40 protein-coding genes are annotated in these 53071 nt (G+C 55.1%); 20 read left to right on the top strand and 20 right to left on the bottom strand.

Annotated elements, in window-relative coordinates:
- On the bottom strand, positions 1-194 hold a 194-nt coding region (locus tag C0623_14605), incomplete at its 3' end, for a hypothetical protein (protein ID PLX97819.1).
- An 18-nt stretch (positions 195-212) separates the two neighbouring features.
- Between C0623_14605 and C0623_14600 the strand changes: the two genes are divergently transcribed.
- Positions 213-407 carry a DUF4177 domain-containing protein gene (locus tag C0623_14600; GenBank protein PLX97822.1) on the top strand — a complete coding sequence of 65 codons (195 nt, stop codon included), beginning with the start codon at positions 213-215 and terminating at the stop codon, positions 405-407.
- Here C0623_14600 and C0623_14595 read toward each other — a convergent pair.
- Positions 404-586, bottom strand: coding sequence for a hypothetical protein (locus tag C0623_14595; GenBank protein PLX97818.1), 183 nt, complete (start codon positions 584-586; stop codon positions 404-406). The genes C0623_14600 and C0623_14595 overlap by 4 nt on opposite strands.
- Before the next feature lie 293 nt (positions 587-879).
- Between C0623_14595 and trpS the strand changes: the two genes are divergently transcribed.
- Positions 880-1836, top strand: coding sequence for a tryptophan--tRNA ligase (gene trpS / locus C0623_14590; protein ID PLX97817.1), 957 nt, complete (start codon positions 880-882; stop codon positions 1834-1836).
- A 182-nt stretch (positions 1837-2018) separates the two neighbouring features.
- Here trpS and lon read toward each other — a convergent pair whose 3' ends face one another.
- The 13 genes from lon to C0623_14525 form a co-directional block, all read right to left on the bottom strand.
- Positions 2019-4457: an endopeptidase La gene (gene lon / locus C0623_14585; protein PLX97816.1), complete on the bottom strand. Its 2439-nt coding sequence runs from the start codon at positions 4455-4457 to the stop codon at positions 2019-2021.
- Positions 4458-4550: 93 nt separating this feature from the next.
- On the bottom strand, positions 4551-5429 hold the full coding sequence (gene gspN / locus C0623_14580) for a type II secretion system protein GspN (protein PLX97815.1): 879 nt from the start codon (positions 5427-5429) through the stop codon (positions 4551-4553).
- Entirely contained in the window at positions 5429-5956 is a 528-nt protein-coding gene (locus C0623_14575; protein ID PLX97814.1) for a hypothetical protein, read from the bottom strand. Before C0623_14575 ends, gspN begins: the two co-directional genes overlap by 1 nt.
- Positions 5953-7350 (bottom strand): hypothetical protein, encoded by a 1398-nt coding sequence (locus tag C0623_14570; protein PLX97813.1) that lies wholly within the window; start codon positions 7348-7350, stop codon positions 5953-5955. The genes C0623_14575 and C0623_14570 overlap by 4 nt, the downstream gene beginning before the upstream one ends.
- Positions 7350-8270 (bottom strand): hypothetical protein, encoded by a 921-nt coding sequence (locus C0623_14565; GenBank protein PLX97812.1) that lies wholly within the window; start codon positions 8268-8270, stop codon positions 7350-7352. The genes C0623_14570 and C0623_14565 overlap by 1 nt, the downstream gene beginning before the upstream one ends.
- Positions 8271-8876: a hypothetical protein gene (locus C0623_14560; GenBank protein ID PLX97821.1), complete on the bottom strand. Its 606-nt coding sequence runs from the start codon at positions 8874-8876 to the stop codon at positions 8271-8273.
- Complete coding sequence (gene gspI, locus C0623_14555; protein PLX97811.1) at positions 8876-9304, bottom strand: type II secretion system protein GspI; 429 nt, start codon at positions 9302-9304, stop codon at positions 8876-8878. The genes C0623_14560 and gspI overlap by 1 nt, the downstream gene beginning before the upstream one ends.
- Before the next feature lie 15 nt (positions 9305-9319).
- Entirely contained in the window at positions 9320-9895 is a 576-nt protein-coding gene (locus C0623_14550) for a hypothetical protein (protein PLX97810.1), read from the bottom strand.
- Complete coding sequence (gene gspG / locus C0623_14545; protein ID PLX97809.1) at positions 9804-10235, bottom strand: type II secretion system protein GspG; 432 nt, start codon at positions 10233-10235, stop codon at positions 9804-9806. The genes C0623_14550 and gspG overlap by 92 nt, the downstream gene beginning before the upstream one ends.
- A 186-nt stretch (positions 10236-10421) precedes the next feature.
- The gene (gene gspF, locus C0623_14540) at positions 10422-11633 is read right to left on the bottom strand and encodes a type II secretion system protein GspF (GenBank protein ID PLX97808.1); all 1212 of its coding nucleotides are present in this window, start codon (positions 11631-11633) and stop codon (positions 10422-10424) included.
- Position 11634: 1 nt separating this feature from the next.
- On the bottom strand, positions 11635-13326 hold the full coding sequence (gene gspE / locus C0623_14535; protein ID PLX97807.1) for a type II secretion system protein GspE: 1692 nt from the start codon (positions 13324-13326) through the stop codon (positions 11635-11637).
- A 151-nt stretch (positions 13327-13477) separates the two neighbouring features.
- Positions 13478-15433 (bottom strand): type II secretion system protein GspD, encoded by a 1956-nt coding sequence (gene gspD / locus C0623_14530; protein ID PLX97806.1) that lies wholly within the window; start codon positions 15431-15433, stop codon positions 13478-13480.
- Positions 15420-16289: a hypothetical protein gene (locus tag C0623_14525; GenBank protein ID PLX97805.1), complete on the bottom strand. Its 870-nt coding sequence runs from the start codon at positions 16287-16289 to the stop codon at positions 15420-15422. Before C0623_14525 ends, gspD begins: the two co-directional genes overlap by 14 nt.
- 205 nt (positions 16290-16494) lie before the next feature.
- Here C0623_14525 and C0623_14520 point away from each other — a divergent pair, with 205 nt between their 5' ends.
- Entirely contained in the window at positions 16495-19164 is a 2670-nt protein-coding gene (locus tag C0623_14520; protein ID PLX97804.1) for a DNA polymerase I, read from the top strand.
- An 87-nt stretch (positions 19165-19251) separates the two neighbouring features.
- Entirely contained in the window at positions 19252-20145 is an 894-nt protein-coding gene (locus tag C0623_14515; GenBank protein PLX97803.1) for a phenol degradation protein meta, read from the top strand.
- 1056 nt (positions 20146-21201) lie between these two features.
- Here the strand turns inward: C0623_14515 and C0623_14510 are convergent.
- Positions 21202-21879: a hemolysin III gene (locus C0623_14510; GenBank protein PLX97802.1), complete on the bottom strand. Its 678-nt coding sequence runs from the start codon at positions 21877-21879 to the stop codon at positions 21202-21204.
- 188 nt (positions 21880-22067) lie between these two features.
- Between C0623_14510 and mgtE the strand changes: the two genes are divergently transcribed.
- The 14 genes from mgtE (at position 22068) to C0623_14440 (ending at position 46509) form a co-directional block, all read left to right on the top strand.
- On the top strand, positions 22068-23423 hold the full coding sequence (gene mgtE, locus C0623_14505) for a magnesium transporter (protein PLX97801.1): 1356 nt from the start codon (positions 22068-22070) through the stop codon (positions 23421-23423).
- Positions 23424-23801: 378 nt separating this feature from the next.
- Complete coding sequence (locus tag C0623_14500; protein ID PLX97800.1) at positions 23802-24986, top strand: Fic family protein; 1185 nt, start codon at positions 23802-23804, stop codon at positions 24984-24986.
- Between the two features lie 633 nt (positions 24987-25619).
- Positions 25620-28970 (top strand): IMP dehydrogenase, encoded by a 3351-nt coding sequence (locus tag C0623_14495; protein ID PLX97799.1) that lies wholly within the window; start codon positions 25620-25622, stop codon positions 28968-28970.
- 45 nt (positions 28971-29015) lie between these two features.
- Positions 29016-31583 (top strand): hypothetical protein, encoded by a 2568-nt coding sequence (locus C0623_14490; GenBank protein ID PLX97798.1) that lies wholly within the window; start codon positions 29016-29018, stop codon positions 31581-31583.
- On the top strand, positions 31580-32461 hold the full coding sequence (locus tag C0623_14485) for a transglutaminase (protein ID PLX97797.1): 882 nt from the start codon (positions 31580-31582) through the stop codon (positions 32459-32461). Before C0623_14490 ends, C0623_14485 begins: the two co-directional genes overlap by 4 nt.
- Before the next feature lie 87 nt (positions 32462-32548).
- Positions 32549-34030: a hypothetical protein gene (locus C0623_14480; GenBank protein ID PLX97796.1), complete on the top strand. Its 1482-nt coding sequence runs from the start codon at positions 32549-32551 to the stop codon at positions 34028-34030.
- 3 nt (positions 34031-34033) lie between these two features.
- Entirely contained in the window at positions 34034-35011 is a 978-nt protein-coding gene (locus C0623_14475; protein PLX97795.1) for a hypothetical protein, read from the top strand.
- Positions 35012-35016: 5 nt separating this feature from the next.
- Complete coding sequence (locus tag C0623_14470; protein ID PLX97794.1) at positions 35017-35820, top strand: cysteine protease; 804 nt, start codon at positions 35017-35019, stop codon at positions 35818-35820.
- Between the two features lie 1164 nt (positions 35821-36984).
- Positions 36985-37767 (top strand): DNA repair protein RecO, encoded by a 783-nt coding sequence (gene recO / locus C0623_14465; protein PLX97793.1) that lies wholly within the window; start codon positions 36985-36987, stop codon positions 37765-37767.
- 136 nt (positions 37768-37903) lie between these two features.
- The gene (gene glyQ / locus C0623_14460) at positions 37904-38773 is read left to right on the top strand and encodes a glycine--tRNA ligase subunit alpha (protein ID PLX97792.1); all 870 of its coding nucleotides are present in this window, start codon (positions 37904-37906) and stop codon (positions 38771-38773) included.
- A gap of 187 nt (positions 38774-38960) precedes the next feature.
- Positions 38961-41027 carry a glycine--tRNA ligase subunit beta gene (locus tag C0623_14455; protein ID PLX97791.1) on the top strand — a complete coding sequence of 689 codons (2067 nt, stop codon included), beginning with the start codon at positions 38961-38963 and terminating at the stop codon, positions 41025-41027.
- A gap of 219 nt (positions 41028-41246) precedes the next feature.
- Positions 41247-43898 carry a pyruvate, phosphate dikinase gene (locus C0623_14450; GenBank protein ID PLX97790.1) on the top strand — a complete coding sequence of 884 codons (2652 nt, stop codon included), beginning with the start codon at positions 41247-41249 and terminating at the stop codon, positions 43896-43898.
- Positions 43899-44051: 153 nt separating this feature from the next.
- Complete coding sequence (locus C0623_14445; protein PLX97789.1) at positions 44052-45011, top strand: glycerate dehydrogenase; 960 nt, start codon at positions 44052-44054, stop codon at positions 45009-45011.
- 583 nt (positions 45012-45594) lie between these two features.
- The gene (locus C0623_14440; protein PLX97788.1) at positions 45595-46509 is read left to right on the top strand and encodes a hypothetical protein; all 915 of its coding nucleotides are present in this window, start codon (positions 45595-45597) and stop codon (positions 46507-46509) included.
- Between the two features lie 59 nt (positions 46510-46568).
- Here C0623_14440 and C0623_14435 read toward each other — a convergent pair whose 3' ends face one another.
- A complete protein-coding gene (locus C0623_14435; protein PLX97787.1) occupies positions 46569-48473 on the bottom strand; it encodes a hypothetical protein in 1905 nt (634 codons plus the stop codon).
- Between the two features lie 391 nt (positions 48474-48864).
- Between C0623_14435 and C0623_14430 the strand changes: the two genes are divergently transcribed.
- Positions 48865-49215: a hypothetical protein gene (locus tag C0623_14430; GenBank protein PLX97820.1), complete on the top strand. Its 351-nt coding sequence runs from the start codon at positions 48865-48867 to the stop codon at positions 49213-49215.
- 331 nt (positions 49216-49546) lie between these two features.
- Entirely contained in the window at positions 49547-50869 is a 1323-nt protein-coding gene (locus C0623_14425) for a class I SAM-dependent methyltransferase (GenBank protein PLX97786.1), read from the top strand.
- A gap of 86 nt (positions 50870-50955) precedes the next feature.
- Here the strand turns inward: C0623_14425 and C0623_14420 are convergent, their stop codons facing one another.
- From C0623_14420 to C0623_14410, 3 genes are all read right to left on the bottom strand, one after another.
- On the bottom strand, positions 50956-51399 hold the full coding sequence (locus tag C0623_14420) for a hypothetical protein (protein ID PLX97785.1): 444 nt from the start codon (positions 51397-51399) through the stop codon (positions 50956-50958).
- A 175-nt stretch (positions 51400-51574) separates the two neighbouring features.
- Positions 51575-52021 carry a hypothetical protein gene (locus C0623_14415; GenBank protein ID PLX97784.1) on the bottom strand — a complete coding sequence of 149 codons (447 nt, stop codon included), beginning with the start codon at positions 52019-52021 and terminating at the stop codon, positions 51575-51577.
- A gap of 866 nt (positions 52022-52887) precedes the next feature.
- Positions 52888-53071 (bottom strand): hypothetical protein (locus C0623_14410; GenBank protein ID PLX97783.1); only part of this gene is annotated, 184 nt, incomplete at its 5' end.

Genomic DNA, 53071 nt, shown 5'->3' with positions numbered 1-53071 from the left:
TTTTTCTTTTTCAGTTCAACGATATCTTCAAGCGGGATCTGTTCGGCCCGTAATTCGCGTGAGACAATTGCCATGTTGCTGAGGATAATTTTTATGTCGGCTGCGTTGTAGCGTTTCAGCATCGGTGGTGAGATCGAAACAATGCCGTTGCTGATGTCCTGGGCTATTTTTTTTGGATTGCCACTGATTGCCATTCTGGTATTCTCCTGATGATGAATGTTGAAGCTAAAACTGAATACAAGGTGATCGAAACCAGTACCGTCTCCGACGACACCCTGGAGCGCATTATCAATGAATGGGTTGCGCAGGGCTGGAACTATGACGGCATGCAGTTTGCGATGAGCGAGAGCAGCAAGCGCCCGGCGATGGCTTTTGTCCTCTTTACCAGGGAAACGTCGGCGAATTAAACGCGATCTTTTCCTCCTCGGAAATCCTTGAAGCTGACAGTCTTCTTCGGGTCGGATGAAGGGGATGCCCCGCAACGGCTGCAGATCGGCTCACCCTGTTCTTCTTCGAGCGGATCAGCATGACTTAACTCGACCGGCTTCCCCCGGCAGCTGCAATACCATTTCCTGGTCGTTTCCATTCTCTGCTCCCCAGTCAAGAAATTGATTATTTCTTTCATTATGACACCGGTCATCCGGTAAGCAAGCTGTTTCGTGACTATTGACGAAGCATACTCATCCTGCTAATTTACAGCACCATGAAACTGTCCGGTTAATGCAATGATAATTTTGCGCCGTCTTTTGAATCAATACAATCGGGCGTTGTTTCTCGCGGGTCAGTAACTGATCTGGATTCAGGATCAAGATTCAAATACCGCCGATCACTAATCGATCGCGGTTTTTCATTTGTTCCAACTTGAAGGAGACTCCTCACATGCGCGTCCTATCCGGTATCCAGCCTTCCGGCGCTCTGCATCTCGGAAATTTTTTCGGGATGATGGACAAGATGATCAAATACCAGGAGCAGGAAGAACTTTTCTGCTTTATCGCCAACTATCATGCCATGACATCGCTGAGTGATGGCAAGGCGCTGGCCCGTGGCACCCTGGAAGCGGCCGCCAGCTTTATTGCCCTCGGCCTTGACCCTGAGAAAAGCACTTTCTGGGTGCAGTCGGACCTGCCCGAGGTCCAGGAGCTGACCTGGTATCTTTCTAACTTCACGCCGATGGGTCTGCTTGAACGCTGCCACAGCTACAAGGACAAAGTGACCAAGGGGATAGCCGCCAATCACGGCCTGTTCGCCTATCCGGTCCTGATGGCCGCCGACATCCTGCTCTTCCAGAGCAACAAGGTGCCGGTCGGCAAGGATCAGAAACAGCACGTCGAGGTGACGCGCGACATCGCGATCAAGTTCAATAACGAATACGGTGAAATCTTTACCCTCCCCGAACCGGAGATTGATGACGAGGTGGCGACCGTCCCCGGACTCGACGGTCAGAAGATGAGCAAGAGCTACGGCAATACGATTGATCTCTTCCTCGAGGAAAAGGCGTTACGTAAACAGGTCATGCGGATTGTCACCGATCCGACGCCGGTCGAGGAACCGAAAGATCCCGACACCTGCAATGTCTACCAGATCTATTCGTTGTTTCTGGACAAGACCGGCCAGGCTGATTTGCGCAAACGGTACGAAGCGGGCGGGCTCGGATATGGCGAGGTTAAACAGGAGCTGTTTGAAACCATCCGCGATACCTTCGAGCCCTATCGGCAGAAAAGGGAAGACCTGCTGGCTGATCCTGCCGGGTTGCGCGACACCCTGGCAAAAGGCGCCGATAAGGCGCGCTACGCGGCCTTGAAGACGCTGCGCAAGGTCCGCAAGAAGGTCGGGTAGGCTTACTGATTTTTATTCTGTAAAAAAGGGCCGCACGACCGGTCTTTTTTACAGGTTGACATATATGGAAATATGAATTAACTTATATTTATCTTCTTTTCTTTCCGTTTAACGAAACCCGCAGCGAGATGACTTGCTGCGGGTTTCTATTTGCTTGAATCTGTCCTGGTCTGATTATTGAGTTATCCTGTTTTTTTCGGTTTTTTGCCGAAAGCAACCTGGTAAACATCGTCGTAGGTTTTGGCGAAATGGACTTCGAGCCCTTCCTTGAGGTAATCAGGTAGCTCGTCGAAATCGGCCCGGTTGCCGTTCGGGAAGATCACCGTGTTCAGGCCGGCACGCCGGGCCGCGATGGTCTTCTCCTTGACTCCGCCGATCGGCAGGACCTGCCCGGTCAGGGTCAACTCGCCGGTCATGCCGAGTTTATCGAGAACCGGCTGACCGCTAATCATCGAGATCAGGGCCGTCGTCATGGTGATACCGGCTGACGGGCCGTCTTTCGGGGTCGCTCCGGCCGGTACATGCAGGTGGACATAGTGGTTGTCAAAGAAACCGTTCGGCACCCGGTAACGCTCACCTTTAGCCATAACGAACGAGTAGGCAATCTGGGCGCTTTCGATCATAACGTTGCCGAGCTGACCGGTCTGGCGGAATCCTTTCGCCTTGGCCTCGACAGCTGTCGCTTCAATCTGTAAAGTGGCACCACCGAGGCTGGTCCAGGCGAGGCCGGTCGAGACTCCAGGGGTATTGGCAAAGACCTCTTCGGAAGTAAAAATCGGCTTGCCGAGACATTCTTCAACATCCTTTTTGTTTATCGTTATTTTGTCAAGCTGCTCTTCGGCGAAACGCATGGCGGCCTTGCGCATCACTTTTTTGATTACATTCTCGAGACCACGAACCCCGGCTTCACGGGCATAGCCGTCAATCATCTCAGTTAATGCCGCCTTGTTAATGGTCACCTGAGTTTTTTTCAGACCATGTTTCTTCATCACCTTCGGCACCAGGTAGCGTTTGGCAATTTCCAGCTTTTCGCGCAGGATGTAGCCGGAGAGCCGGATCACTTCCATCCGGTCAAGCAGGGGGCGCGGAATCGTGTCGAGCTGGTTGGCGGTGGCGATAAACAGGACATTAGACAAGTCGAACGGAACATCCAGGTAGTGGTCTCGGAAGGATGAATTCTGTTCCGGATCGAGAACTTCGAGCAAAGCCGAAGCCGGATCACCCTGGAACGAAGCGCCGACCTTGTCGATTTCGTCGAGCATGAGTACCGGATTGGCGGTACCGGCGCTTTTGATCGCCTGGATAAACTTGCCCGGCATCGCCCCGATGTAAGTTCGGCGATGCCCCTTGATCTCGGCTTCATCGCGCATGCCGCCGAGGGAAAAGCGGTAAAAGGAACGGCCGAGTGCTTCGGCGATGCTGTGGCCGATCGAGGTTTTACCAACCCCGGGAGGACCGACCAGGCAGATAATCGATCCGGAAATTTCGCCTTTCATTTTGCCGACGGCGATAAATTCGAGAATCCGCTCCTTAACGTCTTCGAGACCATAGTGGTCGCGATCGAGGAGCTTGCGGGCGCGATCGATGGCAAAAGAATCCTTGCTGAAGCGGCCCCAGGGGAGGATGGTCAGCCAGTCGAGATAATTGCGGGAGACATTATATTCCGGTGACGACGGCTCGATCAGGCGGAACTTCTCGATCTCTTCGTCGATGGCCCGTTGCGCTTCTTCGTTGAGGGTCAGGTTTTTGATCCGTTCCTCAAATTTTTCGATCTCGGTCGTTTTACCTTCTTTCTCAAGGCCAAGTTCCTGTTTGATCGCCTTGAGTTGCTCACGCAGGAAAAATTCGCGTTGCTGGCCGGTAATCTTCTCCTCGATCTGCTGGGAAATACGACTCTGCAGCCGTGATACTTCCAGCTCTTTCTTGAGCAGAACCAGGACCTGATCGATGCGGTGCCGCACGTCAAAAGCTTCGAGAATCTTTTGCAGCTCCTGACCATCGGCGCTGGTCAGGTTGGCGGTAAAATCGGCGAGACGCCCGGGATCTTCCATGCTCGAGCGGTTCAGGAATAGCTTGATCTCTTCACTGTACAGCGGATTGATTTGAACCAGTTCTTTCAGGGTCGATATGATCGCCATTGAGTAGGCCTTGAGTTCCGGATTGGAACTGTACTCGGCCTCAAAGTTATAATTGACTCGGGCGTACATCCCATGCTGGTTTTGCAAGGCGTCCTTGATGGTAAAGCGCTCGAGGCAGTTGATCAGAAAGTGTGCCGAATCGTCATCAGAATGAATGACCTTGACAATTTTACCGGCAACACCGACCTGATGCAGATTGTCCGGCGAGTCTTCCTGGTCGAGATGCCTGGCCAGGACCAGCCCGAGGGCCTTACTGCTGCTTTCGGCCGCTTGTTGAAAGGACAAGACTTGATCCGGATCATTCAGGACGATCGGAACCAGAATCCCCGGGAAAGCCGGTCGGGGGCGAACCGGAACGATCGGCAGGGATTCCGGCAGGATGTCCCGGGCCAGAACCAGACTGTCGCCGGACGGGACTTCGCCGTTGGCGGTTATGTTGTCGGAATTGTAATTGTTGAAATAATCCTTTTCGTTATCTGACATTGACGCCTCATGCAATCCTGAAGGGTTTCAGGCAGTTAATTCTCCTGTCTATTAATTTACGAGCTACAGCCGATTTGGCAAGTCTGAAATAGACTATCTGATATTCGGTCTGGCCAGGGAGCCACTTATCGTCAATTTGCGGGAGGCATCCGGACCGGCGGAACCGAGCAGGTCAAACAGCGAACGGAGCGACTGGTCGAGCCCGGTTGTGGGCTGAACCTGGAGCGTCAGGTTTAACCGGGTCGCCGGCAATGACCGGCCGAATGAGAGGTTGCCGCTCAGTGAGGCCCGAATGTCGCCGCCGCTCAGTGAGGCTCTCTCCAGGTCAAGCTTGCGCCCTTGTCCATTCAGGGTCAGTTCGAGGTTGCCGAGGGCGACCTCTGCAGCTGAAAAGCCGACCTTTTCGAGCCCTGTCAGATTCAGGTTCTCGGCCACGACCTCGATTCTGGTTCGGCTGTCAGGCTGGGTCGGAACTTCGGTTTCAAGGCGGGCCGAGCGGATGACGCCTTTGATCTTTAATCCGGAAAATTGCTGAATCGGCTCATCGAACAGATAATTATCAATGTCGATCTCGGCTGGCCCGCGCTGTTTTACCGAGCCGCTGATTTTTCCGTCGCCGGTCCGGGCGTTAAAACTGATTCCCGGATTGCCGAAGAGGGCCGAAATATGGGGCGACATTTCAACCGAATCAAAAAAGATTTGCGGAATCGACCGGTCGTTCATCCTGATCCGGATATCCCTGGCGGTCAAGCCGAATGGCAATGAAAGCGCCGCCGATTTAACCGAGACGGCGCCGGAGATATTCCTGTTCAGTTCAAATTCGAGTCGGCGCTGAAGTGCTTTTTCCGGAAAGGCAAGGTACAGCCCGAGCAGGACCATGGTCAGTCCGAGAAAAACATATCCAAGGATGGCCGCAACTCCACTCAGATTTAACGGCAGATATTGACTCAGGTTTTTAAGTCTGTTTCTCATCAGGAACCTGGCTTTGGTGTTTCAATTCGGAGTTCGGCATCAATCTGGCTTGAATCATCGAAACGCTTTCTGATTTTCATACTGGTGACATTTAGCAGTGTCGGGGAAGATTCAAATGCCCGCAACAGGTTGATCAACTGACCGAGATCAACGCGTTCAATCCGCGTTGCGACAATTTCAACCGACATTTCGCCGCGTACGCTGGCCGGTTGCGGTTGCATCGAAGCCAGCTTGTCTCGCATCCCGAGTCGGGTGACAATCGCCTCGATAGACGAGAAGGATGAAGCATTGTCGCCCCGGGCCAGCTTCTGTTCACGCCGGGACAGGTCTCTTTGCAGAACCCTGTAGTCCTGTTGCAGCTGCCTGAGTTCGGCCAGCTGTTTTTCTCCGGATGAAATTTCCAGCTCAAGATTCTCGATGGCTGAGCGATAGGGCAAAACAATTCCGAAGACGCAAAACAGAACGAAAAGAATAATCGCACCACCGATCAGGGCCGCCTTGTCCCGTTGGCTCAGGTCCTTTATCATTGCGCACCTTCCTTGCCGGCGAACCCGAGGTCAATCCGGAATTCGATCTGCTTGCCGTCGATACTGGTTTTGGCCTGACCGATCCGGGGCGAACTGAAAAGAGTGCTTTTGCCGAGCCCCGCAGCAAGCTGGTCAACCGTATCGAACGACGGTGCCTTGCCGGTCAGACGGATTCCGGTTTCATCATAATTGAGCTCCTCGATAACAGTCGAACTGTTTTCCGGCAGAGCTTTTGAAATAGCGGCCAGCGTCGGTAATGGCCCGGCCCCGGGGGCTCCGAACTGATTGCTCCTGTTGCGAGCTGCATTGAGGCGGCTGGTCATGTGCAGCAGAACATCTTTCGGGGTTTCATTTGCCCGGGGAAAGGTCTGCCGATAAATCTCCTGCATCTGCTTTTGCATTTGATCAGCAATCGCCGCCTTGCCGGTATAGGCAAGCCAGGCGCCACCGATCAGCGTCGTCAACGCTATCGACAGCAGCGCCGTAATGGCGATCAGCTGTTTTTTATAGGGTGCGAGGCTGCCCCTATAAGCGTATTCTCCCTGTCGCAAATTGTAGCTTCTGCGCGGTTTAGCGGCAAGTCGAGCCAGGGCCAGGGCCGGGATGTATTCAGGTGCCAGGCGTTCTCCTTCAAAATACTCTTCCGGAATTTCTGCCTCCGGGAATTCGGCACGGATCGCTTCCTCAAGTTCTTTATCAAGCCCGGGGCCGAACATCCGGATCGGCAGATTGTCGCGGCCGACCCGTTTCTGCAGGGTGTGGATATCGCGACCGATCTGGGCGATCGTTTCAGACGCTGATCGGATATCGCTGCGGATCAGAATCCGATGGCCCCGGGGCTGACCATGGTGCAAAAGCAGTGAAGAAATTTCATGTGAACGGATATCGAGCAGAATCGCTTCGTCCGGCAGCCCGACGAATCCATCGGCATAGGCAAACGGCAAGATTCCGAGATGACGTAACGGCAGTTGCTCATTGTTAAATGGGTCGAGAAAATCGGTGATGGTTTCTTTCGGAACCGCCAGGCCGGTGGTTTGGTAACCCTGATTTTCCGACGCCACCGGATCAAGTGAGGTGACAAAATAATCGTCAAGGCTGATCGGTAGCCGGGCACCGAGCTCCAGGGGAACGGCCGACGCGATTTTTCTACGGTCGCCGAAAGGGAATTCAAGGTTGCGAGTCAGGCCGACCGATGCCGGCAGGGCTGCGGCCAGTCGGGAGTTGGTCGAATCCCACTCTGCCAGAATTGCGGCAATCATGGCGGCGCATGCCTCGGTTGATGCAGCCTCTCTCTGGATAAGGGCAACCGGCTTGAGGACGCCACTCTCTTCTTCAAGAGCGACCATCCGCAAAAGACCGTTGTCGATATCAGCACCTATAAACGTTCTGGCCATTAAAGAACTCTCTTGTAAAGAATACGGTTTCCATCCTTGGCGATGTTGGCGTGGATGGTTCTGCGTCCGTCATTGACAAAAGCGGTCGCCTCGACCATGTAGCGTGAACTTTTGACATCAAGATAAAGATATACGAAACCGTACATTGTTTCCATCCCCGGCAGCTCTTTCAGCTCATTCAGCGACATGAAGGGTTTCGCCCTCCGCGCTTCAACAATCAGCTCGGCCGTAATCTGGTCCATTTCGGCGACCAGAGTCTGCAGCACTTCCGTGGTTGCAGTGTTGACGTTGACCTTGGCCGAACCGTAGGTTGTGACGTGCGGTTTCAGTTGTGCAATGAAAGAACGCTCAAAGCCCGTGATCAGATGCAGTTCTTCAATACTATCGAGTGGGCCGTTCTTGCAGTTGTAGGGCTGCGCCAGCGAACGATAATAATTGCTTTCGGCGCCGCCCGGCTCAATCTGATCATCGGGATCAATCCAGTCGATCAGGGCATCGGTCATCTGCTCCGGAGCGGGTGCACCGAGCAGTCCGAAAAGCCGGATTGCCCGGTCCTTGAACAGCGGATCAATATTGCCGGCTGCCGTGACCAGACGGTTCAGATCAAGGCGTCCGCCGTGGTCTTCCACCATGATGCTGATGTTGCCGCTGCCGACCGGGTAGCCCTCGATCCCCTGGGCCCAGAGTTCGTCCGCGGCATCATAGCCGTTTGTATCATCCTGCAGAATAATCTGGCCGGCCCGGATTCCTCCTTTTGCCAGGTAGGTCGCCCGGGTCGTGTCGCGAAAGGTTTCTGCGAGGCGCAGATCGACCAGCGTTGAAAAAGAAAACTCTACCAGGATTGTCACCAGCAGGGTGACAACCAGAAGTACGACCAGCAGGACCATGCCCCGTTCATTTTTTCGGATCTGAAGATTCATTTACTCATCACCGATTGTCCAGACCGTTCGGAAATCATTGCCGGTTTCGATATCGCCAAACCGCAGTGATAGTGCGACTGCTTCGGGTAAACCTTGCGTCGACAGCGAGTCCCATCGGTTTAACCAGTCACCGTTGTTCAAAAAAGAGATCTCGATTTCGGACAAACCGTCGGCCAGTCGATAGGCTCGACCGGTGTCAAAATCAAGAGCGCTTGTTTCGGTCCGGGTCAGCCGATAGGCGTTATCGTCGGCATCCCGGTCAACCTCGAGTCGATAAACAACCCGTGCCGGAAGACCTGGCTCACGGGCCAGCGGTGTGCTCGCCGTCGTCGTAAAAACAAGAAGCTCCATATCACCGCCGCCGAGACCGCCACTGAACCGGGTCCGTTCGTCGGAAGCGACATAATGCAGGCTGAGCAGCTCGCGCCCGATCCGTTCAGTCACGATCCGGGCAATGTGGTGCCGGGCATTGCTGACAGCCAGCTTTTCCCGGGCGATCGAAGCCGAACTGACCGTTTGGTAGACGGCGGTCAGCATCAGGGCGGTCACGGTCAGTGCCACCAGGAGCTCAACCAGGGTCAAACCGCTGTCGCTTCGCATCTGCATCAATTGAAAAGGAAGGATGTCAACGTGACATCCTCGTTGCTCCCTGCTTCGCCCCAGGCGACGGTTACGGTCACTTCGCGAACCGCAGCCAGCGGCGTCGTGTTGAATTCGACCTGCCAGCGGTAATTATCATAGGGCGGCTCAAATGTCCCTTCATCTCCACTCTGGTTGGCGGCGTAGTTCAATTCTGTCTCGCTCATCTGCTGCTGTGCCAGCATTGTCGCCATGGTGAGCTTCTGTTGCCGATCGGCCGCATTGATCGTTCGCGCCTGCAGACCGAGAAGCGAGACGAGCACGGTGGCGACAATCAACAGCGCGATGACAACTTCAAGCAAGGTGAAACCAGGCTGCCCCGAAGGCTGCCCGCTCTGTCCCCGCTCCCTGCTGTTTTCCGTATCGAACCTGGTCAAAATCACTTGCTCCTTCAGCTGATGCCAGTCGGCTCAGTCGAACTCCTTGTATCCTTCGTGTACGTCGGTCACGCCGGTCAGTGGCTGCAGGTGCAGGGTCAAGGTCCGGTTGCTGTTTTTGAGATGGATAACCGTTTCCTCCATCCAGCCGACCGGAAAGATCCTGCTGAACAGCTGGCCGCTGGTGACCTTGTTCTTTCCCGGAACCGAGACATCGACAATCGTAACCGAGCCGCCGAGTTCGTGGTCACGACCGCTGTCGGTCACCACCGTCAGTTCGCCGTCGGGGTCGAGTTTGCGTCCGCCGAGGCTGTTGTTGTCAAGGTCGAAGGCGAGCCGGTGTTCGAGACCGCTCAGCGCCGCCTCGTTGTAAAGATATCGGACCATTCCGGCGATTCGCCGCGCCGTTGCCTCGAGCCGGTTCTCGCCGATCGCCGGCAGCTTCGGAATAACCAGTCCGAGCAGCAGCCCGAGCAGGGCGATCACCAGGGTCAGCTCGATCAGGGTGAAGCCCGATTCAGTTGAGGTTCCAGCTCTCGATGTCAGCATCGTTCCCTTCACCTCCCGGTTCGCCGTCGGCACCGTACGAGATGATGTCGTAGGTGTCATGAGCACCGGGTGACAAGTAGACGTAGTTTGCTCCCCATGGATCGACCGGTACCTTTTTCAGATAACCATTTGCGGCGAATTTTGCCGGGATCCGTCCGGTTTCCGGCTTCTCGACCAGGGCTTTCAATCCCTGATCGGTCGACGGGAAGAAGCCATTGTCGAGTTTGAACAGGGCCAGGGCCTCCTCGATCGACTTGATGTCGACCGTCGCCTTGGTCCGGCGTGCCTCTTCCGGTCGATCAAGGAAACGGGGGACAACGAGTGCCGCGAGGACACCGAGGATAACGACCACGACCATGATCTCGATCAGGGTGAATCCGCGTTGATCTTTAATATTCATATTTCAGCTCCTGTTAAATTCTTTATTAACGCAAAGACGCAAAGTCGCTAAGAAAAGAAAAAATAATAATAAACTCATATAATAGATAACTACTCTTACATTACTCTTCCTCTTGTAAGCATTCAGGTATATTAGGTTTTTCTTTGCGTCCTTGCGCCATTGCGTTAAGAGTTATTGCAGTTGTTTTTATCCGAATCCCGAGCTCGCCTCAAATATCGGCAACAGGATGGCGATGACGATATAGCCGACACTGCAGCCCATGAAAAGAATCATCAGCGGTTCGAGCAGGGCGAGCAGGCTGCCGATGGTCAGCTCCGACTGCTGTTCATAGGTGGTGGCGGCGCGCAGCAGCATCACATCGAGCTTGCCGCTTTTTTCACCGACGGCGATTAGCCGGGTCAGCATCGCTGGAAAATGGCCGCTGCGCTGAATTGAACCGGCCAGGCTCTCTCCTTCGCGGACGGCGACCACCGTCTCTTCTATGGTCCCCTGCAACAGTCGATTATCGAGCAGCCCGGATGAAATTTCGAGGGCCTTTGGCAAAGCGACGCCGGCCCGGGTCAGGGCGCCCAAGGTGCGGGCGAAGCGAGCGGTTGCCAGTTGCAGGGAGAGCTTGCCGAAAAGCGGCAACTGCAGACGTCGGCGGTCGAACCAGAGCCGGCCGGCCGGGCTGTTGAGATAACGCTGCAAGGCAAACAGGCCGCCGCCCAACACAATCAACAGCAACCACCACCACTCGGCGAGCAGATTGCTGCCGCCGATCAGCACGGCGGTCGGCCAGGGCAGGGCGCGGTCCATCTCCTCGAGCATCCGGGTCACTTTCGGCAGGACGAAGGTGATCAGGAAAAAAAGGACGGCGCTGCCGATCAGCGCCATCAGCAGGGGATAGGTCAGGGCGGCCTGGATTTTTGCCTGGATGCGGGCCGCCTCTTCGTAGTAGTCGGCCAGTTGTTCCAGGACCTTGTCGAGATCGCCGCCGCTTTCACCAACGGCGACCATGTTGATGTAGAGTTCGGGGAAGATCCTCTCTTCGGTCGCCAGCGCCGCGTGTAGCTCCTCGCCCTGAACGACCAGGTCACGCACCCGTTCGATCGCCCGTTGCATCTGCTGGCTTTCCAGCTGCTCGCCGACGGTGGCCAGGGTTTCGTTCAACGGGACGCCGGCGCCGAGCAGGGTCGCCAGCTGCCGGGTGGTTGTCGCCAGGTCGAGTGGACTGACCCGGCGGGTGAAGAGTCGCCGTCGGGATCTGCTGGTGGCATTGTTCTCTTCGGCGACGTCGGTCGGGTAGATGCCGCGGTCACGCAAGAGACCGAGAGCGCCATTACGCCCGGCCGCCTCAATGGTACCGGAGACCCGCGAGCCGGCCGAGTCGAAACCGACGTAGGAGAAGAGCGGCATCTCAGGTCTCCTCCTGGGTGACGCGCAGAACTTCTTCGAGCGTTGTTTCTCCGGCGAGGATGCGCTTGATTCCCGATTCCCGGAGCGGCGTCATCCCTTCTTCTATCGCTTTTTTACGGATCGCGGCGGCATCATTCTTGGCCTGCAGCATTTCCCGGATCGAATCAGTCATGGTCAGCAGTTCAAAGATGCCGACCCGGCCGCGGTAGCCGCTGCCATGACACTTTTCGCAACCGATGCCACGCTTCAGGGTAGCGGTTGCCGGGATCAGGTCAGCCAGTCCGGCCTCTCTGATCAGTTGGCGATCCGGTTTGTAGTCTTCGGCGCAATCGGCACAGACCTTACGTACCAGGCGTTGCGCCAGAATGCCGACAATCGAGGAGGCGGCAAGAAATGGTTCAACGCCCATTTCCACCAGTCGGGTCAGGGCCGAAGCGGCATCGTTGGTATGCAGGGTTGAAAAGACCATATGGCCGGTCAGGGCCGACTGTACCGCTATTGTAGCGGTTTCGGCGTCGCGGATTTCACCGACCATGATGATGTCGGGGTCCTGGCGCAGGGTCGAGCGCAGGCCGGCGGCAAAGGTCAGGTCGATCCGGGGATTGACCTGGATCTGGCCAACTCCGGCCAATCGGTATTCGACCGGATCCTCGACCGTGATGATATTCTTCTCGCGATCGTTGAGGCGGATCAGTCCGGCATACAGGGTTGTCGTTTTGCCCGAACCGGTCGGGCCGGTGACCAGGAAGATTCCGTGGCTTTTGCTGATCATCGATTCGACCGATTTCAGGCTTTTATCAGCCAGGCCGAGTTCCTCGAGCGACAGTAGATCATCAGAACGATCGAGCAGCCTCAGCACGACCCGTTCACCAAGATCGGTCGGCAACACCGAAACGCGGATATCGATTTTCTTGCCGGCGATCTGGACATCGAAGCGGCCATCCTGGGGCAGGCGCTTTTCCGCAATATCGAGATGCGACAGGATCTTGATCCGGGAGACGATCGCCGAGTGCGCCTTTATCGGAGGTTGCAAAACCTCGTGCAGGATGCCGTCGATCCGGTAGCGGACAAAGAGTGATCCTTCCGCCGGTTCGATATGGATGTCGCTTGCCTTCTGCTTGTAAGCCTGGGTCAGAAGGCTGTTGACGAAACGGATGATCGGAGCTTCATCCGAGGAGTCAATCAGGTCGCTCGCCTCAAGCGATGTGTCCTGCTCATTGGTTGCGCCGATATCGACCATGACCTTGTCGGCCTGCTCGGAATGTTTTTCGAAGTGCCGGTTGATCGCCTGCCGGATTTCACCCTCGGTGGCGACATACAGCTGCAGGGGGCGCTGGTAAAGGGCGGCGAGGTCATTGATTACTTCATCCCGTCCCGGATCAGCGAGCGCCAGTTCGAGATTGTCTTCGGATATCGCCAGCGGATAGATGAGATGTTCCCGAACATAAGAGATCGGCATCTTTTGCAGCAATTCCTCGTTGTCGCTGTCAGCCGGAATGCTTTCGAGAAAGGTCAACCCCTGCTGAATGGCCAGGGCCTGTGCCAGGGTTGTTTCCGGCAGGGCGATCTCACGCCGGAGGATTTTGCCGAGCGGCTCGGGATTCGCCTGCTGCGACACCAGGGCATTATCGATCGCTGCTGCCGCAACGTCAAAATCATCCTGCAGTATTTCGCCAAGAAGTTTCCAGCTCATCGGATCTTCAGTTCCTCTGGATGTCTTCGTCGATCGTCTGTTCGACCGGGTCGCCGTTCAGATCATTTTCGATCTGCTGAACCGGTTGGTCGAAATTAACCTTCTCATTCCGGTAGCGCTCCATCGCTGCCCGCGACTTGTTGGTGATCATTTAAAGGTCATCGGCGGTGCGGATGATGTGCGGTGTAATGAAAATCAGAAGATTGGTTTTCTTCTCAATCACATCCTTACGCTTGAAGAGCCAGCCGAGAATCGGGATGTCGCCGAGTAACGGAACCTTGGTGATCGTGTCCTGAATATTGGTGCTGATCAGGCCGCCGAGCGCTATGGTTCGACCGTTTTCGGCGATCACCGTGTTGCGCAGCAGCCGCTTGGTCAGGGTCGGTCCGATCTGGTCATTGGTCGAGGCAACGTCGGTGATCTCCTGATGGATGTTGAGCCGGACTTCATCTCCCTCGGTGACCTGCGGCGTGAAGCGGAGGGTCAGGGCGGCATCCTGCCTCTCGATCGAAACCGACTGGGCGAGACCGCCGGAACCGCCGGTGTCGGTCAATCGTTCAGTGATGACCGGGATGTTCGACCCGATAATGATTTCGGCCTCCTCGTTATCGGAGGTCAGAAGCCGCGGTGCCGCCAGGATGTTGACGTCGCCGTCCGACTGCGAGAGGTCGATCAGCACCGAAAGAGCCGGAACAGTGATATCGATCCCATCGGGCCCGGTAATCGTCGTCGGGTTAAGGAAACCGCCGGCCATCAGGCCGTTGACCGCCTTGCCGAGAACCGACGGGATGCCAGATCCGTCATCTTGGAAATCGGTCAGGTTGACGGCGTTGGTCGTCGGGTTCGAATTCAGGTTACTGCCGCCGATAATACCGCCGTCACCATCCCGGTTGGCACCGGCACCGACGATCGAGATACCGAGATTCTTGGTCGCATCAAGCGACAGCTCCATGATCAGCGCCTCGACGAAGACCTGTTTGCGCTTGATGTCGAGCTTGGAAACGATCGACTTGATGATCTCGAACTCTTCCGGCCGGGCGTTGATGACCAGGGAATTGGTCGGCTTGTCGGCGGTAATGGTCACCTGCTTCAGGTTGACCGGTTGCTGTGTATTCTGGGCGGTGCGTTCCTGGCGCGCCTTCTGGCTGATTCCGGTAAGGATTTCGTTGAGGGTGCCGGCCAGGCTGGTCGCATCGGCATTCTCAAGGTAATAGACATTTATGTAGGAACGGTCGTCCGGCGGCGACTGGTCAAGCTGCTCAACCAGGCTGCGAATCGTCTGCAGTTCGCCCTTGGCGGCAATGACGATCAGGGCATTGGTCCGGGGATACGGGATGACCCGGGTCGTCTCGCTGTCACCCGCCTGGGCTGCCTGGGCTGCTCTCCGGCCGCGTGCGGCCGGGGTGACAGCGCCGCGACTCAGCAATTGCGTGATGATATCGGTCAGCTCTTCGGCGCCGGCATACTGCAACGGAATAATCTCAATCTGTTCGAGGGTGGTCGGCACATCGAGCTGGCGAATGATCTGGACCAGCCGCTCGATGTTCGCCGCATTGTCGGTAATAATCAGGGTGTTCGACGGACCGTAAGCAGCGACATGGCTGGTTTTCGGTACCAGATCCTTGAGCACCGCGGTCGCCAGGTCGCCGGCATCGACATATTTCATCCGGATCAACTGGGTGACGTACTGTTCGCCGGAAGGGACCGTGGTTCCGGTCGGCAGGTTACTCTCCTTGGCAATGCGGATCGGAACGATCTTGTTGGTCCGGCCGGTCGGCACCAGGGTGAACCCCTTGACGCTGAGAACCGAAAGGAAGGCCTCGTATGCTTCATCCGGCGACATCCTTTCCGGGGAGATGATGCTGACCTTTCCCTTCAGGGTGTCATCGTAAATAAAGTTTTTGCCGGTCATCTCGCTGATCGTCTGGATCAGATCGGTGAGCTCGACATCCCGGAAGTCGATGGCGATCCCTTCGGCCTGCGGTTCGGCGGCGAGAGCGCTTGAAGCGATCCCCCATACAAGGCATGCCAGAACAAATATCCGGAGAACACGATACGTCATGTTCAATCTCCTTTGTGCTTCCATGTGGAAACTAGTTGACTTCATAATCAAAGGTCAGGTTTTCGTTTCCTCTCTCGAGGTCGACTGTTAAACGTTTGGCCTCACGCAGCTGCTGAAAAATCTGCAGAGCCTTCTCCTGCGAGTTGAGTTCGACGCCGTTGACCCGCCTGACCTTGTCGCCGCGGCGGATGCCGAGCTGGGCCAGCAGCGACTTCGGCCGGACCATCTTGACGATAAACCCTTCGGTCTGTCCATTGACGATATTCGGTTCCATGCGGGCAGACTTGAGGAGCTGGTTGAGGTTGCTTCGGGCTTTTTCGACTTCATCGCGTGCCACCGTCCAGCGGTTGTCGCCGAGACTGCGAATACCGCCGCCGGTCGGTGTCGAGGTTCTTGCGGTGCTTGCCAGCTCCGGCTTGACGATAACCAGTTTCGCCCGGCTGCCGTCGGCACGGGTGATAATCGCCTCGTTGCGCGAAACCTCCAAAAGTTGCCCGCCGCCCGGGATTTCGTCGCCGATGCGGTAGACCTTGACCTTGCCGCCAGACTCGATCAGCGCCAGCGGATCATTACCGCCGTCGACCGTACCGAACAGTTTCAGGTCGCTGGCGGTCACGACGTTCACCGGAGCGCTGGTTTCGCGAGCCGGTTGCTCCGGTTCCTGTTCCTGGCCGCGCATCGCCGGGTCGAATATGTTTCTGTCGAGGATCAGGCCGGTGTCAACGGCGACAGTTCGGGGCGTACCGGCGCGGTCGGTATTGCCGGCTGCCGGACCAGAGGCTTCCTCCGGTTGCAACAGGACCCCGGCCAATTGTGCGCAAAAATACCCGATTGACAGTCCGCAGATGCAGATTGAAGCGAGTACGAAAATTTTGACCTGTTTTGGCTGCAGTGCAAGCATAAAAAAATCCACAATTGATTAGCTACCAATAATATTCACATTATAGCGAAAAAGCAAGGAAATCAAATAAGTTACAAGCGTAAACTGAGATATTGGAAGAGCCATGGTCGGTGGATTCAGGCTGATCCAAGTTTGATCCTGTATTCGTTTACCTTTAATCGTAATTATGAAATAATCCGACCAACCACTTCCTGGAGTCAATTGCATGTCAGAATCAACTGGAAAACTCTATCTCATCGACGGTTCTTCCTATATTTACCGGGCCTATTATGCGGTGCGCCATCTCAGCAACAGCAAAGGTGAGCCGACCAATGCCGTATTCGGCTTCGCCAACATGCTGCTGAAGATTCTCCGGGATGAAAAACCTGAGCATATCGCGGTGGTTTTCGACAGCAAAGCACCGACTTTTCGCAAAGAGATGTATCCCGAATACAAGGCGAATCGGGCGGCGATGCCGGACGACCTGGTGCCGCAGATTCCGCTGATTAAAGAGCTGGTTGCCGGTTTCAATATCCCGTGTATCGAAAAGCCGGGGTATGAGGCCGATGATATCATGGCGACCCTGGCCAAACAGTTTTCCGCCGACAACTATGATGTCGTTGTCGTTACCGGCGACAAAGACATGATGCAGATTGTCTCCGACAAGGTGAGCCTGCTTGACACGATGAAAGATAAGCGCTCGGGGCCTGAAGAGGTCGCCGAACGGTTTGGCGGAACGCCCGACAAGGTGATCGAGGTTCAGGCCCTGGCCGGTGACAGCTCCGATAATGTCCCCGGTATTCCGGGGATCGGCGAAAAGACGGCAGTCGCTCTGATCAAGGAGTTCGGTACAGTCGAGAACCTGCTGGCCAACCTTGACCAGCTGAAAGGCAAGCGTCGCGAAAACCTTGAAAACTTTGGTGACCTGGCACTGATTTCGAAAAAACTGGTCACCCTGATTGATGATGTGCCACTTGACGGGGATGAAGATTATCCCCTGGGTGAACCGGACAATGACGCATTGACCGATCTGTTCAAGCGGCTCGAATTCTACAAACTTCTGCAGGAGTTTTCGGTAATCGACCAGGCTTCCGGCGAGAATTACCACTGCGTGCTCAACCAGGAGCAGTTCGATGCGCTGCTCGGCAAGCTCGAATCGGCCGACCGCTTCGCCTTCGATACCGAAACCACCAGCCTGATCGCGACCCGGGCCGACCTGGTCGGCTTCTCGTTTGCCGTTGAACCGGGGGAGGCGTGGTACCTGCCGGTCGGGCACAGCTATCTCGGGGCCCCGGATCAGCTCGATCGTCAGCAGGTAGTTGATACCCTGAAGCCGCTACTCGAAAATCCGGACAAGGCGAAGATCGGTCAGAATGTCAAGTATGACGCCCTGGTCCTGCGCCGTGGCGGAATCAATATCAAGGGGGTGACCTGCGACACCATGCTCGCCTCCTACCTGGCTAACCCGGCATCCAAGTCACACGGCATGGATGCCCTGGCCGCCGACCTGCTTGACTATCGGACGATTCCCTACAGCGAGGTTGCCGGCAGCGGCAAAAAACAGATCTGTTTCTCGGAAGTCGAGATTGAAAAGGCGACGGTTTATGCTGCCGAGGATGCCGATATCACCCTGCGCCTCGCCGAGAAGCTGGAGCCGATGGTCAAGTCCGAGGAGCAGGAGCGGCTGTTTCACGATGTCGAGATGCCGCTGATGGAGATCCTCACCGACATGGAGTGGACCGGCGTCCGCATCGATGCCGAATTCCTCGGCGGATTGTCGGTTGAGATGAAGGGGAAACTGGCCGAGCTCGAAGAAGAGATCCATGCGCTGGCCGGCGTCAACTTCAATATCGGTTCCCCCAAGCAGCTCGGCGACGTGCTGTTCGAGCATCTGCAGCTGCCGCGCGGCAAGAAAACCAAGACCGGCTGGTCGACCAATGTCGAGGTCCTGACCAACCTGGCCCAGGAACACGAGATCGCCGCCCGGATCCTCGATTATCGTTCGGTTTCGAAACTCAAGAGCACCTACAGCGATGCCCTGCCGAAGATTGTAAATCCGGAAACCGGACGCATTCACACATCTTTTAACCAGGCGATTACGGCGACCGGACGGCTTTCATCGAGTGAGCCGAATCTGCAGAATATCCCGATCCGGACCGAGGAGGGGCGGCGCATCCGCGAGGCCTTCATTGCGTCGGACGGCAATATCATCATATCGGCCGATTACTCGCAGGTCGAGCTCCGGGTGCTGGCCCACATGGCCGACGAACCGACCCTGAAGGAGAGCTTCGCCGCCAACGAGGATATTCACGTCCGCACCGCCAGCGAGGTCTTCAACGTGTTTCCGGAGATGGTCACCCCGGAGCAGCGGCGCCAGGCCAAGACCATCAACTTCGGCGTGATTTACGGCATGGGTGCCTTCAGTCTCGGCAAGGATCTCGGCATCAAGCCGAAGGAGGCACAGGTTTTTATTGATAACTACTTTGCCCGTTATTCTCACATCAAAAGTTTCATGGAGAGTTGCCGCGAGGAAGCACGGGCCAGAAAGTATGTGACGACCCTGCTCGGCCGGCGCTGCGCGATCCCGGAGATCGACAGCAGCAACGGGGCGGTGCGCAGCTATGCCGAGCGCAACGCTATCAACTACCCGATCCAGGGCTCGGCCGCCGATATCATCAAGGTCGCGATGATCAATATCGCGCGCCGCCTCGAAGAAGAAGGGCTCAACGCAAAGATGGTGATCCAGGTCCATGACGAACTGGTCTTTGATGTGCCCGCGAGCGAGGCTGATACAGTCAAGTCGCTGATCAAGGAAGAGATGGAAAATGCCGTGCCGATCTCGGTGCCGCTGCTGGTTGAAGTCGGGGCCGGCAAGAACTGGCACGAGGCGCATTAGCTTGACTTATATGCGAAAATCTCCGATTCTGTAGTGAATAATAAAAAACCGGTCATTCTTTTTTCGTTTTAGATATGGGAGGCAAATATGAAGATCTTGCGTAACCTGATTGTTGCCGCGGCGCTGTTGGTGATCGCTGCTCCGGCATTCGCTTATTTCCAACCGAATGTCAATCTCGGCTTCACCAGCTTTCTCGACGGCGCGCCGCCGGCCGGCCCCGGCCACTACGTGCAGGAGTACCTGCAGTACTATACCAGTGACGATCTCGATGGTATCCCCGGCGGTGATGTCGACGTCTTCGTGCTGATGAACCAGTACACCTACCAGTCGAACCAGGAGCTGCTGTTTCCCGACGCCAGATGGGGTATCAACGTGATGGTGCCGTTTGTCGATATCGATTCGAATCTACCGAATAACGGCAGCGGTATCGGCGACCTGCTGATCGGCCCCTATCTGCAGTGGGATCCGATCATGGGCAAAAACGGCCCGTTCATGCTCAACCGGGTCGAGCTGCAGCTGATCCTGCCGACCGGGGACTATGATAATAATAAATTGCTGAATCAGTCGAGTAACCACTTCTCGTTCAACCCCTACTGGGCGGCGACGATTTTCCCCGCTCCGAAGGTGACCGCATCGTGGCGCCTGCACTTCCTCTGGAATGGCGAGAATGGCGATTTTGGTCCCGGAAAAGCCGATCTTGAGCCGGGGATGGCGCTGCACGGCAACTGGGCCGTTGCCTACGAACTGATGCCGAAAGAGCTGCGGGTTGGCGTCAACGGCTACTTCTTCGAGCAGCTCACCGATACGAAAATTAACGGAAACGACTCCGGCGATGATGAAAGTGTCGTCGCCATCGGCCCGGGTGCGGTCTATCATTTTTCAAAGGATATGCACCTGTTTGCCAATATCTACAAGGAATTCAGGGCGAATGACCGGCCGGAAGGGGATCGGATCAACTTCCGCTTCGTTTATCATTTCTAGGTTTATATGCTGATGCAAAAAACCAAGGGCCGCCCGTTCGGGCGGCCCTTGGTTGTGGTTCATCGCGTTTTATCGGGAATAAATGGTGCGCACCCAAATACCGCCATACTTTTTCAATCGCACCATGAAAGCATAATTCCAGTTAGCCGGCATCGCCCGGCGTGCTCCTTACTTTTCTTGCCTGTCCTGAGCCAGCCGAAGGGCTTGTCCAAGAAAAGTAAGCAAAAGAATGACACCCCAGCAAGTCCGCCCTAATGATGCGGGTTCCCTCACTTCGCGGATTTTAATCCGTCAGTCACTGGCGTTACCTGAACGTCGGATGAAAATCCACTTGCTTGGCGGTTTTACATATAAGACAGCTGTAAGTTTTAAGCTGTCAGCTGTCAGAGAAAACCAGGAAAAGTCTCAAAACTTTAAAAGCAAAGCCTTTGACTTGCCCCCATTGCTCTTGAGGTCGCTTCCGCCAGCGCGATCACTGAACCGCAGCCCGACCGCAACCGCCACAGCGACGTAACGCGTTTGCCTCAAGGCAAACTCCTGAGCAGCAAAGTTGAACAAAAGTAACCCAGACCGGACAAAAAAGCCCCTGCAAGGGAGCCGTTTTCTGCATACTCTTTTATGGCTCAATAAAAGAGTATGGCGGAGTGCGCGGCCGCGACCGCGCGGTTCTCCCAACGTAAATATTTCTCCGGGGACACTTCCCAGAACTTCGGGAAGTGTCCCCATCTAACAGGTGCCGCCATAAACAAAACCAATCAAGACCGCCGGTATCGAACGACCGGATCCTGACTTTTCTTGACTGTCCTGAGCCAGCTGAAGGAGGAGTCTAACGTTGTATTCACTCTAATCTGCGAAGAACCTTTTTTGTTTCGGCTGTCATTCCCGGCTTGACCGGGAATCCATGTGTACTTTTTAAAATGAGTTAAAATGGGTCCCCGTTTTCACGGGGATGACATGAGTTTGATTCAGCTGTGGAGGCTTGCCGAAGGGAAGTTGTTGATTTTGGTATTTTTTGATTTACGCTAAGTACCAGCCTCCAGCCTCCAGCCTCCAGCCTTACGCCGGGATCACGTAATAGAACACCGCAAAGAAATGCAGGGCACTGCCGGCGAGTACGAACAGGTGCCAGATCGCGTGATGAAACTTCAGCTGCTTCCAGATGAAGAAGAGGGTGCCGAGGGTATAGGCGAGTCCGCCGGCGAGGAGCAGCACGAAGGCCTCGGCGGGTACCGCTGAAAGCAGCGGCTGGATGGCGACAATGACCGCCCAGCCCATCAGGATATAGAGTCCGACCGTCAGGGCGACCCAGCTTTTCTGCAGCGCAGTCTGAAACAGGATGCCGAGGAGTGCCGCTCCCCAGATCACCCCGAGCAGACTCCAACCCCAGGGGCCGCGCAGGCTGACCAGGGTGAAGGGGGTGTAGGTGCCGGCGATCAGCAGGAAGATGGCCGAATGATCGAGAATCTGCATCACCGATTTCACTCTGGGCGACGGAATGCTGTGGTAGAGGGTCGAGACCGTATAAAGCAGCACCAGGGTGGTGCCGTAGATCGCACAGCTGACGATGTGCCAGGCGTTGCCATAAACGGCGGCGTAGTATACGAGGAGCACGAGGCCGGCGATAGATAACCCGGCGCCGATGCCGTGCGTGATGCCGTTAGCGATTTCCTCGCCGGTTGTGTAGTTCGATTCGGATGTTCGGCTGGTCAGGTTCTCGCTTGAAAGCAATCCCATATCGATCTCCTCTAATTGGCGGAGGCCAACTTTAATATCTGAGATTATCCCTCTTTTACCACGCCGGCGGGGTAAAACTTTTGTAAATATTTCAATCCTTTATTTATTTCGAAGCGTTGACATTCCGCGTTGTCGGGTGTTAGGTTGGGACGTTTCCTTCCTGTTTTCAGTCTCTTGGAGAATCACTAATGGAACACCGCCATCAAATACTCATTGAAACTGTCAAGCGGCTGATCCGAAGAGACGCACACCACAATATCGCCAAGGTGCTTGCCAAGAGCCATCCGGCCGATGTCGCCTACCTGTTTCGCGAACTTGAGCTTCCCGACCAGCATATTCTGTTCAACCTGATCAAGGACACCGAAACGTCGGCAACCGTTGTCTCCGAGCTTGATCCCGAGGTCGGAGCCGAACTGCTGTCCGAACTGAAAAAGGAAGAGATTACCGAAGTCCTTGAAGAGATGGCCTACGACGATGCGGCCGACGTCATTCAGAACCTTCCGGACGAGCTGGCGAGTGAAATCCTCAAGCACATGGAAGACGAGGACTCGCATGAAATCGAGCAACTGCTGCAGTACGACGAAGAGACCGCCGGCGGCATCATGGCGACCGAGTTCTTTTCGCTGCAGGAGGAGCTGACGGTCAAGGAAGCGATCGCCGCCCTGCAGGAGCAGGAAGACGCCGAGATGGTCTTCTATCTCTACGTGACCAACGCGCACGATCAGCTGGTCGGCATCCTCTCCCTGCGCAAGCTGCTCACGGTTTCACCGGCGCGCAAGCTCAAGGATATCATGGCCGGCGATGTGATCAGCGTCCGCATCGATATGGACCAGGAAGAGGTGGCCAAGGTTGTCGAAAAGTACAACATCCTGGCCGTACCGGTTGTCGATGATGCCAACAAGCTCAAGGGTATTATCACGGTCGACGACATCATCGATGTTATCCGTGCCGAGGCGACCGAGGATATCTACAAGATGGCCGGCGCCAGCGACGAAGAGCTGATTCTCGGCTACAAGTCGTTCCGGATTGCCCGGCTCCGTCTGCCCTGGCTGTTGACCAACCTGCTCGGCGGGGTGGTCACCGGCTACCTGATGTGGAAGTTCCGGATAACCCTGGAGTCGGTTATTGCCCTGATCACGTTTATCCCGGTTATCACCGGCATGGGCGGCAACGTCGGCGGCCAGTCGGCAACCATTGTCGTCCGTGGCTTTGCTACCGGCCGGATCGAAATGTCGGCGATCAGGCGAGTCATGTTCAAGGAGATCCGGGTCGGCCTGATCATGGGCGGGGTCTGCGGGATGACCGTCGGCGCGATCGCCTGGTTCTGGCACGGCAATCCCTATCTCGGAATCGTCGTTGGCCTGGCGATGGTCATCGCCATGACCGTCGCGGCAACCATGGGCGTCATGGCACCCGCCTTTTTCAAGAAAATCGGCGTCGATCCGGCGATTGCCGCCGCGCCATTTGTGCAGACCGCCAACGATATCACCGGTATAATGATCTACTTCGGTATGGCGACCTTTTTCCTGCAGATGCTCAATTAAATCCTTGTGGGTTTTGGCGATACCGTAGATTTTTAGGGATATCGTAGACTGAATAAATCAAGCTCAAGAAATTCTGCATGATGTATCAAAGGCCCGAGTCGTTAGACTCGGGCCTTTGTGTTTTGGCCAGTAAATGTTCATTTAGAGATTTTGCATGACTTAGCGTCTGCCTATAAACGTGACTATCATCTTCTAATCTGTTTCCTAGTCTTAAATATACCACTACTCTATTTAAGAATGTAGCCTTATCCTTAAATAAGGCCTGTATTCATTTAAGGATAAGGCATTTAGTCTTTAATAAATGGCTTGATTATTTAAGGCTTTTGCTCTAAGTTTAAGTTAGGATTCTAACTATTAAAGGTTAAAAGGGGGGTCTACATGCAAGCGAAAGACCTTTCACAGGAACGACAGAAACTCCTTGTTCCATTAAATATATACTCTGGAGCATATGCACTTATCCCGCCCCCAGTGCCGAGACGACTTGATCTTGGGAAGGAGGGATGGAACGAAATAGCTCGTGCTCATAAAGCTTTAAATTTGCTAGAGGAGGTCTCAGGGCGACTGCCTAACCCGGATTTCATTACTAGAACGTGGGATCGCCGAGAAGCAGTACGAAGCAGCCAAATAGAGGGAACTCAATCAGAGGTTGACGATTTGTTAGCTTATGAGGCAACAGGGAGTGATGAAGGTATGCCTCAGGATGTACGTGTAACAAAAAACTACGTAGTAGCTCTTGAAAAAGGTCTTGGAAAGGTTCGAGAGTTAGGAGTCGTGGCGATAGATTGTGGTCTAATAAAAGAAATACATGCGACTCTAATGGAGAACGTTGAATACAATGGAACGCCAGGAGAATTCAGGGAATCACAAAATTGGATCGGTGGAGGCGGAAATATATATAACGCTCGCTTTGTTCCTCCCCCTCCTGCGCGTTTACAGGAGTGTATGGATGATCTTGAAAACATTCTCCAGTATCGTGCGCCTGAAGATGAGCAGCTTGTGCCATCAATCCTCACTCGAATGGCGATTGCGCACGTTCAATTCGAGAGTATTCACCCCTTCCTGGACGGTAACGGTAGAGTGGGTAGGATCTTACTGCCTCTGATGTTGGTGGCTGAAGGCTACCCTCCAGTTTATTTAGCAGGATATCTAAAAAGTAACCAACAAGAATATTACGATACATTGCTTGGTGTTCAGCTCAGAGATAGGTGGGCTGATTGGGTACGTTTCTTTGCTTTGGGGGTAGAGTCTGCTGTACAAGAGTCTATAAAAACAGGGTTAGCTTTAGAGCGAGTATTAGGGAAATGGCAGACGACAATAGGTGGGCTTGGTTTAAGGTCCGATTCGATATTGCATAAATTTCCTGAACTCCTAATTAGCTCTCCAGTTTTGACAGCAAAACGAGCGATGAATGATTTGAATACTTCATTCCCCTCAGTAAGTGCAGCCTTGAGTAAATTAGTGAATATAGGCATGCTTTCAATGAAAGAAGAAGGCTCTAAGCGTAACAGAGTTTTTATTGCGCACGAGGTTATTGATATCCTCAACATGCCAGTAGATGCCTGAAGTGTAGCTTGGATTTGTATTTGAAAGGCAGGATGGTAAAAATGGCCACTGGTTGATTCTGAGAGTTAAATCATAAGATTCTCCTGCCAGTGGCCACTACCGTCCGGCTCGGGGAGCCAAACCCACCTCTATTTGGGGTGGGTTTTTTTTGATTAAATTGCAGATTGTTGGCCTTGTTGCAGTGTTGAAATTGTAAGGTCGGAGGGCAATCTATGATATGCCCTGAATATTAGAGGCGAGTCTATGATGCAGGCTTGACGCAGAACAAATTTAGAATTAAAAAAGATTCGCAAGTATTTGAATTTCAATAATGGTCAGTTTGCATTATGGCCTAAACCCACATATTGATTACCTCAGCTCTTTTTTGGCGGGTCAATATTTTCCGTTTCGGCATGAAGCGTCCATAGGAACATCTACCCACTGCACTCTATCCTTGCGAGGGCGTCCGACCAGAACAGATCGTTGCCTTGCGGCTCTGTTTGTGCCGGTTCGGCAGCTTGAATCAGTGAAACCTGGAATCGGCAGTTAATTTTATAATTAACATTTAGTGTGTTATATTAATAAATCGTATAAATCTTTAGAAATACATGATTTTTGTGTCAGCCATTTAAAAGTCTTGATGAGGATAATTTTATGCCGATTCGCGTTGCCTGTAATCACAACACCCGCTACAAGTTTGATCGACCGATCACTGTTCATCCGCATGTTGTTCGATTGCGTCCGGCTCCTCACAGCCGGACGCCGATTCATGCTTATTCTCTCAAGGTTTTTCCTGAAGATCACTTTATCAACTGGCAGCAGGATGCCTTCGGCAACTACCTGGCCCGGCTTGTATTTCCGGAAAAGACAAAAGAATTACGGATCGAGGTTGAAGTCATTGCCGACATGACCAGCTACAACCCGTTCGATTTTTTCATCGAGGAGTATGCCGAGAACGTGCCGTTTACCTATGCCAAGCTTGAACGGTCCGAACTCGCCCCTTATTTTGAAAAGATCGAGGCGGGGCCGCTATTGAAGGCCTGGCTCGAGAAACTGGATCGAACTGAACGGAGCACGATCGACTTTCTGGTCGAAGTCAACCGTCTGCTTCAGCAGACGGTCAACTACTCGGTGCGCATGGAGCCGGGAGTCCAGAGTTGTGAAACCACGCTGAAAAGGGAGATCGGTTCCTGTCGCGACTCGGCCTGGCTGCTGGTGCAGATTTTCCGGCACCTCGGTCTCGCTTCCCGCTTCGTCAGCGGCTACCTGATTCAGCTCGCCGCCGATGAAAAATCGCTGGATGGCCCGTCCGGGCCGGAAGAGGACTTTACCGACCTGCACGCCTGGACCGAAGTTTACATCCCCGGGGCCGGCTGGGTCGGGCTCGATCCGACTTCCGGGTTATTAGCCGGCGAAGGGCATATTCCGCTGGCCTGTACGCCGCATCCGATGAGCGCCGCCCCGGTCACCGGCTCGACCGAGCCGTGCGAGGTTGAATTTGAACACAGTAATCTGGTTCGGCGGATTCACGAAGATCCACGGGTGACGAAGCCGTACAGCGACGAGCAGTGGCTGTTGATCGACGCGCTCGGCCAGAAGGTCGACGAGGAGATTGTCGCCGAAGATATGCGCCTGACCATGGGCGGCGAACCGACCTTCGTTTCGATAGACGACATGGAGGGTGACGAGTGGAATACGGCCGCTGACGGACCGCATAAACGGGAGCTCGCTTATCAACTGCTGCAACGCTTGCGCGAAGGTTTCGGCTCCGGCGGCATGCTGCACTTCGGCCAGGGGAAATGGTACCCGGGCGAGCCGCTGCCGCGCTGGGCTTACGGCTGTTTCTGGCGCAAGGACGACGTTGCGGTCTGGCACGACACCGCTCTTCTCGCCGACATCAACAAGGACTACAAGCTCGGTCCGGCCGAAGCACAAAAATTTGCCGGAAAGCTGGCGCAAGAGATCGGGATCAAAAAGAGTTACCTGGTTCCGGGATACGAGGATGTTCTCTACTGGCTCTGGAAGGAAGGAACCCTGCCGGAAAACCTCGATCCGCTGAAAGCCGACCTGAAGGATCCGGCCGAACGCCGTGCCCTGGCCAAGGCGCTGGAGAATGACCTCGGCCAGCCGGTCGGTTATGCCCTGCCGGTGAAATGGATCGATGAAAAAAATGCCTGGGACAGCAGCCCCTGGGAGTTTCGCCGCGGCCAGATGTTCCTGATCCCCGGCGACTCGGCCATGGGAATGCGCCTGCCGCTCGATTCGCTCCCCTGGGTGGCGCCGGAGAAGCGTGAGCCGTTTTACGAGCGCGACCCGTTTGAAGAGAAGCCGGAACTTGACGACTACCATGATCGGTCGGCCGGGAACGCTGCTGATGAAAAGTCGGCGGATGCACCGGCAGAAGATGGCCCGGTCGGCGAAATCGAAATCTACCATACCGCGCTCTGCGTTGAAGCACGCGACGGCCGGCTCCATGTTTTCATGCCGCCACTCAGCTTTCTCGAGCATTACCTCGACCTCATCGCCGCCGTCGAAAGAACGGCGAAAAAGCTGAAGATGCCGGTGGTGATCGAGGGCTATGAACCGCCGCGCGACAACCGCCTGGAGCGGCTGCTGGTCACTCCGGATCCCGGCGTCATCGAAGTCAACATCCATCCTGCCGGCAGCTGGACGGAGCTGGTCGACAACACGACCCTGCTCTACCGGGAAGCGCGCGAATGCCGACTCGGTACGGAAAAGTTCATGCTCGACGGACGCCATACCGGCACCGGCGGCGGCAATCATATTACCCTGGGTGGTCCGTCGCCGGCCGACAGCCCGATGCTGCGACGGCCTGATCTGCTGCGCAGCCTGGTCACCTACTGGCAGCATCACCCGGGGCTCTCCTATCTCTTCTCCGGAATGTTCCTCGGCCCGACCAGCCAGGCACCGCGCATCGACGAGGCCCGGGATGATTCTCTCTACGAGCTGGAAATCGCCTTTCAACAACTGCCGGAGAACGAGGTGCCGCCGCCGTGGCTGGTCGATCGCCTGTTCCGCAACCTGCTGATCGATGTCACTGGCAATACGCACCGGGCCGAATTCTGTATCGACAAGCTCTATTCGCCTGACAGCGCCAGCGGCCGACTCGGTATCGTTGAATTACGGGCCTTCGAGATGCCGCCGCACGCGCGGATGAGCCTGGTCCAGAACCTGTTGCTGCGGACCCTGCTCGCCTGGTTCTGGAAAGAGCCGTACAAGCATGACCTGGTCCGCTGGGGGACCGAACTGCATGATCGGTTCCTGCTGCCATATTTCGTCCGGCAGGATATGAAGGACGTGATTGCCGATCTGCAGCGGGCGGAGTACCCGTTTCAACTCGAATGGTTCGACCCGTTTTTCGAATTCCGTTTCCCCCGGTACGGGACGGTCAAGATTGATGAGATCGAGCTCGAACTCCGGTTTGCCATCGAACCCTGGCACGTGCTCGGCGAAGAAGTGACCAGCCAGGGCACGGCGCGCTTTGTCGACTCGTCGGTCGAAAGACTGCAGTTGCACGTCACCGGTCTCACCGAAGGGCGGCATGTCATCTCCTGCAACGGCCGGCGTCTGCCGCTGCGCAACACCGGACGCAGTGACGAGTTCGTGGTTGGCGTGCGCTATCGAGCCTGGCAGCCGCCATCGGCATTGCATCCGACGATCAAGCCGCACACCCCCCTGACTTTCGATGTCATTGACACCTGGAGCGGTCGTTCGATCGGCGGCTGTACATACCATGTGTCGCACCCGGGCGGACGCAACTATGATGATTTCCCGGTCAACGCCGTCACCGCTGAATCGCGGCGCGGGTCGTTGTTTACCGTGACCGAACATTCACAGGGACCGATTCAGATGCCGCCGGAATTCTCCGGCCTTGGCGAGTTTCTGCCGCGCGAAGCTTCATTGGAACAGATGGCACCGCCGCTTGAAGAGCCGAACGCTGAATTCCCGTACACATTCGATTTGCGGCATGGCCGGGTCGACTGATTTATACACTGGATTTCCAGAATAAAACTTGTTGAGAAGTGCAATATGAACAGTAGTGATGAATTTTCTAAAAACAGTGGTTCACAGGCTTTTGCTACCGAGCTCGACCAGTTCAAAATCAGGGAACTGATCAGCGATCTTTCGCCGCACGAACAGAAATTGATGGATGTTTTGGAACATCTTGGTCCGAAACGTTTAAAGGGGTGGCGCAAAGGAGCCCAGCGACTGCTTCAGGAAAACATTGCAACCCACAATGTTTTTGACCTGTTCGAGCCGTCCAGGGATTGGCATTTCGATCCCATTCCACTGGTTATCGGTAGCGAAGAGTGGTCACTGATCGAGCAGGGTCTGATTCAGCGGGCCGAATTGCTGAACCGCATTCTCGCCGATATCTACGGACCGCGAACAGTTATTGAAAAGGGGCTGCTGCCACCGGAACTGATTTATTGCCACAATGGGTTTCTGCTGCCGTGCGCCGGAGTTATTCCGCCCGGTCAGAGGCATTTGAATGCCTATTCGGCGAATCTGGCCCGGGGCAAGGATGGCCGTTTCTGGGTTCTCGAGGATCGCTCGCAACCTGCTCTCGGTTCCGGATACGCCCTGGAAAACCGGATCGTCATGGCCCGGAGCTTCCCGCGCTTGTTCAAGGATTTCCAGGTGCACCGGCTGGCGATGTATTACCGGGCCTTGCGCCAGAACCTGGTGCAGATGGCACCACAGAACAAGGCCGAACCGTTTATTGTTATTCTGACGCCGGGACCGGAAGATGCGGCCTACTTTGAGCATGGCTATCTCGCAACCTACCTCGGGTACCCGCTGGTTCAGGGGGGTGATCTTGTGGTTCGTGACGGCTGCCTCTGGTTAAAATCTCTCGGCGGCTTGCGCCAGGTCGATGTCGTCCTGCGGCGCCTCGCCGATGATCTTTGTGACCCGCTTGAGTTGCGCGGCAACTCCCTCTTCGGTGTTCCCGGTCTGCTTGATGTCGTTCGTCAGGGCAACGTCTCTACGGCTAATGCCATCGGTACTGACATCATTGAAAATCCGGCCCTGCTCGCATTTTTGCCGGGGCTCTGCCGGCATTTTCTCGGTGAAGAGCTGCGGCTGCCATCGGTTGCAACCTGGTGGTGCGGTCAACCCCGTGAGCGTGAGTTTGTCCTGAATAATCTCGACAAATTGATGGTTAAACCGATTCATCCGATTTCCGGGTGTCCCCGGATGATACCGGGGGAGTCGTCGCGCGAGGAGCTTGAAGCCTGGCGCAATCGGATCGAGGAGAACCCGCACCTGTTTGTTGGTCAGGAGCTGGCGACTATTTCGACGGTCCCGGCGTATGTCTCCGACAAGATTGAGTCGAAATCATGCATGATCAATACTTTTCTGACTGCACATGAAGATTCGTATGTGGCCATGCCCGGCGGCATAAGCCGGGTCGAGACCGATGAAAGCAGTCTGCTGAACCCGAGGATGGGTGGCTGTGTCAAAGATACCTGGGTTCTGACTCCGGAGCCGGAAAAACAGGTCAACCTCTGGCGCAACCCGCTGCCGGACCAGACGATTGAGCCGCTTTTGGCAGCTCTTCCGAGCCGCGCCGCCGAAAACCTTTTCTGGGCCGGACGTTATGCCGAACGGACCGAGGCGACGTCGAGGCTGATGCGCTCGATTCTCAATAAGCTGCGAGAGTATAATGAATTTCGTGACCCCGATGACCGCAGAAACCTCGATCATCTGTTACGGGCCCTGACCGAGGTGACGTCGACCTTTCCCGGATTTGCCGGCGAAGGTGCTGAAAAGAAGTTGGCCGATCCGCGGGCCGAACTGCTCTCCCTGGCACGTGATGTCAAACGGCCCGGAACCCTGCGTGCCTCGTTGCAGGGATTGGGGCGATCAACTTATGCTGTCCGGGACTACTTGCCGGCTGATGCCTGGCGGGTTGTCGACAACATGCAGCAGAACTGGCATCCAAAACTATCATTGCAGCAGATTGGCGGCGGTCGGCTCAATCAAAGCATCAACCAGTTAATCACGCAGTTGGCTGCATTCAGCGGACTGGCCCATGAGAACATGTCGCGCGAGGGTGCCTGGCTCCTTTTGAATATCGGTCGGAGACTGGAGCGGGCCCAGAACCTGATCGCCCTGCTCCGGGCGACTCTGGTTCCATGCTATGATCCGACGGTGGAATCACAGATGATGGAGGCGGTGCTGGCGACCAGCAACAGCCTGATCGTTTTCCGGCGGCGGTATCGTTCTTTCATGCAGTTATCAACGGTACTCGAGCTCTTGTTAATGGATGAAAATTATCCGCGGGCGCTTGCCTTCCAGCTGAAGCAACTGCAAATGCACATAGACCACCTGCCGCGTGATCAGGCGGCGCTCCGGCCGCAAAAAGATGAGCAGTTGATTAGCGAAGCGATCAGCGAGCTTGAGGGCACTGACCATCGCCAGCTGACCCAGTTATCGAGCTCGGAGAGTATTTATCCGCTGCTTGAGAGGTTCCTGTCGGGGCAAAAAGAACGGCTGGTCAACCTTTCGGAGAACCTGGTCCAGCTCTATTTCAGTCCGGTTGTGCCGCCACAGCAGATGGGTGCCATCTCCCAGAAGCGCGAGGCCTCATGAAATTCCGGGTCACCCATACCACCGAATACGATTACACCGGGCAGGTGAGCCTGTGCTGGAACCGGGCGGTTTTGCTGCCGCGCGATACGGCGACACAGAAATGTCTGACTTCCGGATTGCAGATCGACCCGATGCCGACGGACCTGCATGAACGGACTGACTTTTTCGGCAACCGGATCAGCCACTTTGCCATTCAGGAGCCGCATGGCAAACTGAAGGTGACCGCTGTCAGTGATCTTGCGATCTCTTCGGAGACCGGTTATTCCGCTGCCGACAACGGTTCTTCCTGGGAGAGTGTCCGCGATCAATTGTCGTCCGAAAAGAAACAGGACGTTCTGGCGGCGCTACCCTGCCGATTCAGGTCCAAACTGGTGCACGGGTCGCAACAATTGACCGAATATGCCCGGCCTTCTTTTACCCCGGAGCGACCTTTGCTTGAGGCCGTCACCGACCTGATGCGGCGCATCTATGAGGATTTTAAATACGATCCCGGCGTCACTACGATTTCGACACCCCTGATAGATGTTCTCAAGAACCGGCACGGCGTCTGTCAGGACTTTGCTCATCTCGGGATCGGCTGCCTGCGGGCCATGGGTTTGGCCGCCCGTTATGTCAGTGGCTATATTGAAACCGTGCCGCCGCCGGGCAAGGAAAAAATGGTCGGAGCCGACGCCTCGCATGCCTGGTTTTCGGTTTTTGCCGGCACCGCCGGCTGGATCGATTTCGATCCGACCAATAACCAGATTCCGTCCGGGCAGCATGTAACAGTCGCCTGGGGTCGAGACTTTTCAGATGTCTCGCCACTCCGGGGCGTTGCCCTCGGTGGCGGTAAGCACAAGGTGGCGGTTTCGGTCGATGTCGCCAGACTTTCGACTTGAACCGACCGGAGACGTGTTGTCAATTATTGCAGATGAGCCTGTTTCAGCAGGTTGAGGAAATGGAATGTTTTCAGAAAGGAGTTTCCGATGAGGTTTGACGGTTATGAACTGGAAGGTTTTTATGATGAGGTTTTTGATGAAAAAGGGCAGCCGCGACCCGGCGCCGACGTACTCATCGATCGCATCAATGCTTTGCCTGAAAAGGAGTTGCAGCGACGGCAGGCGGCGGCCGAGAGGGCTCTTCTGAACCTCGGCATCACCTTCAATGTCTACAGTGATGAAGCGCAGACCGAAAAAATTTTCCCCTTCGATATCGTGCCGCGGATCGTACAGGCCAACGAATGGGAAAAACTCGAGAAGGGTCTGACTCAGCGGATCCGAGCCCTCAATCTTTTTATCGATGACATCTATAACGAACAGCGGATTATGAAGGACGGCATTATTCCGGCCGACCTGGTGCTGTCGGCCGATGGCTACCGCAAGCCGTGTATCGGTCTCAAACCGCCGGCCGGGATCTGGTGTCACATCACCGGTACCGATCTGGTTCGTGACGGATCCGGCGAGTATTTCGTGCTCGAGGATAACCTGCGCTGTCCGTCGGGGGTTTCCTATGTCCTTGAGAACCGGGCGCTGATGAAGCGGACCTTTCCCATGGTGTTCGATGCCTGCCGGGTGCAGCCGGTTTCCGAATACCCGAGCCGTCTGCTCGAGATGCTGCAGGAGGTTGCGCCGGCTGCGGTGCGGGCGCCGACGGTGGTTGTCTGGACACCGGGCACTTTCAACTCGGCCTATTTCGAGCACAGTTTCCTGGCTCAGCAGATGGGGGTCCCGCTGGTCGAAGGACGTGACCTCGTGGTGCACGGCGGTGAAGTGATGATGCGGACGACCAAGGGGCTGGAGCGGGTCGACGTTATTTACCGGCGCGTCGACGATGACTTCATGGACCCGAAGGCTTTCCGCGAGGATTCCATGCTCGGAGTTCCGGGGTTGATGGAGGTTTACCGCAACGGCGGGGTCTCCCTGGCCAACGCGCCCGGCACCGGGGTCGCCGACGATAAGGCGGTCTACGCCTACGTCCCGGAAATTATCCGTTATTATCTTGACGAAGATCCGATCGTTAATAATGTTCCGACTTATGCCTGCTGGCGCGATGATGATCGCAAGTATGTCCTCGAAAATCTCGACAAGCTGGTAGTCAAGGCGGTTAATGAATCGGGCGGCTACGGGATGTTGATCGGGCCGCATTCGACCAAAGCCGAGCAGGAAGATTTTGCCGAACGGATCAAGGCCAAGCCGCGGACTTATATTGCCCAGCCGACCCTGGCCCTGTCCCGGGTCCCGGTCCTGGTTGATGATCATTTTGAAGGACGTCATGTCGACCTTCGTCCCTACATTCTCTTCGGCAAGGAGAGTAATTATGTTCTGCCCGGCGGGCTGACCCGGGTTGCCTTGAAAAAAGGTTCCCTGGTTGTCAACTCCTCGCAGGGCGGAGGGAGTAAGGATACCTGGGTGCTCGAGGCGCCAGGGCAGCCTGACACGAAAACAAGCAGTCAAATTCAGGAGGGATAATTCATGCTCAGTCGTGTTGCGAATTCAATATACTGGTTAAACCGTTACGTCGAACGGGCTGAAAATGTTGCACGTTTTATCGATGCAAACTTTCACATGGCCCTCGATATCCCCGAAACCGTCGTTGATCAATGGCAGCCGCTGATCAATACGACCGGCGACCATGAACTCTTCAAGGAGCTTTATGGCGTTGCCAACCGGGAAAATTCAATCGAGTTTTTGGTTTTTGACCGGAAAAACCCGAACTCGATCTATTCCTGCGTCCGCGCCGCCCGGGAAAACGCCCGCTCGGTGCGGGAGTATATCAGCTCGGAGATGTGGGAACAGATCAATACGTTCTACCTGATGATCAATAATGCGGCCGGTGACGTATCGATGGATCTGCCGCATCAGTTTTTTAACGACATCATGAACGCCAGCCACGCCTTTATCGGGATTACCGATTCGACCATGAATCATGGAGAAGGCTGGCATTTCGGCAGGATGGGCCGGATGCTCGAGCGCGCCGACAAAACCTCGCGACTGCTCGATGTCAAATACTTCATTCTGCTCCCCTCCGTTGATTACGTTGGAAGTTCCTACGACAATATTCTCTGGGGGGCGCTGTTGCGCTCGGCCAGCGCTTTCGAAATGTATCGCAAGAAGTACGGTCGCATCGATCCGAAAAAAATTGTCGAATTTCTTGTTCTCGATCCCAAGTTTCCACGGGCGGCTCATTACTGCATTATCACGGCGATGATCTCGATGAATAATATCACCGGCAGCGCCCGCGGAACCTTTTCTAACAAGGCCGAGCAGACCCTGGGACGATTGCTCTCGGAGTTTAACTTCGCCTCACTTGACGACATTTTCGAGTTCGGCCTGCATGAATACCTCGACGCGACCCAGACCCGGATCAATGAGGTCGGTGCAGCCATTCAGGGTGTTTTCTTCAGCCCGCAGCTTGAAGAGGACGCCAACGCAAGCAGGACAATGGAGTAAATCAAATGTCCTGGATCAAAGCGAGCTGTACCCTCAACTTCGAGATTCAACCTTCGACGCCGCTCATTCTGATGCTGCGTCCGCGCAGCAGCGAACGGCAGTGGATCGGTCGCGAGTCATACATCATGAACCCGTCGGTGCCGGTACTCGAATATACCGATCTGTTCGGCAACCTTTGTCAGCGGCTGATGACCCCGTCCGGCGATTTTTCGATCAACACCACGGTCGAGGTGCTGGTCAATGACTACCTGGACACATCGACCGGCGCTGATTTCGTCGAGATTCAGCACCTGCCCGAATCGGTTCTTCCCTACCTGCTGCCAAGCCGCTACTGTGAATCGGACCGCATGGCCAACCAGGCGTTGGAGATTGTCGGCGGGGCCCGTCCCGGCTATGACCAGGTCGCCCGCATCGAAGAATGGATCATGAACCAGGTCCGTTACGTTCCGGGTTCGAGCAATGTTCCGATTTCGGCAACGGAAGTCTCGGCCAGAGGTGAAGGCGTCTGTCGCGACCTGGCTCACCTTGGCATCGCATTGTGCCGTAGTATCAGTATGCCGGCGCGGTTGGTGGTCGGCTACCTGTACGGGCTTGAGCCGATGGATATGCATGCCTGGTACGAGGTCTTTGTCGGCGGCCAGTGGTACACCTTCGACCCGACCCAGAGGCAGGCGGTCGGGCGCCGGATCACTATTGCTTTTGGCCGCGATGCGGCCGATGTCTCGGTCTTCCACCAGTTCGGGACCGGTATCCTGTCAAGCATGGATGTTCAGGTCGAGCTGATGTCGGGGCCACCGGAAGCGGTTTAGAGATTGACTTTCGGCGGTATCGCCCGGCGGGCTTACATATAAGGCAGCTGTAAGTTTTAAGCTGTCAGCTGTCAGAGAAAAACAGGAAAAGTCTCAATACTTTAAAAACAAAGCTCTTGACTCACCCGTGGAGCTCTTGAGGCCGCCCTTTGGCACCGCGTTCACTAAACCGCAGCCCAACAGCAACCGCCACAACGAGAACTGCGTTTGCCTCAAGGCAAACTCCCTGGCAGCAAAGTTGAACAGAAACAAACCCAGTTGCATAGAAAGCCCCCGGCAAGGGAGCCGTTTTCTGCGTACTCTTTTATGGCTCAATAAAAGAGTATGGCGGAGTGCGCGGCCGCGACCGCGCGGTTCTCCTGCCTTAAGTATTCTGTTTTCTGCCTTCAGGGGGGACACTTCCCTGGACTTCGGGTAGTATCCCCGTCCAACCCAAAGGTCGCCGGTATCGCCCGGCGTGCTCCTTACTTTTCTTGCCTGTCCTGAGCCAGCCGAAGGGCTTGTCCAAGAAAAGTAAGCAAAAGAATGACACGCCAGCAAGTCCGCCCTAATGATGCGGGTTCCCTCACTGCGCAGATTTCAATCCGTCAGTCACTGGCGTTACCTGAACGCCGGATTNGTAAGTTTTAAGCTGTCAGCTGTCAGAGAAAAACAGGAAAAGTCTCAATACTTTAAAAACAAAGCTCTTGACTCACCCGTGGAGCTCTTGAGGTCGCACCTGTCAGCACGATCACTGAACCGCAGCCCGACCGCAACCGCCACAGCGACGAGCTGTGTTTGCCTCAAGGCAAACTCCCTGGCAGTAAAGTTGAACAGAAACAAACCCAGTTGCACAGAAAGCCCCCGGCAAGGGAGCCGTTTTCTGCATACTCTTTTATGGCTCAATAAAAGAGTATGGCGGAGTGGCGGCCGCGACCGCGCGGTTCTTCCTGTCTTCAGGGGACTCTTTGCTGTCCCCCCGGTAATTCGGGGGACACTTTGTACTCCGGGACACTTCCCTGTAATTCGGGAAGTGTCCCCATCCATCTTGCGTGTCCTGAGCCAGCTGAAGGGGGAGTCTGGTGTTGTATTCACTCCTGTCTGCGAAGAACCTTTAATAAGCCCCTGCAACAAACATAATCATTTTCCTGTTTTCAGGAGACCGACTGCTGTATCCTTTTCCCTATGCAGCAACACCTCTCAGACGCGATCATCCTGCGCCATCTCGATTATGGCGAATCGGACCGGATCGTTACCTTTTTTACGCCCGATCTCGGGCTGCGCAAAGGCTTTGCCCGTGGTGCGAAAAAAAGCCGGAAACGGTTCGGGCCGGGGCTGGAGCTGTTCGCCCAGGTGCGGATTCACTGGACTCAACCGAAATCGGGCGAGCTGCTCTCTTTGCGCGAGGTTGAACTGGTCGATCTCCGCACCGGCCTGCGTAACGATCTTGAAGCGGTGGCGCTGGCCGGTTACGGCTGCGAGCTGGTCGAAGAGCTGATCGGCGATGACCCCGGCCATCCGGAAACGTTCGCGCTGCTGAAATCGTTCCTCGACCATCTCGCCGCTAACGGCACCACGCCGGAAGCGCGGCTGCTCTTCGAATTGCGACTGCTGAACCAGGTCGGCTACGTTCCCCACCTGCTGCACTGCTCGGAATGCGACAATGACCTGCCAGCGGAAAAAGTGGCATTCAATGCCGGTCGTGGCGGTTCGCTCTGCGCCGGCTGTGCTACTTCGTATGACCGGATCCGACTGGCCCGGATGACCCTCGGGTCGCTGGCGAAAATCCTGCACAGTCCGGAAGATAATTTTGCCGATATCCATCTCAGCCCCCTGACTCTGCGCGAGGGCGGCGCGGCGATTTCGAGCGCCATAAAAGTCCATTTGAACAGGCCGTTGCGATCACTTCCTTTTCTTGATCAACTGCTGGCCGAGTCTGATCGCCAGAAACCGGCTGAGACGCCCTGAGATCCCGAGAATCTGCCTTGACAGTTTGCGCGTGAAGGCGCTAGAATTCACTCTTTAAAAACAGACCGATGATTGTATACAGTATACATTTGTAAATAGGGGCCGGCGCACCTGCCGGGTCCCATCCGGAGGCACCGTGACATTTCAGGATTTAATTCTCGCACTACAGAACTACTGGGCGAAAAAAGGATGCGTTATCCAGCAGCCTTACGATATGGAAAAAGGGGCCGGGACTTTCCATCCGGCGACGTTTTTGCGTTCACTCGGCCCGGAGCCGTGGAAAGTCGCTTACGTTGAACCGTCGCGCCGGCCGACCGATGGTCGCTATGGCGAGAACCCGAATCGCCTGCAGCACTACTATCAGTTCCAGGTTATTCTCAAGCCGTCGCCGCTCGATATCCAGGAGCTCTATCTCGACTCGCTGAAGAGCTTCGGTATCGATTCGAGCAAGCACGACATCCGTTTCGTCGAAGACGACTGGGAATCGCCGACTCTCGGCGCCTGGGGTCTCGGCTGGGAGGTCTGGCTCGACGGTATGGAGATCACCCAGTTTACCTATTTCCAGCAGTGCGGCGGCATCGATCTCAAGCCGGTCTCCGGCGAGCTGACCTATGGCATTGAGCGGATCGCCATGTACATCCAGGGGGTCGATAATGTCTACGATCTGGAGTGGGTCGACGGGATCAAGTACGGCGACATCCATCACCAGACCGAAGTTGAATTCTCGCACTACAACTTCGAGGAAGCCGACACCGACATGCTGACCAACCTCTTCGACATGTACGAAGAGGAGTGCAAGCGGCTGGCCGAAAAGGAGCTGGTCTTTCCGGCCTACGACTTTGTTCTGAAATGCTCGCATTCGTTCAACCTGCTGGATGCCCGCGGCGCCATTTCGGTGACCGAGCGGGCCAACTATATCGGGCGTGTGCGCAATCTCGCCCGCCTCTGCGCCGAGGGGTATGTCGCCCAACGGGAGAAGATGGGTTTTCCGTTGTTGAAGAAGTAATCTGAGACAAGGCTGCATTGAACGCAAAGACGCAAGGGCGCAGAGAAGAGAATTAATTTATTATTTAACAAACCCGGACGAGAAAAAGTGGTTAAAACTGCCTCGGCAGTTTCCTGACTCTACTTTGCCGACTTTGCGTCTTGAGTGAGCAGTGCGAACGGGCGTTAACGTAATTGGAGTAACTGAAATGACAAAGGAATTATTCCTTGAAATAGGAACCGAAGAGATTCCGGCCGGGTTCATCCCGAAGGCCCTGAAGGATATGGAAGGGCTGATCCGCAAGGAGCTGGCAAATGCCAGAATCGAGTTAGGTGAGATCAAAACCTTTGCGACGCCGCGACGCCTGGCGATTGCCGTAGCCGATCTGTCGGAACAGCAGCCGGATGTCCGGATCAAGGCGATGGGTCCGGCAAAGAAAGTTGCTTTTGATGCCGATGGCAATCCGACCAGGGCCGGTGAAGGCTTTGCCCGCGGCCAGGGCGTCGACGTCTCCGACCTGAAAATCGTCGAGACCGATAAAGGGGAATACGTATCGGTCGAGAAGGAGGAGAAGGGGAAGCCGACCAGGGAACTCCTCCCCGAGATTCTGCCGCGCCTGATCGGCAATATTTCATTCAAGAAGTCGATGCGCTGGAAGGATCTCGATGTCCGCTTCGCCCGGCCGATGCACTGGATTGTTGCGCTGTTCAATGGCGAGGTGGTTCCGTTTACCTTCGGCAATCTCGAAAGCGGCAACCTCTCGCGCGGGCACCGCTTCATGGCGCCGGAAACGATGATCATCCAGAACGCCGAAAATTACGAAGACCAGTGTGACCGCCACTATGTTACCGCCGATCCGGAAAAACGCAAAAGCGCAATCGGCAAAGGGATTGCCGAAGCAGCGACATCGGTTGGCGGCAGCCTGAATGAAGATGAAGGGTTGCTCGAAGAGGTCACTTACCTGGTCGAGGACCCGACCCCGCTGGTCGGCACCTTCGAAGAAGAATATCTGCAACTGCCGCGCGAATTGCTGATCACCAGCATGCGCGAGCATCAGCGCTACTTTACGGTTGTCGACAAGAACGGCAACCTGATGCCGCACTTCATCACTGTTTCCAATACGCGCGTCGACGATCCGGCGGTTGTCGTCAAGGGGAATGAGCGGGTCATCCGGGCCCGCCTGGCCGATGCCATGTTCTTCTGGACGGAAGACCAGAAGGTCAGTCTCGAAAGCCGCCTCGAGGCCCTCAAGTCGGTGGTCTACCAGAAGAAGCTCGGCACCAGCTACGAGAAGGTGATGCGCTTTAAAGAGCTCGCGGTCGGCCTGGCGAAGCAGCTCGATCCGTCGGTCAAGGCCGAAACCGAGCGGGCGGCCCTGCTCAGCAAGTGTGATCTTGAGACCGGCATGGTCTACGAGTTTCCGGAGCTGCAGGGGATCATGGGGCGTGAGTACGCCAAGATCGATGGCGAAGATCCCCGCGTCGCCGTGGCAATTCATGAACACTATCTGCCGATCGAAGCGGGTGGCGAACTGCCGTCCGATAATATCGGGGCCTTTGTCTCGATCGCCGACAAGATCGATTCGATCTGCGGCTGTTTCGGCGTCGGCCTGATTCCGACCGGCTCGGCCGATCCCTTTGCCCTGCGGCGCAGTGCAATCGGTATTTTGAACATCATCCTCGATCGCAAGTTCAATATTTCGATTCCGGGTCTGGTTGACGATGCCCTGGCCCAGCTCAAGGATAAGCTGACCCGGCCGGTCGAAGAGGTCCGGGCCGAGGTGATCGAGTTCATCCGCCTCCGTTTTGTCAACATGCTGACCTCGCAGGACTATCCGGCCGATCTGGTCGATGCCGTGCTTTCGGCCTCGTTCGATGACCCGAACGATGCGACGGAGCGGATCAGGGCGCTGGCGAAGCTGAAAGAACAGGGCGAATTCGAATACCTGGCGGCGACGTTCAAGCGGGTTGCCAATATTATCAAAGGCGGTGTCAACCAGCCGGTCGACAAGCAGCTGTTCGAGGGACCGTACGAAGATGCCCTCTACTCCGCCTTCCTCCAGGTCGGCGACAAGATCGAAAAGTTTCGCCATCAAGGCGACTATGTCAGTGCTTTACAGACCATCGTGCCGCTCCGCGACTATGTCGATGCCTTCTTCGAAGGGGTCATGGTCATGGCCGATGATGAAAACATCAAGAACAACCGGCTGGCATTGCTGACCGCAATTGCGCGCCTGTTCGAAGACATCGCAGACTTTACCAGAATAGCCGACTGATCACAGTCGGCTGTTTTATTGAAGCAGGAAAGATCTTCTAACGGAGAGATGGAGAGAGGCAGAGTCGGAGAGAAACAAAACCGGATTTTTTTAAGCTTTTAAAGGTTTTCTCTCCATCTCAGCGGCTCTCCGCTAAGAAGTTTTTTGCTAATTGTTGTTTCGGGGTTTGTCAATCTAAACGGAGCACGGGGGCTCCGGCATTAACTTTTGAGGAGGAGTTTGATGGCCAAATTTGTGTATTTCTTCGGGGACGGAATCTCCGAGGGACGCGGGGACATGAAGAATCTGCTCGGTGGCAAGGGTGCCAACCTGGCAGAAATGACATCAATCGGCCTGCCGGTTCCGGCTGGTTTCACCATCACCACCGAAGTCTGTACGACCTATTACGACAACGACAAGAAATACCCGGAGACGCTCGCGGCCGAGGTCGAGGAGAATCTCGGCCGGGTTGAAAAGCTGATGGGTAAAAAGTTCGGCGACGCCAGCAATCCGCTGCTGGTTTCAGTCCGCTCCGGGGCGCGGGCCTCGATGCCGGGGATGATGGATACCGTGCTCAACCTCGGGCTGAACGATCAGACCGTCAAGGGGGTCATCGCCCAGAGCGGCGACGAGCGCTTCGCCTACGATTCCTACCGCCGGTTTATCCAGATGTATACCAACGTCGTCATGGGGATGAATGGAGAAATCCTCGAGGATCTTCTCGAGAAGATGAAGCATGAGAAGGGCGTCGAAGAGGATACGGCTCTCTCCGCCGAAGATCTCAAGGACCTGGTCTTCCAGTTCAAGATCAAGGTCAAGGAAGAAATCGGCAAGGATTTCCCGACCGATCCGAAGGAACAGCTCTGGGGAGCCGTCAGCGCCGTTTTCGATTCCTGGATGAACACCCGCGCCATCACCTACCGCAAGCTCAATAATATCCCGGCCGAGTGGGGGACCGCGGTCAACGTGCAATCGATGGTCTTCGGCAACATGGGTGACGACTGCGCTACCGGCGTCGCCTTTACCCGGAACCCGTCGACCGGTGAAAAGAAGTTCTACGGCGAGTTTTTGATCAACGCCCAGGGCGAGGATGTCGTCGCCGGCATCCGGACGCCGCAGCCGGTGCTGCAGGAGCAGGGTGCCGGCTCGATGGAGGAGCTGCTGCCGGAATGTTTCGGCCAGTTGATGAAGGTTCAGGAAACCCTTGAGAAGCACTACCGTGATATGCAGGATATCGAGTTCACCATCGAGAAGAACAAACTCTACATGCTGCAGACCCGCAACGGCAAGCGCACCGCCAAGGCGGCGATCAAAGTTGCTGTCGATATGGTCGAGGAAGGGTTAATTACCAAAAAAGAAGCGGTGATGCGGGTCGAGCCGAACCAGCTCGATCAACTGCTGCATCCGTCGCTCGATCCGAACGCCGAGAAAAATGTTGTCGCCAAGGGCCTGCCGGCTTCCCCCGGTGCGGTCAGCGGCGAGATTGTCTTTTCGGCCGACGAGGCCGAAGAAGCGGCGAAGATCGGGCACAAGGTGATCCTGACCCGGATCGAGACCTCGCCGGAAGATATTCACGGCATGCACGCGGCCCAGGGGATTCTGACCGCCCGTGGCGGCATGACCTCGCATGCGGCGGTGGTCGCCCGCGGCATGGGCAAGTGCTGTGTCGCCGGCTGCGGTGACATCAAGGTCAGCTATACCGATCAGCAGTTCATCACGCCGTCCGGCGAGGTGTTCAAGAAGGGCGATGTCATCACCCTGGATGGTGCCACCGGTGAAGTTATCAAGGGCGAAGTGCCGACGGTCAAGCCGGAGCTGACCGGTGACTTTGAAACCCTGATGACCTGGGTCGACGAATACCGCAGGATGAAAGTCCGGACCAATGCCGATACGCCGACCGATTCCCAGGTGGCCCGTGATTTCGGAGCGGAAGGGATCGGCCTCTGCCGGACCGAACACATGTTCTTCGAGGGCGATCGGATTATGGCCGTCCGCGAGATGATTCTCGCCGCCGATGTCGATGGTCGCAAGCGGGCCCTCGACAAGATTCTGCCGATGCAGCGCAGCGATTTCCATGGTCTGTTCCAGGTGATGAAGGGGTTGCCGGTCACCATCCGTTTGCTTGATCCGCCGCTGCACGAGTTTTTGCCGCACAGCGATGATGAAATCGAGGCGCTGGCCAAGGATGTTGGCGTTGAAGCTTCGACCCTGAAAGCCAAGGTTGAATCGCTGCACGAGTTCAATCCAATGCTCGGTCATCGCGGCTGCCGCCTCGCCGTCACCTTTCCCGAGATTTACAACATGCAGGTCCGCGCCATCATGGAAGCGGCCTGCCAGCTGATCAAGGATGACGGCTACGATATCGTACCGGAAATCATGATTCCGCTGGTCAGCGAGGTCCGGGAGCTGGGGATCCTGCGGGCCAACGCCATCCGCATCGCCGATGCGGTCATTGCCGAGTACGGGGTCGAAGTCGAGTATCTGATCGGCACCATGATCGAGCTGCCGCGCGCCGCCCTGACCGCCAATGCTATCGCCGAAGAAGCCGACTTCTTCTCGTTCGGTACCAATGACCTGACCCAGACAACCTACGGTCTGTCGCGTGACGACGCCGGCAAGTTCCTGCCGTTTTATGTCGACAAGGAGATCTATCCGAACGATCCGTTTGTTGCCATCGATCAGGATGGCGTCGGTGAACTGGTCAAGATCGGTTGTGAACGGGGACGCGAAACCCGCCCCGACATCAAGCTCGGCATCTGTGGTGAACATGGTGGTGAACCATCGAGTGTCATCTTCTGCCACAAGGCCGGCCTTGATTATGTTTCATGCTCACCGTACCGGGTGCCGATCGCCCGACTGGCTGCTGCCCACGCGGCGCTGATCGATGAATAAAGATCAGGATAAGCCCCCGACACGCGTCGGGGGCTTGTTTTTTCAGAAGTGAATATTGAGTTGCAAGTGGACTCTGGTCCAGGGTTCGCTATAGTTCTTGTGATCAGTTATTTGAAGCGAAATTTCAACAGGATAATTTTCAAGGGATAAAAAATGCGAATAGTCGTGCTCGATGGCTACACCATGAATCCGGGTGATCTCGACATGGATCCACTGATGAGGCTTGGCGAATGCGAAATCCATGATCGGACCGATCAGGAAGATGTCCTGCAGCGGATCGGCACCGCCGATGTTATCGTCCTGACCAACAAGACCGTTCTCGATGCCGAGATTATCAACGCATTACCGAATCTGAAATATATCGGGGTGTTGGCGACCGGCTACAATGTCGTCGATCTCGAGGCGGCCCGGGCCAAGGGTATCGTTGTCACCAACGTGCCGGCCTACAGTACCTCATCGGTCGTGCAGATGGTGTTCGCCCTGCTGCTCGAGCTGACCCAGAAGGTCGCCCTGCACGATAAACTGGTGCGCAAAGGGCGCTGGGAAGAGTGTCCCGACTTCTCGTTCACCGCGATGCCGCTGCTCGAGCTTGAAGGGAAGACGATGGGGATTGTCGGCTACGGCACCATCGGCCGCCGCGTTGCCCAGGTCGCGCGGTCCTTCGGGATGAATATTCTCGTCTATACCGCAAATCCCGAGAAGTACCAGCGGGATACGACCGTTCGATTTATTGATCTCGACAACCTTTTCGGGCAGTCGGATGTGATCAGCCTGCATTGCCCCCTGACCCCGGAGACCGAGAACCTGGTCAACGAGGAACGGATCACCCTGATGAAAAAATCGGCGATTCTGATCAACACCGGTCGAGGCCAACTGGTCGACGAGTGGGCGCTCTCCGACGCGCTCGATGCCAAGCAGATCGCCGGCGCCGGGATCGATGTGCTCTCCGAGGAGCCGCCGCGCACCCATCATCCTTTGATCGGCGCCACCAACTGTTTTGTCACGCCGCATATCGCCTGGGCAACCCGCGAAGCGCGGATGCGTCTGCTGGCGATTGCCGTGGAAAATATCAAGGCGTTTATCGATGGCGAGCCAATCAATGTTGTAAGTTGAGCCAAAGATTGAAGCGATTCGGGGAGCATCGATTGATGCTCCCTTTTTTGTGATTCATCGTACTTATCCGAATTCACGGGGACACTTCGCTGGACTTCGGGTAGTGTCCCCACCAACTTTTCACTCCGTTTGGGAGCCGATTGATGATTTTGATTCACCCCCGTTGCTCTTGAGGTCGCCCCTGTCAGCGCGATTACCGAACCGTAGCCCGACCGCAACCGCCACAACGACGAACTGCGTTTGCCTCAAGGCAAACTCCCTGACAGCACCGTTGAACAGAAACAATTCAGGCCGCACAAAAAGCCCCCGGCAAGGGAGCCGTTTTCTGCATACTCTTTTATGGCTCAATAAAAGAGTATGGCGGAGTGCGCGGCCGCGACCGCGCGGTTTTCATGTCTTCTGGTCAGGGGACACTTCCCTGAAATGCGGGTAGTGTCCCCATCCATCGAAATGCGGGTAGTGTCCCCAACTAGCAGTGTCCCCATCCATCTTGCCTGTCCTGAGCCGGCTGAAGGGCGCTAGATTGAACACGGTTGTCACTCTGATAGAATGATATCAACAACCGAACAGAAAGAGAGCTGCCATGCCGCGAAATTATCTTTTATTACTCACCATGACCTTCATGTTGCTGAGCGCCAACCTGGCGCTGGCAATCGAAATCAACTCAGTCAGTCCGAACCGTATTTCTCCCGGCGATAATTTATTCGTCACCTTCCGCGATGCGCAGCAGCCGCCGCGGCTGATTATCGGCAATCAGACTCTGGTCCCCCTGCAAGATGACGCCGGCGTTATCTTCTACCAGGTTCCGAACATCCCGGCGGGTGAATATTCGCTGCTATTCCTCGATGAAGGCAACATCCGCACGAGCAGCTTCCGGTTAACGATTGCCGAGCCGGTGCCGATGATCGATTCACTCAGCCCTTCAATTATCGCTGAATGTGCAGAAGATATCGAAAAAGAGATCAGTGTTCTCGGCCGGAATTTCCTGCAGGTGAGCCGCCTGCTTGTCGATGGTTCCCTGGTCGAATCGAGCGTCATCAGTCAAGAGCAGATCACTTTTGATGCCTCGCCCCTGCGCGTCGGAACCCATGGAATTCAGGTGGTCAATCCGGCCGGCAGTAAATCGGTGCCGTTTTCACTCTATGTCAACAATGTGCCGGTTATCAACGAAGTGAGCGTCGGCGATTCCTACACCAATCATTATGAGCTGGTAATCAAGGGCGGTAATTTCTTTCAGCAGTCGACCCTCCTGGTAACAGAAGCGCCACCGGGACTGATCGGTGTCCCGCCACGGCAGAAGGTGGTGTGGGGCAAGGGGCGGCGCACCAGTCCGAACAGCCTGGTCGACCAGGAGAATGAGGACTACCTCTTTTACGAGGATTGCAATACCCTGATTTATTTCAGGTTCCCCCTGAGTGGTCAGCAGCGCGACATGACACTCAAGGTGATCAACCCGGATGGCAAGGCTTCGCAATCGTATGATTTGCTGGCCAACTAGGGAGATTAATGCAGGATGAAGTTTAAAGGCGGAGCCGTTAGTGGCTCCGCCTTTTTTGTCTATTGGCCTAGGTTGACGACTTCAACCAGATATGAGTTGGCTTTTGGTGTCCCACTTAAGAACGTTCCAGGTGGCAACCATGTTCCGCTGACTTCAACTAGAACCCGGTAAAACGTCGAGGCGGTTGCTTCGAAGGCAACCGAGAAGGTCGGCAAGGGGTCGCGCATCCCCTCAGCGGTCGCTTCGCTCGTGGTGTCGGTGACATACGACGCTGAAGTGAGGGCGGCCGAAGCGTCATCCAGGACGGTCATTTTTGGTTCGAGCTGTGATCCCCAACCGGCGTTGTCATTCGCCTTTAGGTCAAAGTCATCGGTCGCATAGATATGGACGATGACCATGTCACCGGCCGTGATGTTCATGTCGCTCAGATCGGTCGCATCCAGTTCGAAGATATCAACATCGAGAGCCGAGCTGATTTCACCGGAAGCTGTTGCGACATCGTTGGCTGCGTCCACGAGGAATGTGCTCGGCGTGTTGGCCGGGAGTGTATCGTTCGGTTCGGTCTCAAGGTCCGACGCTTTCAGCTTCTGGATATGGAAGGAGTAATCAATCGATGCTGGAGGAGTCAATTGATCGCTGTCCTCTTGGACCTTGATCCGGTAATCGGCTGCGGTCGAACTCTGGAAAAGAATGCTGCGGGTCGACATGTCGAGATTTGCTGCGGAGACGCTACGATCATTAAAAGGGCCATCGAACGGAATCGGGTCTTCCGTCGTATTGATCGAGTCAGGGGCGTGCAGTTGTATCTTGATTAAATCGTCTGAATCCTCAGCCAGTAATTTGTCGAATTGGCGGATCAGAATCATGTCGCCCGGTTCTGCCGTAAAGGAATACCAGTGCGTCTCGGTCGAGGCTGGGCTTAATGTTCCTTCGACCAGGTCTCCGTAGCTTATTGCTTGCGGTGATGCCAAGCTGCTGGCTACTTCGGGAACGATCGATGTAAACCTTTCCTCGGTGTATGCAAGCAGGTATTTTGTGTCGGTTTCCGGATTAGACGGTGTTTCGGTTACCTCGACCGCATACCGGTTGTCCGCAGTTACTTTCCGGCAGATTTTCGGGTCGGTGTAGAGATAGTCGTCAACAAGATTGACTGCAGGGTATGAAGAAGTATCGGGCCCGTAAAGATGGAGCTCCGGGTCGGGATAGTCCGGGGAAATTTGTTCGTCCATCATGCCGTTGCGTTGTGCAAAGATTTCAAAGCAAGAAAGGACCGGATTGCCGGCAGTCGCGGTAATATCAATGTAGTAAAAATCGGGGTCGTTATTTTTAAACAGCCCTGAGATGATTTCATCGAATTCTGGGCCCGGATTATCTCGAAGGATTTCATCCTCATTCGTAAGTTGAAGCAGGTTGTCATTCTGGTTGCCCGAATCGAGTTCAACTTCATTCTGGATTGGCCCAAACTGAGTTTCCATATCAACGGTATTAACCCTCAATTTGAACGGGGCGCCTTTCGCTGCGGCACTCTGTCGTCTGACAGTCACCTGGTAGGTGATTGGTACTGCGCTTGCCGGCAAATAGTACAGAGGAATCTCGGTATCGCGATAACCGAAAAACCAGAAATTTGCGATGGTATCATTAAGCTGGTGTTTCAGCAGCCCTTGGTCCGGAAAGGTTACCCGGGAGAGTTCGACTGCCGGTGCGTTGAAAGTCCCACCTGCAATATTCCAGGCTGACTGGTTCAGACGGATGCCGTAAAGTTCAACAGAGATATAGGTCCCCTCGGTATTGGGTGCAACATCGAATGTATAGGAAACAGAGGAGAAACTGGTCAGGTCGCCATCGTAAAACTTGTTAATCGCTGTGCCCATGTTGATCGGCGGCGCCGGCGATGTGCCGCCACCACCGCTACCTCCACCACCACAGGACGTGAGGATAAGGGTTATGCCGATATAAAAGAACATCAGGGCTGTCTAATATTTTCGCATGCTGTTTTCTCCGGATATTTGTGTCTGAACACTATTGTATCGCATAAATATACATGAAAGCGGCAAATATTGTCCAGAAACGGAGTTTTTCGGGAAAAGTATTTGGTGATGTTGGCATCTTCGGCTAGAATGATAATCCATTACAGTTTTGGAGGGTTTATCTATGGGACTCAGTGAACGCAGAAAAGAATTTAAACGCCGCCGTCAGCGCCGCAACAAGAGGTTGAAGGTGCGGCGGCGTGAAGAATTAACCGCTTCCGGTCGCAAGATCAAGGTCGAGAAGTCGAGGCCGGCGGTCAGGGCTGCCGCTCCGACTGAAGAGAAGCCGAAGACCACGACCCGCAAAAAGAAGGTCGAAGAAGCACCGGTGCAGGAAGTTAAAGTTGAAGAAAAACCGGTTGAAGATCTCGAAGTAAAGCAGGTCGTCACGGAGGAGAAAGCTCCGGCCAAAAAAGCAGCCGCCAAGAAGGCTCCGGCAAAGAAAACTGCGGCCAAGAAGGACGACGCTGAAAAGAAACCGGCGGCGAAAAAGGCTCCGGCCAAAAAAGCTGCGGCGAAGAAAGATGACGCCGAGAAGAAACCGGCCGCTAAAAAGGCTCCGGCAAAAAAGGCAGCGGCCAAGAAGGATGATGCCGAAAAGAAACCGGCCGCCAAGAAGGCACCGGCGAAGAAGGCTCCGGCCAAGAAAGCTCCGGCCAAGAAAGACGAAGAAAAGTAAGAATTTTCAAGAGCAGCTTGCAAATGGCAAAAGAGGGCGGAATTTAATTCCGCCCTCTTTTTTTGTCTGATCTGGCTTAGTCCGGAAAAACGGGCAGGTTATTATCGCCGCCGCTGCTATTTTTCTGATGAGTCGCTTCAGATGACAAAAGAATCACTTATTCCCGGGCTAACAGAAAGTGGAATGATTTCAGTCCGTTCCGATCATAAAGGGCAGGTTCCGGGGAGTATCCGCTCAGCAGGTTGTTGCATTCCTGGCAGGTCGAGACTTGAAATTCTTGTGAAATGTTTTATTTGTTAGATAGTTAGCTGATAAGAAAGGAGTTCTGGCGATGAAGGGGCTGGTCGGTCGGAAGGTCTCGGCGGAGGAATCGGAGGCGCAGCAGGGAATCGAATTTTTCGAAAGGGTGTTCAACGAAGCCCGGATCGAACCATTCTCGGTCAGGCTCTGGGACGGCAGCGAGTGGTGGAGCGATGATCGGCCGCCTCGTTTCACCCTGAAGATGAAGCACCCGGCGGCGCTGCGCAACATGTTCTGGCGTCCGAGCGAACTCTCACTCGGCGAATCGTTCATTTACGATGATTTCGATATCGAGGGAGATCTCGAGGCTAGTTTCGAACTCGCCGATTATTTGCTGGAGCGAGACTGTCGCCCGCTGGAAAAGCTGAAGCTGGCCCGCAAGCTGCTGCGGCTGCCGAAGAAGTCTGCCGGGGGCAATAGCCGATCCGCCGCGCGGCTGCAGGGCGAAGCCCATTCAAAGGAGCGGGACGCCGATGCGGTCAGGTACCATTACGATGTCTCCAACGCGTTCTATAAGCTTTGGCTTGACCAGCGGATGATCTACTCCTGCGCCCTGTTTCACAGCCCGGACGACAGCCTCGACGAGGCCCAGGAGCGCAAGCTCGATTATATCTGCCGCAAACTGCGCCTGAGTAAAGGCGAGAAGTTGCTCGATATTGGCTGCGGCTGGGGCGGCCTGATTATGCACGCCGCCCGGAACTACGGGGTCGAAGCGCTCGGCATTACCCTGAGCGCGCCCCAGGCCGAACTCGCCAACGAGCGCATTCGTGAAGCGGGTCTGGATGAGCGCTGCCGGGCCGAGGTCTGCGACTATCGCGATGTGCCGGCGGACCGACAGTTCGACAAGGCGGTCAGCGTTGGCATGTTCGAACATGTCGGCGAAACCAGGTTGCCGGATTACTTCGACAAGGCCTACCATCTTCTGAAACCGGGCGGCGTTTTTCTCAATCACGGCATCACCGAGGCAATGACGGGATCAGAGAGCGGCGGACCGTCCTTCATCGACAAATACGTCTTTCCGGACGGCGATTTGCTGCCGATCAGCACCTCCCTGCGCGCTGCCGAACAGAGCGGCTTCGAGGTTCGGGATGTCGAAAGCCTGCGCGAGCACTATGCCATGACCCTGCGCCATTGGGTTGATCGACTCGAGGCGAACCGCGAGAGGGCGATTGAGTTGACCGATCCGGTCACATACCGGGTCTGGCGCATCTACATGGCCGGCTCGGCCTACGGATTCAAGACGGGCCGCATCGGTATCTATCAGAGTCTGCTGGCGAAATCGGGCCGCCGACCGAGTGGATTGCCGTTGACCCGCTGCGACTGGTATCGACCTTGCCCTGGCAGGTATCACTAAAGATATCTGGAATTAATAAGAAAAGGGTTGTTCCTTCTTGAAGTAAGATTTTCCATCTTTGAATGGATTTCGTTCTCGTTTGCCGTTCAATTGTCATCTTCAGCCGTTTCGTCATCTGTGAATACTCTACAGATACACTCCTCGAGGGTGCTTAGCGCATCATCAAGCAATTCACGTTGTGAAACAGCCTTGTTCAGAAGTGTTTGTATCGGTGCAAGTTTCTCATGCTCGACAAGAGAGAGGTCAACTTTAAGCATTGACCAGTTGGGGTATAAGCGATCCATGTCGCCACTCTCTGCCGACAGAAGTTTTACGTCCGTATGGCGTGGGTCTTTTTCAATCCGTTTATATAAAGCGTCGATCGCGCCGCCTGGTCCTTCGATCAACTGGTAGAATTTGTTGCCGGCAGCGACCAGCATGCCGGTAATCCCTTTTTGCTTGTTGTGCTTCTGGGCCAGCTCGACAAGTTTTTGAACTTCATCTTCAGTGAAGGGTTTTGCCATTGAACTGACATAGCGTATGCGTTTCATGTGCGACTCCAGCCTGATTGCAATGCCAGGATGTCAGGGGCAGTGTTGGCATGTTGACCGGTCAGCCCAAGGTTTCTGCCGCATGTTGCATGCTTTTTGTGTATTCCCGCCCAAGAGCGAGCATCACTGTTTGTCAACTTCTGGCGACTGCGAGAGTTGATCTTTATTTGATTGGTCAGCTGCACTGCTCAAGGTGTTTTCTCAGGGTATCACAATGAGCTAGATCTTCTTTCCACAACTCTTCGAAAACGGCCGATATTTGCGGATTGTTAAACTCCAGAACATTATGGGCGTGGACTTGCATGAAGTTTTTCTCCATTTCTAAAGCCATGGTTAAAGCACGTCCCTGATCCAGCTCTTCTTCATCAACCATTGCTAGAAACTTTTCGGCAAGTCTCATTGCTGAGTATGTTTTGTCCCAGGTAATTTTAAAGTTACTGATTTCTTCTTTACGCAGCTGCAAAAGCAACTCGAGATTTCGGCTGTGATTTTCTTCTTCTTTGCTGAGCCTGGTAAAGGCTTCACGCAATTCATTCGGATAAGAGTCGTTCGTAGCCAATGACTTATATATCTGGCTCGCCAGTTCTTCAACTTTCTGACAATCTCTTATGAAAACATGCATGTGAAGGCCCTCCTTATAGATTGACTTCCAAGGTCAGGTAAGTTCCATGAACAACTCTAAGCTAATATGTTGTTTTCTGCAAGAAGAGCAAATGCTCAAAACCTCCCCATCGACGCCATCAAAGTGTTCCCGTTCTCTTTTTATTTGGTAACCTCTTGTTATGGATATCGGCGATCTTCATCCCTGGCCCGAAAACTATCGGCAGGCGGTTTTGCAGCAGGATCTTCTGGCCGCCGGGGTTTGCTCTAAGAATGATCTCCAGACTCTGATCGCCTGTCCTGAGCTATCTTGTACTGAGCTCGCCGAAGTAGCCGAAGGGGGAATCCATCGATGATTTTGAACCACCCCCGTTGCTCTTGAGGTCGCTTCCGCCAGCGCGACCACTGAACCGTAGCCCAACCGCAACTGCCACGGAGACGTATTGTGTTTGCCTCAAGGCAAACCCTCCGGCAACACAATTGAACAGAAACAATTCAAGCCGCACAAAAAGCCCCTGCAAGGGAGCGGTTTCTTTGGTTCGTTTCTTTATCGCTTAATAAAGATATGAACCCGGCTGCCGGGCCGGGACCCGGCGGTTCTAAGATCTTTAGTCTCCAGAGACACCTCCCTGCCCTTCGGGTAGTGTCTCCATCCAACGAAACCAACCAAGGTCGCCGGTAGCGCACGACCGACTCCTGACTTTTTTTGCCTGTACTGAGCCAGCTGAAGGAGGAGTCTAACGTTGTATTACTCAAATCTGCGAAGAACCAATAAAAAGGGCTGATCCGGTTGGTAGATCAGCCCCGCTTCGAGCCTGGCAGAAGGGTTGGGGAAGGAGGTCGGAGGTTGGGACCTCATAACCGTTCATGCCAGCCCGCTCAATTTTATTATTTTTCTTGGGCTGTCCCTTCTTCGGCCTCTTCGCCAAGATCCCGGGCGAATTCGAGATCATCGGCCGAGAACACCCGGTTAATATCGAGGATGATGACGAACTTGTCGCCGAGGTTGCCCATCCCCTTGATGAACTCGGTATTCAGCCTGGTCCCGATCTTCGGCGGCGGCTCGATCTGG

Source organism: Desulfuromonas sp., assembly GCA_002869615.1.
In the GTDB taxonomy this organism is placed as follows: Bacteria; Desulfobacterota; Desulfuromonadia; order Desulfuromonadales; family UBA2294; genus BM707.
The sequence above is the reverse complement of the archived record's forward strand: the minus strand, read 5'-3'. Positions and strand labels throughout refer to the sequence as shown.

What these genes read in the sequence shown, in the direction of transcription:
- C0623_14600 (PLX97822.1), top strand. Translation starts at nt 213, where the DNA reads ATGAATGTTGAAGCTAAAACTGAATACAAGGTGATCGAAACCAGTACC.
- C0623_14595 (PLX97818.1), bottom strand. Translation starts at nt 586, where the DNA reads ATGGAAACGACCAGGAAATGGTATTGCAGCTGCCGGGGGAAGCCGGTC.
- trpS (PLX97817.1), top strand. Translation starts at nt 880, where the DNA reads ATGCGCGTCCTATCCGGTATCCAGCCTTCCGGCGCTCTGCATCTCGGA.
- lon (PLX97816.1), bottom strand. Translation starts at nt 4,457, where the DNA reads ATGTCAGATAACGAAAAGGATTATTTCAACAATTACAATTCCGACAAC.
- gspN (PLX97815.1), bottom strand. Translation starts at nt 5,429, where the DNA reads ATGAGAAACAGACTTAAAAACCTGAGTCAATATCTGCCGTTAAATCTG.
- C0623_14575 (PLX97814.1), bottom strand. Translation starts at nt 5,956, where the DNA reads ATGATAAAGGACCTGAGCCAACGGGACAAGGCGGCCCTGATCGGTGGT.
- C0623_14570 (PLX97813.1), bottom strand. Translation starts at nt 7,350, where the DNA reads ATGGCCAGAACGTTTATAGGTGCTGATATCGACAACGGTCTTTTGCGG.
- C0623_14565 (PLX97812.1), bottom strand. Translation starts at nt 8,270, where the DNA reads ATGAATCTTCAGATCCGAAAAAATGAACGGGGCATGGTCCTGCTGGTC.
- C0623_14560 (PLX97821.1), bottom strand. Translation starts at nt 8,876, where the DNA reads ATGCAGATGCGAAGCGACAGCGGTTTGACCCTGGTTGAGCTCCTGGTG.
- C0623_14550 (PLX97810.1), bottom strand. Translation starts at nt 9,895, where the DNA reads ATGACACCTACGACATCATCTCGTACGGTGCCGACGGCGAACCGGGAG.
- gspG (PLX97809.1), bottom strand. Translation starts at nt 10,235, where the DNA reads ATGAATATTAAAGATCAACGCGGATTCACCCTGATCGAGATCATGGTC.
- gspF (PLX97808.1), bottom strand. Translation starts at nt 11,633, where the DNA reads ATGCCGCTCTTCTCCTACGTCGGTTTCGACTCGGCCGGCTCGCGGGTC.
- gspE (PLX97807.1), bottom strand. Translation starts at nt 13,326, where the DNA reads ATGAGCTGGAAACTTCTTGGCGAAATACTGCAGGATGATTTTGACGTT.
- gspD (PLX97806.1), bottom strand. Translation starts at nt 15,433, where the DNA reads ATGAAGTCAACTAGTTTCCACATGGAAGCACAAAGGAGATTGAACATG.
- C0623_14525 (PLX97805.1), bottom strand. Translation starts at nt 16,289, where the DNA reads ATGCTTGCACTGCAGCCAAAACAGGTCAAAATTTTCGTACTCGCTTCA.
- C0623_14520 (PLX97804.1), top strand. Translation starts at nt 16,495, where the DNA reads ATGTCAGAATCAACTGGAAAACTCTATCTCATCGACGGTTCTTCCTAT.
- C0623_14515 (PLX97803.1), top strand. Translation starts at nt 19,252, where the DNA reads ATGAAGATCTTGCGTAACCTGATTGTTGCCGCGGCGCTGTTGGTGATC.
- C0623_14510 (PLX97802.1), bottom strand. Translation starts at nt 21,879, where the DNA reads ATGGGATTGCTTTCAAGCGAGAACCTGACCAGCCGAACATCCGAATCG.
- mgtE (PLX97801.1), top strand. Translation starts at nt 22,068, where the DNA reads ATGGAACACCGCCATCAAATACTCATTGAAACTGTCAAGCGGCTGATC.
- C0623_14500 (PLX97800.1), top strand. Translation starts at nt 23,802, where the DNA reads ATGCAAGCGAAAGACCTTTCACAGGAACGACAGAAACTCCTTGTTCCA.
- C0623_14495 (PLX97799.1), top strand. Translation starts at nt 25,620, where the DNA reads ATGCCGATTCGCGTTGCCTGTAATCACAACACCCGCTACAAGTTTGAT.
- C0623_14490 (PLX97798.1), top strand. Translation starts at nt 29,016, where the DNA reads ATGAACAGTAGTGATGAATTTTCTAAAAACAGTGGTTCACAGGCTTTT.
- C0623_14485 (PLX97797.1), top strand. Translation starts at nt 31,580, where the DNA reads ATGAAATTCCGGGTCACCCATACCACCGAATACGATTACACCGGGCAG.
- C0623_14480 (PLX97796.1), top strand. Translation starts at nt 32,549, where the DNA reads ATGAGGTTTGACGGTTATGAACTGGAAGGTTTTTATGATGAGGTTTTT.
- C0623_14475 (PLX97795.1), top strand. Translation starts at nt 34,034, where the DNA reads ATGCTCAGTCGTGTTGCGAATTCAATATACTGGTTAAACCGTTACGTC.
- C0623_14470 (PLX97794.1), top strand. Translation starts at nt 35,017, where the DNA reads ATGTCCTGGATCAAAGCGAGCTGTACCCTCAACTTCGAGATTCAACCT.
- recO (PLX97793.1), top strand. Translation starts at nt 36,985, where the DNA reads ATGCAGCAACACCTCTCAGACGCGATCATCCTGCGCCATCTCGATTAT.
- C0623_14455 (PLX97791.1), top strand. Translation starts at nt 38,961, where the DNA reads ATGACAAAGGAATTATTCCTTGAAATAGGAACCGAAGAGATTCCGGCC.
- C0623_14445 (PLX97789.1), top strand. Translation starts at nt 44,052, where the DNA reads ATGCGAATAGTCGTGCTCGATGGCTACACCATGAATCCGGGTGATCTC.
- C0623_14440 (PLX97788.1), top strand. Translation starts at nt 45,595, where the DNA reads ATGCCGCGAAATTATCTTTTATTACTCACCATGACCTTCATGTTGCTG.
- C0623_14435 (PLX97787.1), bottom strand. Translation starts at nt 48,473, where the DNA reads ATGTTCTTTTATATCGGCATAACCCTTATCCTCACGTCCTGTGGTGGT.
- C0623_14425 (PLX97786.1), top strand. Translation starts at nt 49,547, where the DNA reads ATGAAGGGGCTGGTCGGTCGGAAGGTCTCGGCGGAGGAATCGGAGGCG.
- C0623_14420 (PLX97785.1), bottom strand. Translation starts at nt 51,399, where the DNA reads ATGAAACGCATACGCTATGTCAGTTCAATGGCAAAACCCTTCACTGAA.
- C0623_14415 (PLX97784.1), bottom strand. Translation starts at nt 52,021, where the DNA reads ATGCATGTTTTCATAAGAGATTGTCAGAAAGTTGAAGAACTGGCGAGC.